Source organism: Amycolatopsis samaneae (genome assembly GCF_039541975.1).
GTDB lineage: Bacteria > Actinomycetota > Actinomycetes > Mycobacteriales > Pseudonocardiaceae > Amycolatopsis > Amycolatopsis samaneae.
This window is the reverse complement of the sequence record NZ_BAABHG010000014.1, coordinates 170,393-224,960: the sequence shown is the minus strand read 5'-3', so window position 1 is coordinate 224,960 and position 54,568 is coordinate 170,393. Positions and strand designations below refer to the sequence as shown.

Here is a 54,568-nt window from a genome sequence, read left to right as displayed (position 1 = left end):
CCGCGTAGTCGGACAGCGTCTTCACCCCGGTTTCCCGCAGGGCCTTCTGGTTGGCCGCGATCGCGTAGCTGTCGTTGGCGGGGGAGCGGGCCCACCAGGTGAGGTTGTTGGCCTCGTCGGCCTTCTTGACCGACTCGTACTGCGCCTGCGGATCGCTGATCGGCTTGGTCTGCTGGAGGAAACTGATCCACGCGGTCCCGGTGTACTCCCAGTACAGGTCGATGGCGCCGGTCGTCAGCGCCTGGCGGACGTTGCTCGACCCGGTGATGTTGGTCCTGTCCTGCGGGCTCGCCCCGGCCGCCTGCAACGCGACGAGCGCGATCTGCCCGAGCAGCAGCTGTTCGTCGAACTCCTTCGAGCCGACCTTGAGCTGCACGCCGTTCAGCGCGTCGATCTTCTTGATGGACCCTTCGCCGACCTGCGGGCCACCGGAGTCCTTGCCGATCGTGCATCCGCCGAGCAGGGACAGGGCCGCGACGAGCGCGAGCACGGTGGCGATCGGGCGTGGGGGCTTGCGCATGGGAGAAGCTCCTTCTCGGGTGTGGGTCAGGCGCCGCGTGGTTTGAGGAACTCCTCGACCACGAGGCCGAGCCAGTCGGCGAAGAGCGCGAGCGCGGCGACGACGAGGCCGAAGGTCAGGCTCAGCGTGGGGCGGTACAGCCCGATCCCGGCCACGAGGCCGCCGCCGAGGCCGCCGCCGTCGATGAACGTCGCGAGGGTCGCGCTGGCGACGGTGAGCACCAGCGCGGTGCGGATCCCGGCGAGGATCACCGGCACGGCCAGCGGCAGCTCGATGCGCCACAGCACCGCGGTGCGCGACATGCCCATGCCGCGCGCCGCGTCGGTGACGGCGGGGTCGACGCCGTCGAGGCCGACGATCGTGTTGCGCAGCACCGGAAGCGTCGCGTAGACGACCAGCGCGGTCACCGCGGTCACCGTGCCGGTACCCGTCCACAACGCGAGCAGCACCACGAGCCCGATGGACGGGATGGCCTGCCCGAGGTTGCCGAGCCCGAGCCCGAACGGCTTGAGCCAGCGCGCCGACCGCCGGGTGAGCAGGATGCCCAGCGGCACCGCGAGCAGCACGGTGAACAGCGTGGAGATCAGCGAAAGCCGCACGTGCGCGCCGAGTTCGGCGAGGATCTCCTGACCGTTGAGGTAGCGCGCTTCGATCGAGTCGATCGGCTGCGCGCGCATCACCAGGAACAACGCCAGCATCCCGGCGGCCAGCAGCACGGGCCGCACGAGCAGGCCCAGCCACCGGCGGCGGGGTGTTTCCCGTTCGGTGGAGGCGGAATCCGCGTCGGGCTCGTGCTGCTCGACGACGAGCGGGGGAGTGTCCTCCGCCGGGCGTAACGCCCTGAGCAGGGCGGGCAGATCGCACACGCCCAGCGGCCGGTCCCCGTCGGTCACCAGCACCTCGGTGCCGCCGTCGCGCACCATGGCGTCCAGCGCGTCTCGCAGCGTCGCGTCGGCGGGCAGCGACCGCGGGGCGTCCGAAACCCGTGGTACCGGGCCGAGTTCGATCTCACGCAGCCGGATCAGCCCGAGCCGCCTGAGGTTCCGCCCGCCGCCGATGAAACTCGCGACGTAGTCGTCGGCGGGCGCGGCGAGGATCTCCTCCGGCGTGCCGTACTGCGCGAGCACCGAACGGGGGCGCAGCACGGCGATCCGGTCGCCGACCTTCACCGCCTCGTCGAAGTCGTGCGTGACGAAGACGATCGTCTTGCGCACTTCCCGTTGCAGGCGAAGGAACTCGTCCTGCAACCGGGCACGGGTGATCGGGTCGGTGGAGCCGAACGGCTCGTCCATCAGCATGACCGGGGGATCGGCGGCCATCGCCCGCGCGACCCCCACCCGCTGCCGCTGGCCGCCGGAAAGCTCGTGCGGGTACCGGCCACCGTGTTCGGGTTCGAGGCCGACCACGGCGAGGAGTTCGCGGACCCGGGCGGCGACGCGCCCGCGTGTCCAGCCGAGCCGCCGGGGCACCACGCCGATGTTGCCCGCCACGCGCAGGTGCGGGAACAGGCCGACCTGCTGGATGACGTACCCGGTGTCGCGCCGGTGCTCGTCGACGTCGAGCGCCGACACGTCCGTGCCGCCGACCGTGATCCGCCCGGACGTCGGCTCGGCCAGCCGGTTGATCATCCGCATGGTCGTCGTCTTGCCACAGCCCGACGGTCCGGTCAGCACCACGATCTCCCCGGCGGGGATCCGCATCGTGAGGTTGTCGACGGCGGGCGCGGACTGCCCGGGGTACCGCTTGCCGACGCCGTCGAGCTCGATCGTTTCCCCCGGCCTGCCACCGGTTTCACTCCCGGCGGCGGCGGGAACGGCCGGCCGGCGGCGCCGGGTGGTCAGCTTTCCCAGCGCCGCGAACGCGAGGTCGAACAGCAGCGCCAGCACGACGATGCCGAGCGTCCCGGTCAGCACCTGGTTCAGCGAGTTGACCGAGCCGAACCGGCCGAGGCCGTCGAAGATCTGGTTGCCCAGTCCCGGCCCCTTCACGTACGCGCCGATCGCGGCGATGCCGATGGTGATCTGCGTCGAGACCCGGATCCCGGACAGGATCACCGGCCACGCCAGCGGCATCCGGACCCGCCACAGCAGCCGCGCGCGGCCCAGCCCCATGCCCTCGCCCGCGTCGACGATCGCCGCGTCCACCCCGCGCAGCCCGACGATCGTGTTGCGCGTGATCGGCAGCAGCGCGTACAGCACGAGCGCGAACAGCACGTTGGTGATCCCGAGCCCGAACGGGCCGATGAGGATGCCCAGCAGCGCGATCGACGGGATGGTCAGGAACGCCGCGGTGGTCGTGGTCGCCATCGCGGCGAACAGCGGCCGCCGGTAGGTGAGCACACCGATCGTCACCCCGATGAGCACGGCGAACGCCATCGCCGCGAGGGTCACGTCCACATGCAGGATCGCGTCGTTGACGACGTCGATCCAGTTCTCGCGGAGGTACTCCCAGAGGCTCAGCGTCCGCTCCTGTTCTGTTGTGACCGACTCCCCAGTGCCCGGTTCGGGTCACAGCGCAACACGAGGGCGGGCGTCCTGTCCACCGTTTCGGCCGGGCGAAGCCCGCCGCGGTGTCAGGTTCGTGCCCAGTCTCCCGAGATCAGCAGCTCGCGGACGGTCGCGGCGCGTTTTTCGTCCCAGACCACCTCGGGGTCGGGCTCGAGGAACGTCAGCACGACCCCGGCGATGCCGAGCGCGGGCTGCGACCATTCGGCCGCTTCCGGTGCGCCGAACGGGTTGGCCCGGAAGCGTGTTTCGGCGATCCCGGGGTTCGCGGGCGCCATCAGGATCAGGCCGCGGATGGTCGCGGTGGCCAGCGTCGCCACCGTTTCGTAGGACGCGTCGAGTTCGGGCCGCGGGCGGAGCCCGAGCAGCGTCGTCACCTGGCGGTAGGCCGTCGCGATCCCGGCGATGAGCGTCTTCTCGGACGTCGCGAGCGCGCTCTGCACCTCGTCGCGCAGGTCCCCGTCGGGCAGGCTCAGGAACGTCGCGTGCAACGCGAAGTAGGTGCGCCACTGGGTGGACCGGTGGAAGATCTCGAACTCGTCGAGCGCGCCGTGCCGCAGGGCTTCGGCCGCGACGGCGAGACGGCGTTCGGGCGTCTCGATCCAGTCGAGCCGGTCGAGGAGCACCCGGCCGATGGCGGCGAGCGCCTCCGGGTTGGCGCCGATCTCCGGGCTGGTCCCCTTGGCCAGTTCCTTGAGCAGATCGCTGAAGAACAGGTCTTTGTACGGCCAGCGGCGGTAGGCCGCGCTCCGGGAGACCCCGGCGTCGCGGATGACGTCCTCGAGGCTGATGTGGTCCAGGCTCACGGTTAGCCCGGTCTCGGTGACCATCGCGGTCGCCGCCTGGAGCATGCGCTGCCCGGTTTCCTCGTCCGACAGGCGGCGCCTGCGCCGGGCCAGGCCGGTGCCCGGCGGGGGTGTGCCCTGGTTCACGTTTGCCCGTCCTCTCAAACTTGAGATACTGTGTCTCAAGTTCAGTATTTCAAACTCTTGCTCGCAGGAGGATAGTCCTGCGGGGGAATCGGGGGACGCATCATGACCGGGACCGTGGATCGACGCGTGCTGACGGCCGTCTACGTGGGGCTGGCGCTCACCGTCGTCGCGACGCTCGCCGTCGTCGTCGGGAACGACACCCTGCTGCGGCATCTGCACGAGGTCGAGGACGGCTGGATCGCGCCGGAGAGGGTCGCCGGCAACCAGTCCGTCGTCGCCACCTACCTGTACGTACTCGGCGGCCTCGGCGTGCTGTCGTGGCTGCTCGTCGCGTGGATGGTCCGGACGGGGAAGCGGGGGACGCGCGCGGTGGCGGTGACGCTGCTCGTGCTGGGCGGCGGGCTCGCCGTGCTGAACCTGCTGATGGAGGAGTACGGGCGGAGGATCCTGCCGACACTGCTGGGCGTCACCGGCGTGCTGCCGAGCCTCGCCGGGCTCGCGGTCGTCGTCCTGTTGTGGCGGCCCCGCCGGGTCGTCGCCGCGGCCTGAAAACCGTTGGCCCCCACCGGGACCATGGAACCATGAAGATCGACTACGGCTGGCGGGCCCGGCTCGCCGACGACGAACTGACCGCGCTGACCCGCTCGCACGGCGGCACGGCCGAGCCGGGCTGGTGGGATCGGATCAGGACGCACAGCCTCGGCTGGGTGACCGGCCGGGAGCCCGGCGGGGAACTCGTCGGCTTCGCCAACGTCGCGTGGGACGGTGGCGACCACGCCTTCCTGCTCGACCCGAAGGTCCGGCCCGACCACCAGCACCGGGGGATCGGCACCGAACTCGTGCGGCGCGCCGTGGCCGGTGCGGCCGAAGCGGGGTGCGAGTGGGTGCACGTCGACTTCGAAGAACACCTCCGGGATTTCTATTTCGGCGCCTGCGGGTTCCGTCCCACCCGTGCGGGGCTCATCGCGTTGCGCTGAGCCCCGCACGGCGAAACGGACTCTTTCCGGTATCGAACACATCGCGAGCCCGCCGCATCCGAGTGAACCGCGCTCCTGTGGTTAACGGAGCGTATTCGTCGTCGACTCCAGAACGAATGGGGAAGATCGCGGGTGCTTACGGAGGGGCGATGATCGAACGAGTGGGATTGACCGGGAACGAAGCCAGGTTGTGGGACGCGGTCACCGCGGGCGGCCCGGTCGACTTCGACGGCGAGGCGCAGAAACTGTCGGCAACGGTCCTCTGTCATGTGCTCCTGTCGAAGGTTTCCGGACGGGACTGCCGGAAACTGGTCGTACGCAACACGGTCATCGTTGGTGAGGTGGACCTCGAATCCGGGAAGGTGTTGTTCCCGGTCGAGTTCGTGAAGTGCCGATTCGACAAGCCCGTGAATCTACGTCAGGCGCAAGCACCCGCCATGGGGTTCCTCCGGTGCCGGTTGTCCGGAATCCAGGCCGAGCAACTGCAGACGAGTTTCGGCTTCGAGGTCCGCAAATGTACGGACGACGGAGGTATCAGCCTCGCGGGGGCGCATGTCAAAGGGCAGGTGGACTTCGAAGGCACGCGGCTGCGCCATCGGCGCGGCCCGGTGCTGCTCGCGGACGGGCTGCGGGTGGATCAGGCTCTGCGGTGTTCGCGAGGCTTCCAGGCCGCGGGCCCGGTCAGTCTCGTCGGGACCAGGGTGGGTGGGCAGTTCGAGTGCAATGACGCCAGTTTCCTCAATCCCGGCGGTGTGGCGCTCGAGGCTGGCGATCTCGAAGTGGAAGAGAGTGTCTGCTGGGAAAGCGGCTTCCGCGCGGTGGGCGCCATCCGGCTCGCCGGTGCGCATATCAAGGGGCAGTTGACCTGTACCGGCGGACGGTTCCGTAACCCCGGCGGTGTCGCGCTCAGTCTCAGCGGAGCGCACGTCGATCAGGACGTGAAGCTGACCGAGGGGTCCTCAGTGGACGGTGGGGTGGATTTCACCGGGTGCGCGATCGGCGGGCGACTGGAACTCACCGGCGGCACTTTCCGGAAGGTCGGTGGTGTCGCGCTCGACCTGGCCCGCGCCTCGATCGATCAGAACATGATCTGCCAGAGCGGATTCGACCTCAAGGGGAAGATACTCCTCGCCGGTGCGAAGGTCGGCGGGAACCTGTGGTGCGAGGGTGGGAAGCTCGACAACGGGGCGGACGTGGTCATCGACGCGACCGGGCTCACCGTGCAACGGGACGTGAACCTGTGTTGCCTGGTGACCGGGGAAGGATTCCGTTCGGTCGGCGAGGTGGTGCTCAGCGACGCGGCCATCATGGGCTCGCTCCGGTGCTCGGGAGCGCATTTCATCAATCCCGGTGACGGGGCCCTGACCGCGAAAGGACTGGCGGTCACGCGTGACGCGCTGTTCGATGACGGCTTCGTGGCCGAAGGGGAAGTGGACATCACCGACTCGCGGATCGGGGGCCGGCTTCGCTGCACCGGTGGGACCTTCACCCATCGCGCGCGGGCACTGGCCGGTGAACGGATCACGGTCAAGCAGTCCGCGGAGTTCGGCGAGGGTTTCCACGCCGACGGCACCGTCTCCCTGCGCGGGGCGCAGATCGGTGGTGACCTCGATTTCACCCAGGCCGAACTGGCCGGTACCCACAAGGAAGCGCTGATTCTGAAAGGAGTGCAGGTCACCAGAACACTCACCCTGCGTTTCAAGCACCGCCCGTCCAACGAGGTCGATCTGTGCCGGGCCAGTGTGGCGCGCCTGGACGACCGCGAGGCCAACTGGCCGGAGAGCGTGCGGTTGTACGACTTCGTGTATGTGACTCTTCCGCTTCCCCAGGACGAGCCGGGTGCTCCGTCGGTGACCGACCGGCTGGACTGGCTGAAACGGAACAGCCGCTACATGCCCAAGGTCTATTCCCAGCTCGCGGACGCCTACCGCACCGCGGGTCTCGACGACGAAGCGATCACCGTGGCGGTGGCGGGGGAGACCGCACGGCGTGCTGCCCGGCGTGGCCTGGTCGGCTGGCTCTGGCGGCTGCTCGGCATGTTGTCGAGGTGGACCGTCCAATACGGATACCGGCCGCTGAAGGTGCTGTGGTGGCTTCTGGCCCTGCAGGTCGCGGGGGCGATCACCTTCAAGGCGTTCAGCGGGGCGGAGCAGCTGTATCCACGGGATCGTTCGACGCGACCGAGCGAAATCCTGTACACCCTCGATCTGCTGTTGCCGGTGGTGAACCTGAAGCAGCGGGATCTGTGGATCGCGACCGGTGCCGCCGCCTGGGTATCCTCGGGGTTCATCATCGCGGGCTGGGCGCTGGCGCTGAGCCTCGCGGTCGGTGTCGGCCGGATCTTCAAGTCCCGGTAGCGGGCGCGGCCGGTCGGTAGGTTGTTTAGAACTTGCTAAGGTTGGCAAGTGTTGAACACCGTGCCGGGCGGTGCACTCTCCGGGAGGAGTGTCGGTGAGCAGGCCGCTTTACCAGCTCAAGGCTGATTTCTTCAAGACGCTGGGGCACCCCGCGCGGATCCGGGTGCTGGAGCTGCTGTCCGAGCGGGAGCACGCGGTCGCGGAGATGCTGCCGGAGGTGGGCATCGAGCCGGCGAACCTGTCACAGCAGCTGGCGGTGCTGCGCCGTACGGGCCTGGTGACGACCCGCAAGGAAGGGTCGAGTGTCTACTACTCGCTGACGAGCCCTTATGTGGCGGAGCTGCTGGCAGTGGCGCGCCGCATCCTCACCGGGGTGCTGTCCGGCCAGGTCGAGCTGCTCGACGATCTGCGCACCCCGGCGGCCGGGCCGCGAACGCGGAAGTCCGACACCCGGGGCGGCTGACCCGCGCTCGGCGTGGCCGTTGTGGCTCTTCTCGCAGTACCCGGCACTTGCAAACTTCTTCAACTCTGCACATCATGAAACCGTGGTGACTTCCCCCGGCAAGGTCGGTGTCCATGCGCGGTGAGCGAACCCGGCGGATCGCCGTCGTGTGCGATCCCGGTGCCGCGGAATCCCCGGCGCGCGAGTACGCGGAACTGATCAGCGGGCTGGCCAGGACTCCCGCCAGGGTGCTCGCCGCCGCGGACCGGGGCGCCGCGCTGCCCGCGGAGTACGGCGCGGTCCTGCTGGCCCATCCCGGCACGGGAGCGGCCTCGGCGGCGGCACGCCTGCGGGAGGCCACCGGGCGCTTCGTGCTCTCGGACCAGGACGCCGCCGCGACCGCGCTGGCCGGCATGCTGCTGGCCACCCTCGCCCGGCGCGGACGCGCGCCGCGCGACGCGAGGGTCGTGCTCGCGGGCGCCGATCGACTGCCGGGTCTCGCCGCGCTGCTGATCGCCTCGAACGTCCGGGACATCACGCTGTGGAACGCCGCCGACGACGCGATCTTCCCGTTGCACCAGACGGTTTTCGGCGCGGACGCGGTCATCGACCTGCTCGGCGCCCTTCCCGGCGGCACCGACGGCTCGCTCGCCGTGCTCACCGAGGACGACGCGCACACCGCGCCGTGTGCCGCGGCCGGGCTGCTGCGCGCCGCGCTGCACGCGCCGACGCTGACCGGTGACGTCGACACCTGCCACACCGCGGCGGCGGTGCTGGCCGCCGCGGTCACCCCGGGACGGATGGTTTCCCACGGCGCGGCGCGGGAGCTGGCCGACCTGATCACCGAGGCGGTGCTGACCTCGCTCACGCCCGCCCGCGCCGGGTCCGCCTGACCCGCGCGGCGAATCTGTCCCTTGTGGACAGTCCGATCAGAACTCGGGTTCCGCGTCCGCCCATGGCTGCTCGGCCTCCAGCTGCGTGGCCAGCGCGAGCAGCACCGGCTCGCTGCCGAGCCCGCCGACGAACTGGACACCGAGCGGCAGCCCGGTCGCGGTGCGGTGCAGCGGCACCGACATCGCCGGGCGGCCGGTCAGGTTGGCGAGCTGGGTGAACGGGACGGGCGCCAGGTTCGCGATGACCGTGTTGTGCCACGCCTTCGTCTTCGCGAGCGGCCCGGCGAGGCCGAGCCGGAGCAGGAGCTCGCCCACGTACCGCAGCGGGCGCGGGGTGTCCAGCTCGCCGATGCGCACCGGTGGCCGCGCGAGCGCCGGGGTGAGCAGCAGGTCGTAGTTCTCGTGGAACGCCGCGAGCGCCCGTGTGTGGGTGTTCCACCGCTGGTGCGCGGCGACGTACTCGGGGGCGCGGGTCGCCATGGCCGCCGCGGCCAGCAGCCGGGTGTCCAGCTCGAAGTCCCTGTCCGGGGCGCCGGTGGTGCGCTGGATCTCGGCGATGGTGGCCGCGGACGACGCGCACCACATGGTCAGGAAGTCGCGGGCCAGCTGGGCGCCGTCGGTGCCGGGGTCGGCGGGCTCGACGTCGTGCCCGAGCTTGGTGAGCAGGGCGGCGGCGTCGTCGACCGCGGCGACGGCCTCCGGATGGACCTCGGTGCCGAGCGGGGAGTAGGTGGTGTAGCCGATGCGCAGCTTGCCGGGCTCGCGCCGGGCCAGTTCGGCGTAGGGGGTCTCGGGAACGGCCGCGAGGTACGGGCCGCCGGGATCCGGCCGCCGGGTCAGCACGTCGAGCATGGCCGCGGTGTCGCGCACGCTCCGGGACAGGACACCGTCGGTGGCGGCCCCGTGCAGGGACTCGGCGCTGTCGGGGCCGCAGGGCACCAGCCCGCGTCCCGGCTTGAGCCCGAAGATCCCGCAACAGGCGGCCGGGATGCGGATCGACCCGCCGCCGTCGCTGGCACCCGCCACCGGGACGACGCCCGCGGCCACCGCGGCGGCGGAACCCCCGGACGAGCCGCCGGGCGTGTGGCCGAGGTGCCACGGGTTGCGGGTCGCGCCGGTCGCGGCCGACTCGGTGATCGCCTTGGACCCGAACTCCGGTGTCGCGGTCTTGCCGAAGATCACCAGTCCCGCGTCGAGCCAGCGCCGGACGGTGGCGCTGTGCGTGCTCGCGGGCCGGTGCCGCAGGGACCGGGAGCCGCTGCCGGTCGGCACCCCGGCGTAGTCCTGCTTGAGGTCCTTGAGCAGGAACGGGACCCCGGCGAACGGCCCGGAAAGCTCGGCGGCGGCGCGTTTCCTGGCGAGCTCGTACATCGGGTACACGATCGCGTTGAGCGAGCCGTTGACCTGTTCGGCGCGGGCGATCGCCACGTCCAGCAGTTCGGCGGGGGAGACCTCGCCTCGTGCCACCAGCTCGGCGAGGCCGACCGCGTCGAACCGTCGGTATTCGCTGTACTCCACCGGACCACCGCCTCATTAAACTAGAACCTCTAGTTTAGGGACGGTAGGCTATCCGGGGCCGAGGAACAACCCCCTCAGGACGGACCATGGCACGACCGAAACAGACGCTGCTGTCCCGCGACGGCATCCTCCGCGCGGCACTGCGGCTGGTGGACGAGCACGGCCCGGACGCCTTGTCCACCAACAGGATCGCCGCGGAGCTGGGCGTCAGGGGGCCGTCGCTGTACAACCACGTCTCCGGACGCGACGAGATCATCGAGGGCCTGCGGGAACTGCTCACCGCCGACATGGATCTCGGCGCGGCGGAGTTGCGTCCCTGGACGTTGGCCTGCGATCGCGTCGCCCGTTCCTACCGCGCGTCGTTCGCGGCGCACCCCCACGTCGTCCCGCTGCTCACGGCGCAGCCGGTCCGCTCGCCCGCGGTGCTGGCCGCCTACGAGAAGGTGTTCGCCGCGCTGGGCGAGGCGGGCTGGCCGGAGGAGGACCTGGTGCCCGTCGTGCGGGCGATCGAGTACCTGGTCATCGGCTCGATCCACGACCAGGCCACCGGCCCGTCCGAAGACGCCGAGCGGGCCTTCGACGTCGGCCTGTCCGCGCTGATCCACGGCCTGGAACAGCGCCTGGCGGGTTACCCGGTCAGTTCCCGCTCATCAGGGCGGCCAGCTTCCCGGCCGCGTCCTCGCCGAAACACATGACGAGGCTGGCGGCGGATTCGGCGGCGGCCTCCTCGGCACGCGGGAACATCGCCTTTTCGTAGGCGGTCAAAGCCATTTCGTGATTCCCGGGGTGTGCCACGAGCGCGGCCGCGAGCTCGGCGCCGTCGAGCATGGCGAGGTTGGCGCCCTCCCCGGCGAACGGTGACATGAGGTGGGCGGCGTCGCCGAGCAGCGTCACGCCGGGCGTGCGCTCCCAGGCGTGCCCGACCGGCAGTGCGTGGATCGGCCGCGGGACGAGCGCGCCGTCCGCGTCGCGGACGAGGGTACGCAGCCGCTCGTCCCAGTCCGCGAACTCCGTCAGGAGCCTCGACTTCACCGTGTCGGTGTCGGCGAAGTCGAGGGTGCCGGAGGTGGCCCAGTCCGGCGGCGTCTTCAGTCCGAGGTAGACGTGCAGGCTGCCGTCCGGCTCGCGGTGGGAGAACATGCCGCGGCCGTCGTCGACCGCGAACAGCATGCCGCCACCGGCGAGCGCGGCGCTTTCCGGGTGCCGGACCGCCACGTCCGCGAGCGTGATATCCACAAAGGACAGTCCGGAGTAGACCGGGGTGGCCGGGGAGACGAGCGGGCGCACCCTGGACCACGCGCCGTCCGCACCGATCAGCAGGCCGGTGGTGAACGTGCTCCCGTCGGCGAGTGTCACCTCGTGGCGGCCGTCGCCCAGCGGGTGCGCGCCGGTGACCTTGGCGCCCCACCGGACGGTGCCCTCGGGCAGGGAACCGAGCAGCAGGTCGCGCAGCGCGCGCCGGTTCACCTCGGGGCGGCCGCCGCCCTCGCCGTCGTCCGCGTAGTGGACCACGGCGTTCTTGTCGAGGACGCGCGTGGCCTCGCCGCCGGGGTGGACGAGGGCGAGGAACGCGTCGAACAGCCCGGCGGCGCGCAGCGCGGCCTGCCCGGACTCCTCGTGGATGTCGAGCATGCCGCCCTGGTGCCGGGCGGTCGGCGACGCGTCGAGGTCGAAGACGGCGGCCTCGATCCCGTTGACGTGCAGCACGCGCGCGAGGGTGAGGCCGCCGAGGCCCGCGCCGATGACCGCGATGGGGTGATGAGTAGTCATGAGGTCCTCCTGGGTTTTGCCGATCCGAGCGGAAGTGGGCGGGCACGGGTCGTGGCCGACCCGCTCGCCGCGGGGTTTCCGGGGGTGCGTCGTGTCCTGAAGGGGTTGAGCGTCTTCAAGGGAGCCTTCGGGACGTCACGCCGGCCGGGGAGTGCGTGGGATTCCGTTGAGCAGCACGCGAAAGCCCCAGTCCAGCCGGGCCTCACCCGGTCCGGACAGCAGATCCTCGCCGAGTTCCGCGATACGGGGATGCGTGGCGGCGGGAACGGTCCGGAGCACCGTCGCGAGCGTCGTCATGTCCGCCTTCTCGGCGCCGGGGGCGCGGTCGTGGGGGGCGTGCTCGGCCGCGGTCGCCGTCGCGAACTGCAACAGCAGGTCCACGGCCCAGGCCGCCTGGTCCGCCGGGACTCCTCCCTCGTCGAGCAGGGCCAGCACCGCCTCCACCAACGCGAGGTAGTGCTCTCCCGACGGTCGTGCCACCAGCGCGGACGGGGCGAGGCCGCGATGCTCGAACAGGACGGCGGTGTAGGAGGTGAGGACGCGGACGAGCCGGTCCCGCCAGTCGCCGGTGGTGCCGGCCGGGCTCAGGTCCACCGTGCCGAGCAGTTCGTCGAGGATCGCCGCGTGCAGCTCGGCGGTGTTGCGGACGTACACGTAGAGCGAGGCCGGACCGGTGTCGAGTTCCTGTGCCAGCCGGCGCATGGTGACCTTCGCCAGTCCCTCGGTGCTCATCAGCCCGACCGCGGCCGCGACGATGCCCGCCCTGGTCAGCGCGGGTTTCGCCGGGCGCTCCCGGCGACTGGGCGTGGACTCGGGGTGTGGTGCCATGCCTCCATGATAACGAACATGTTCGTTCCGAACAAGTTCGTGACGAACATGTTCGCTCACCCGAGTGAGGTCAGCGCCGCCGTGATCCGCTCCCGCGAGTCGTCCGCGCCGAGGGCGCGTTTGGCCATGAGGTGCTCCATCGAGGTCCGATAGCGGGCGACCGGGGCCTGCTCGGTGAGGTAGGCGTCGGCGTAGTGATGGGCCAGCGTGACCAGCGGGAGGCGCTTCTCGAACTCGTAGACGGCGAAGGGCGCGATCATGGTGGGATGCCAGTCGCCGGCGGTGGGCACGACCCGCACGTCGATCCGGCGCTGCCCGGCCAGGTCCAGCAGATGGCGCAGTTGTTCGCGCAGTGCGAACGCGGTGCCGAAACGGTGCTGGAGCGCGGGGTCTCCGAGCAGCACGGTGTAGGTGGTGTTGGCGGTGCCAGGGGTGGCTGAGCGGGCCAGGCGCAGCATCACGCCTCCATCGACTTCGTCTCCGGTCAACATGCCCGCGTGCAGTAGTGCTCGCGCGTAGTCGGGGGTCTGCACCGGCTCCGGCACCGTGACGGGCGCCCATTCGGTGATAGTGGTGGCGGCCTGCTCGTACTCCAGCCGCAACGCCGGATACTCCACCGGTCCGGATTCGAGCCAGTTCGGATCGGTGACATGCCGGGCCAGCTCCACCAGCCGGTGGAATTCGGCACCTGTGACGCTCAGGAAGCCCAGTACGTGGATGACGTATTCGATCTTGGGACGTCGTGTGGCCAGTTCGACGGTGGAGACGACGGCGGGTTCGATGTCCAGTGCCGTGGCGAGGGCGCGCACGCCGATCTCGCGGTGGGTGCGAGCGGCGCGGAGCCCGAGTCCCAGTGCGACGGCCGCCGGGGTGAGGTGCTGGGTCAAGGTTGCTCGTCCATTGTGGATGTTCAGGGTCGATTGCGTGGGTGTGGTGCCGACCGGCTGGGTACAGCGGGGTGGCCGGGCCAGATGTCGATACCGTGCTCGTGGCGGTAGAGGTAATCGCAGTTCCAGCAGGTGCGCGGAACGCCGTGCGTGTCGCGCCGGTCCACCTGTTCGAATTCGGCGGCCGCCAAGATCCCGCACAGCATGGTGATCGGGTCGCCGGGCGACGGGACGCAGGTCAGCCGAGTGTGATGCCACACGCCATCCACCCCGGGGTGAATCTTCTCGGGGTCGAGATAGATCATCGCGCTCAGGGCCATCACTGCTCACTCTCCGGGCCGCGTGTGCCGGCCCGGTACACAGCGTCGTTGATCGGTTGCCCGGCTTGGAGGGAACTCGCGGGGGAAGATGGGGGAGGACGCCGCAGGGGTTACCCGGTCTCGGCGAGTTCGCGCCGACGTCGCGCCCATTCCGAATTCGCCCATCCGGCGGGCATGGTTTCGAGACACGCGCGTCCCGCTTCTCGCGCGGCGGCGTGGTCGCCGAGTGCGCGCAGCACGAAACCCTTCTGCCCGAGGAAGAAGGACGGGATGTACCAGTAGCCGGAATCCGGAAGGCGCTCGTCAGGGAGGTTGTCGACCATTCCGTCGGCCTTGGTGAGTTGCTTGACCGCCGCCTGCCTCTCGCCGTCCTTGGCCAGAACCTCGGCTCGCTGGTAGGCACAGTAAGTGCGCAGCGCCGGGTGGACACGGCTGTCGCGGTAGGCCGCCGCGCTGAGCGCTTCGGCGGTCGCCATGTCATCGGTCCGCAGCCCGCGATAGGCCTTGAACGAGAGAGCGGTGGACACCCGTAGCGGGTCGTCGACTTCCAACCCGAGAACCACCGCTTGGTCGAGGTAACGGGACGCGTCGTCCCATCGGCCCTGCGGGATCGACAGCCACCCCAGATACTGACTCAACTCGGACGCCAGTCCCACCGCGATCGGGCGGACGTTTCCGCGGGCGCCGCTCGCCAGCCGGATGACGAGGTCGTGGTGACTTCGCGCGGTCGGCATCACCGTTGCCGCGTTGGTTTGGTCTTCGAGCCGTCGAAGTCCCGCCAGGAGTCCCGCCACGGTACGGAGAGCGGCTTGGTCGACGCGGCGGGGTTGCGCGGCGGCGAGCGTGAGGCGTTCGGCTTCGTCGGGGCATTTGCCGAGTGCGAAGCCCAGTTCGGCGTCCGACGCGCCGAGCACCGCGCGCAGCCCGGCACGAATGTGGGCGCTGGGTCGTTTGACCACACCGCGTTCCAGCTTGCCGACGTGGTTTCCGTCGAAAACGTAAGCCCGGTTCGGATCCTGGTCCGCGAGCCAGGCCAGCACGGCCGCGGCCAGTTCGTCGCGGGTCATGTGACTGGCCGGAGTGACGCGCGATGCGGTCGCCTCACGTGCGACGCGGAGCAGGTGATTGGCGGCGGGCACGATTCCAGGGTAGCCCTTCCGCGCGTTCCCTCTGTTCGTTACATCTCGGAGAGGTCCTGTGTGCCGAGTACGGAGAGCAGTTCGAGCTGCTCGAAGGAGTCGGTGCCGACGGCGGGGTGAACCAGACCGGCCGCTGGCGGCCGTTCTCGCTGAACAGGTTGAGGCAGTTGACCTCGACGACGCCCAGGCTCGCGTGCACGATGCGCTTGCGGTCGTCGCGGCGGACGGCGACGTCGTGCCGCTCCCACAGGACCGCGAACTCCGGGCTGTCGCGGCGCGCGAGGCTCGATACCAGGAAGATTGCCCAGTTCAGCATGCCCACACGTCCACGAACCCGGGAAGGTCTGGATGGGCCTGCTCACGCCGAACAGGATCGCCAGGTTCGACATGGCCGCGGCGAACTGAGCCCGGCGAACCCGTTCGGCGGATACGGCTCACGGGGAGCGCGGCACGATGCGGGGCAGGTGATCCGCGACGGTCCGGGCGGCCTCCTCGTCCAGCGCGAGCTCCAGATGCGGCGGCAGTTCGAGGACGGCCGCCGCCTCGGTGTCGAAGTCGAGTGCGAGAACGCCGTCCCCCAGGGTGAACCGGGTCAGTCCGCCGTAGTGCACGGCGCCGCCGCCACGCACGATCGCGAAGGTGTCCTGGCCGAGGCGGACGTCCTGGGCGTCGTGCGTCAGGGAACGCTGGAACTCGAGCGTGTCCCCGGAGGACTCGTCGAGCAGTACGAGCGTCTCGTGGTTTCCTCGGTGCTGCTGATGAAACCGGCCTTGATCACGACCAGGACTCTCCCGCGATTCGACGTCAGGGCAGCTGCGGCATGATCTCGGCGGCGAGGCGTTCCATCTGCTCGGCCTGGTCGAACAGCGGGGTGAACAGGATCAGCTCGGCACCCGCGTCGACCACCTCGCGCAGACCGTCCACACAGTCCTTCGCGGTGCCCGCCACGGCGACGTCCTCGAAGCCACGGCTGCCGTAGAGCTCCGCGAGGCCGTCCGCGATCCGGGTCCGCGCGCGGGCCGCGTCGTCGTCGACCGCGATGTAGACGCGCTTGGCGATCGGGAAGTCCCGCCGTCCCGCCTCGGCGAGACCGGCGCGGAGCAGCTTCACCTGGTCGGCGAACTTCGCGGTGGTGGACGAACCCGCGCCGAAGAAGCCGTCGCCGAGCCGGATCGCCCGCGCGAGCGCGTTCGGGTGACTGCCGCCGAACCACACCGGCGGCCCCGGCTTCTGGAACGGTTTCGGCTCCATGGAAGCGTTTTCCAGCTGCCAGAACCGGCCGTCGAAGGTCACTTCGGGCCGGGTCCACAGCTCACGCATCAGCCGCAGGCCCTCGGTGAACCGCGACACCAGCCCCTCGGCCCCGATACCGAAGGCACCGAAGGCCCGTGCCTTGCCGCCGGTGCCGACCCCGACGTCCAGCCTGCCCCGGCTGAGCTGGTCCAGCGTGCTGAGCTGCTTGGCCAGGTGGACGGGGTTGTGCAGGGGAGTGACGAACACCGCGCAGCCGAGGCGGATCCGTTCGGTGCAGGCGGCGGCGTAGGTCATGATCTCGATCGGGCTCAGGTGCGGCATGGTGCCGAGCACCTGCTCCTGCGTCCAGCCACTGTCGAACCCGAGTTCCTCGGCGCGGCGCAGGAACGCGCGGAAACCGGCGGGGTCGAACTCGCCGTCGGCGAAGAACTGAGGGATGGAGATACCAAAGCGCATACCCGCGACCCTAGCCCCGGAACGCGGGCCCCGGGAGCCGTCGGTCAGGACGAGCGCCGCGCGCAGCGTGCCGCGGTGGCCTCGGCGAGATTGTGTTCGAGCCGCGCGAGCAGCTCGACGGCGGCGTCCCGGCCGTCGGCGCCCAGCCCGTCGGCGGTCAGGTCCTCCAGTCGGTGCCAGATCTGTTCGACCTCGCGGCGCAGGGCCACGCTCGCGGGGGTGGCGGTCACGATGGTGACGCGCCGGTCCTCGGCGCACGAAGTCCGGCGGACGAAGCCCGCGCGTTCCAGCCGGGCGACCGTCCTGGTCACGGTGGCCGAATCGGAGCCGAGCACGGTGACGAGCTCGGCCTGGCGCTGCGGGCCCGCCTCCCACAGGTGCATCATCAGCAGCTCCTGCCCCGGGTGCAGACCGGCCTGGCGCAGCAGCTGGCCGGCGAGCATGCGGTGCAGGCGCGCCACCCGGAAGATCGCGTGGCTGATCGGGCCGCCACGCGCGGCGGGCGGGGCGGACCCGGGTTCCGGCTGCTCCATCGCGCGTCCTTCCGTCGGGTTCGGAGATTACCTGCTCGCACAGTGAGCTGGGGATGACGTGGGCGTGGGCGTCGGCTAGCCTCGACGATACTCGTGACCTGAGTCACAATCACCCTGTCGTCGGAAGAGGCTGCCAGGATTCCCTGTTCGGACAGGTAAATACGGATCAGCAGTCGGAAGGAAGTCCCATGAAGGCGATCAGGTTCGACCGGTTCGGTGGCCCCGAGGTGCTCCAGTTGTCCGAAGTGGACATTCCGGAGCCGGGTCCGGGACAGGTGCGGCTCAAGGTCCGCACGGCCGGGGTCAACCCCATCGACGGCAAGATCCGGTCCGGGGCGATGAAGGCGGTGTTCCCGACGACGTTCCCGGCGACTCCCGGCGCGGAAGTCGCCGGTGTGGTGGACGCGGTGGGCGAGGGTGTCACCGGGCTCTCGGTGGGCCAGGAGGTCCTCGGCTGGGCGGATTCCGGCGCCTACGCCGAGTACGCGCTCGCCACCGTGGTCGCCGCGAAACCGGCCGGGCTCGGCTGGGAGGACGCCGCCACGCTCCCGGTCGCCGGGGAGACCGCGCGGCGGGTACTGCGCCTGCTGGAGGTCGGCGCGGGGGAGACGCTGCTGATCCACGGCGCAGCGGGCGTGGTCGGCAGCGTGGCCGCGCAGCTGGCGGTGGCGCTCGGCGCCACCGTGATCGGCACCGCGAGCGCCGCCAACCACGAGTATCTCGTCTCACTGGGGGTGACCCCGGTCGAGTACGGCGACGGGCTGGTCGACCGGGTCCGCGCGCTGGCGCCGTCCGGGATCGACGCCGTGTTCGACGCGAGCGGGTACGGCGCGCTGCCGGACTCGATCACCCTGCGCGGCGGCACCGGCCGGATCGTCACCATCGCCGATCCTGCCGCGGAGGAGTTGGGCATTCCGTTTTCCGGCGGGGCCACGGAGCGGGACAGGGCCACGGATCTGGCCGACGTCGTCGCCAGGGCCGCCCGCGGTGAGCTGCGGGTCCGGATCGGCGCGGTCCACCCGCTCGCCGACGCCGCCGAAGCACAGCGGGTCAGCGACGGCGGGCACGCGCGCGGCAAGCTCGTCCTGACCGTCGGCTGACCCTCACCGGAGGCCGTCCGGCGCCGCGGGCGCCACGGACGCGGGGAGCTCCGGATGGTGCCGGAGCGCGTCGAGGACGAGGGTGACCGCCGCGCGGGGCGGTGCGCCGCGCCGCAGCGCGGCGGTGATCTGCCGGGTGACCGGGGTGGCCAGTTCGCGGGTGGCGACGCGGTAGCGGTGGTCGACGGCGAGGCTGGGCAGCAGCGCGATCGACAGCCCGGCCTCGACGTGCCGCAGGGTCATCAGGTAGTTGCTGAAGCGGCTGACCACCCTCGGTTCGAAGCCCGACTGGCGGCACAGCCGGATCGTCAGGCTCGCCATGTACGAGCCCGGGATGTCGAACGCCCACGGCTCCTCCGCGCAGGTGGCGAGGTCGACCGGCCCCCGGCCCGCCGCGGGGTGGTCCGCGGGCAGCACGAGCACGATCGGGTCGGTGGCCAGCGGGACGACGTCGAGGTCCGGGCCCAGCGGCAGCTCGGCGAAGTCCGGGGTGGTGATGATGAGGTCGGCGTCGCCGACCCGCAGCGCGGGCACGCTCGCGTGTGGCTCCAGCTCCAGCAGTTCGACCTCGAGGTGCGGGTGTGAGCGGGCGAGCCGGGTCACCGCGGGGACCGCGAGGGTGTGGATCGCGCTCTGGAACGAGCCCAGCCGCACCAGCCCGACCGGCTCCTCGCCGAGGCTGCGCAGCTCCGCCTCGACGGTCTCCATGTGATCGAGGATCGCCCGCGCGCGGCGCGCGAGGATCAGCCCGGCCGGGGTCAGCCGGACCCGGCGGCCGGTGCGTTCGAGCAGCCGCGTGCGGGTTTCGGTCTCCAGGACCGCGAGCTGCTGGGACACGCTCGACGCGCTCATGGTGGCCGCCTGCGCGACCGCGCGGACGGTGCCCAGCGTGTCGAGCTGGCTCAGCAGATGGAGGCGCCACGGGTTCAGCATCACCCCATTGTTGTGCGGTTTTGCCGAACAGCACAGCCGGAATCGTGAGCTGGACGCGTCGCTCGGTGCGCCCCTAGCGTCGGGGCCATGGCTGCTCCGATCACCGACCCGTCCACCACCGCCACCTTCTGGGCCGACGCCGACCGCCACCTGGTGCGTTATCTCGGCGGCGGCGCGTTCACCGGCGAGATCGTCGAACGCGCCGCCGGGAGCTTCGTCCACACCGAAGGCGGCCGGAAGATCCTCGACTTCACCTCCGGCCAGATGAGCGCGATCCTCGGGCACGCCCACCCGGAGATCGTCGCCACCGTCCGGCGCCAGGTGTCCACTTTGGACCACCTGTTCAGCGGGATGCTGAGCCGCCCGGTCGTCGACCTCGCCCGGCGGCTCGCGGACTCGCTGCCCGCGCCGCTGGAGAAGGCGCTGCTCCTGACGACCGGCGCCGAGTCGAACGAGGCGGCGATCCGGATGGCGAAGCTCGTCACCGGCGGGCACGAGATCGTCTCGTTCGCCCGTTCCTGGCACGGGATGACCCAGGGCGCCGCCGGCGCGACCTACAGCGCGGGCCGCAAGGGCTACGGTCCCGCCGCGCCGGGCAACTTCGCGCTCCCGGTGCCCCACGCCTACCGGCCCGACTTCGTCACCGGAACCGGCGAGCTCGACTGGCGGCGTCAGCTCGACTTCGGGTTCGACCTGATCGACGCGCAGTCGACGGGCGCGCTCGCCGCGTGCGTGGTGGAACCGATCCTCAGCTCGGGCGGGGTGATCGAACCGCCGCCGGGGTATTTCGCCGCGCTGCGGGAGAAGTGCCGGGAACGTGGGATGCTGCTGATCCTCGACGAGGCGCAGACCGGGCTGTGCCGTACCGGGACCTGGTACGCCTTCGAACGCGACGGCGTGGTCCCGGACATCCTGACGCTGTCCAAGACCCTCGGCGCGGGGCTCCCGCTCGCCGCCGTGCTCACCAGCGCGGAGATCGAGCAGGAGGCCCACGACCGCGGGTTCCTGTTCCTGACCACCCACGTGGCCGATCCGCTGGTGGCCGCCGTCGGGAACACCGTGCTCGACGTGCTCACCACCGACCGGCTCGACGAGCGCGCGGCCCGGCTGGGCGGGGTGCTCCGCGAGGGTCTCGACGCGCTCGCCGCGCGGCACCCGGTGGTCGGCGACGTTCGCGGCCGGGGCCTGCTGGCCGGGCTCGAACTGGTCGCCGACCGGGAGACCAAACGCGGCTCCGACGAACTCGGCGCACTGGTCACCCGGCGCTGCCTCGAACTCGGGCTGCACCTGAACATCGTGCAGCTGCCCGGGATGGGCGGGGTGTTCCGGATCGCGCCGCCGCTGACCGTCACCGAGGAGGAGCTCGCGCTCGGTCTGTCCATTCTGGACGAAGCGATCGGTGCGGTCGCCGCGTCCGGGAAGTGGTGAACGCCGGGGGCCGCCGAAGACGTCCTTCGGCGGCCCCCGGCGTCACAGGGTGAGCACCATGCGGGTGGCGACCCCGGTGTCACACAGGGGTTTCAGCGCCAGCCGCAGCAGGGCCAGCGCGTTGTCGTCCCCGGCGATCCGGTTGGCCGACAGCTCGCCACAGGCCACGCACTGGTGGATGAGCAGCCATTCGCCGTCCGGGCGTACCGAGGTCGACAGCGGCGGCATCCTGCCGCGGCAGGATGCCGCCCGGTCACCGGGCACCCGGCGATCGACGTGCAGGCTGGCCAGGCAGTGCGGGCAGTGGTTGCGGTGCGCGGTGCCGGGGGCGGTGGCCGGCACGTCGAGCCGGCACCCGGCACAGCGGAACCCGCCGGGATGCCGGTCGTGGCCGTGCCCGACGTCCTTGTGCCGTTGCCCGCGCCGCCGGTCCCGGTGGTTGTTCCGGCGTGGCATGGCGTTCTCCTTTCTGCTCGCCACGATCACAGCGCGCCGAACACTTCGAGCGGGAACGGCGGCTGCGCCAGCGGGCGGACCGCCATGCGCATCAGGATGAGCTGGTTGTCGTCCACGCAGACCGGATTCGAGGTGAGTTCGTCACATCGCACGCACCGGTGGATGACCATCCACTCGCCGCCACGCGTGACGGCGATCGCGATGGGGGTCATCCGCGCCTGGCAGGCGCCGGGGCCGTTCTCGGCCTGGTCGAGGACGTGCCGCGAGTGCAGGCACGACGGGCAGTGGTTGCGCCGCGTGCCGTCGGCGGCGAAGGCCGACACGGTCAGGCCACAGCGCACGCAGGCGAAGGTGCCGGTCTGGAAGGTGTTGTCGGTGCTGGACACCGGATGCTCCTTGCTGAAAGAGACGGGAAGAACAGCAAGAGCAGGCCGAGCGGACCTCGGGAGAACCCGCGCGAAAACCCCGCGCCCCGGGGAAACGGGCACGGCGGGCGGGTGTGCGGAGCACCGCGAACGGCGTCCGGGTGTGCTGCCTGGGACCAGGCGGCAGCGGACGCGAGACGTTACGCGGTGACGGGAGGCGCGCTCGGCGCGAGCCGGGACATCAACTCACTCTTTCTAAGGGCACAGAGCTTTTCGACACGGGCCCCGGTAGGTGAATCCACTCTGGACGCGGCGAGCGTAGCCGAGGCACCGCCGCGCCCGCGAACGAATTACGCCGAGGCGCTGTCCGCGCAGGCTTCGAGCGCGCGGGTCAGCTCGGCGACGTCGAGCCCGGCGAAGTGGTCGGCGAAATGGCGCCGGACGCTCGCCAGGTGGGCCGGGTAGGCCTCTTCGAGCCGGGCGAAACCGCGATCGGTGAGCACCGCGTTGGCACCCCGGCCGTCCGACTCCAGGCGGCACCGCACGACGAAGCCCAGCTCCTCCAGCTGGGTGACCAGCCGGGTCATCCCGCTCAGCGACATTTCGGCGGCCGCGGCCAGCTCACCCATGCGCAGCCGGCGTTCCGGCGCCTCGGACAGGCGCGTCAGCACGGTGTAGGCGGCCAGGGACATCCGCTGCTCCCGCGCCAGATCCTCGTCGAACGCGCGGCGGATCAGCCGCGTGGCCCGCATCCAGGTGCGGAACAGCGTCTCCTCGGCGGGGGACAGCGGCTGGACCGCCGCCTCGGCACGGGAATAAGAAGGCATGCCACTATTGTAGTTGCTTGACGAAGCATCTAATAGCGCGATCGGCACAGGACAGGGGACGACGGCATGGCCAAGAACGTGGAATTCGGGGTGGACACCTTCGGCGACGTCACGGTCGACGCCGCCGGGGAGCGTCTTCCGTACGCGCAGGTGATTCGGAACGTGATCGAAGAGGGCGTACTCGCCGACCGGGTCGGCCTCGACCACTTCGGTCTCGGCGAACACCATCGCGACGACTTCGCGGTCTCCGCGCCCGAGGTGGTGCTCGCCGGGATCGCGAGCCGCACCGAGCGGATCCGTCTCGGCACCGCGGTCACCGTGCTCAGCTCGGACGACCCGGTGCGGGTGTTCGAGCGGTTCGCCACGCTCGACGCGATTTCCGCCGGGCGCGCGGAGATCATCCTCGGCCGCGGGTCCTTCACCGAGTCGTTCCCGTTGTTCGGCTACGACCTCGGCGACTACGAGCAGCTGTTCGAGGAAAAGCTCGACCTGATGGCGAAACTGCTCACCGAGGAAGCCGTGACCTGGGAAGGCGGCCTTCGCGCCGCGCTGGACGGCCGGCACGTCTACCCGAAGACCGAGAGTGGGCACATCCGGACCTGGGTGGGTGTCGGCGGCAGCCTGGAGTCGGTGGTGCGCGCCGCCCGCTACGGTTTCCCGCTGGTCCTCGCGATCATCAGCGGCGATCCGGGCCGGTTCGTGCCCTACGCCGACCTCTACCGCCGCGCGCTGGCCGAGTTCGGCCAGGAGCCGCAGCCGCTGGCCGTGCACGCGCCGGGGTTGGTCACCGAAACCGACGAGGAGGCGATCGAGGTGCTGTGGCCGCACACGCGGGTCATCCTCAACCGCATCGGCGCCGAGCGTGGCTGGCCGCCGCTGACGCGGGAGAAGTTCGAGGCCGACGTCCACGAGGGCGCCCTGCATGTCGGCTCGCCGGAGACGGTGGCCAGGAAGATCGCGCGAACCGTGCGGACGCTCGGCGCCGACGGCTTCGCCCTCAAGTACTCGCAGGGAACCCTGCCGCACGAGCGGATGATGACCGGGATCGAGCTGTACGGCACCGAGGTCGTCCCGCGGGTACGGGAACTGCTGGCCCAGGAGACCCCCGCGGCGGTGTGATCCGCGGCGGTCGTGCGAGATCGGGGTCTAGGGGCGCGGGGCGAGCAGCGCGATCGTGGCGTGCACGGCGACCTCGGTCAGCTCGCCGATCCGGCCGCCGTCCTCGACGGTGCTCGCGGTCAGCTCGCGCAGCCCGCCGAGCAGCATGATCACGAGCTGCCGCGACACCGGGCCGATGCCGGCGGCCCGCCATTCGTCGGTGTCGCACAGCGTCTGGATCATCGCGACGAACGCTTCCATCGTGTCGCGTTGCAGCTGACGGGCCGCGGTGCCGAGTGACGGGACGTCGCGGATCCAGCTCAGCGTGAGGGCGGGTTCGGACTCCGCGCAGGCGATCCACGCCTCGATCGCCTGCCGCGCCTGGTCTTCCCAGCGCGCGCTCCGGTCGACGGCGGCCGCGATCTGCCGCACCATCTCGGCGTTCGCGTCGGCGAGCAGGGCGACGAAGCAGGCTTCCTTGCTGGAGAAGTGCTCGTAGAACGTCCGGCGCGAGGTGCGCGCGCGGCGGACGACGTCGGCGATGGTGGTGTCCCGGTAGCCGTCCTCCGCGATCGACGCGGCGAGCGCGTCGAGCAGCCGCTGGCGGAACTTCCCGGCCTCGTCGGACACCGGTGTCGTCTCGCCATCGCGCTGTCGGGCGGTCGTCACCGTGGTCACGCTATACCTCCGTCCAGGGAAGCTCTTGTGCGGCAATGGTACTCCGGCGTACCGTACCGACGGTACGTTGACGTACCACGCCGAGAAGGGTGCCGGGCCGATGACCACCGTCAAGCTTCCCCCTGGCCCGTCGGCGCCTCCTCTCCTCCAGGGCGTGTACGCGCTGACCATGCCGCTGCGCGGGATGCGGCGGTTGCGGGACCGCTACGGCGACGCCTTCACCGTGCACATCCCGATCTTCGGGCGCGCCGTGGTGCTCAGCGATCCCGCCGAGATCAAGCAGCTGTTCATGACCGGGCCCGAGGCCGCCGACAACCTCGAGGTGAACCTCGGGCGGGTACTCGGCCCCCGTTCGTTCTTCGCGTTGTCCGGTGAGGAACACCGCCGGCAGCGCAAACTGCTCGTCCCGCCGTTCCACGGCCGCCGTCTCGGCGCGTACGAGAAGATCGTCGAAGCGGAAACGCTGCGGGAAATGGCTTCGTGGCCGGAAGGGAAGCCGTTCGCGACGCTGCCCTCGATGATGCGGATCACGCTCGACGTCATCCTGCGCGCGGTGTTCGGGGCCGAGGGCGCCGAATTCTCCCGGCTGCGCGATCTGCTGCCGCCCTTCGTGACGCTCGGCTCACGGCTGGCCGTCGCGCCGGTCCCGAAGTTCGGCGAGGCACGGTGGAGCCCGTGGGGCCGGTTCCGGGCGATGCGGCGCGAGTACGACGCGATCGTGGCGCGGCTGATCGTCAAGGCGTCCCATGGCGAAAACCTCGACGACCGCGACGACGTCCTCGCGCTGATGCTGCAGAGCCGGTACGAGGACGGTTCGGCGATGAGCCACGGCGAGATCGCCGACCAGCTGCTCACGCTGCTCACCGCCGGGCACGAGACGACCGCGACGACGCTGGCCTGGGCGGTCGAGCGGCTGCGCCGCCATCCCGCGGTGCTGCGCGACCTCGTCGAAGAGACCGACGCGGGCGGCAAGGAGCTCCGCGAGGCGACGATCCTGGAAGTGCAGCGCACCCGGCCGGTCATCGACCTGACGTCCAGGCAGGTCAAGGCCGACAGCCTCCGGCTCGGCCGCTGGACGCTGCCGAAGGGGTACGCGGTGCTGGTCAGCATCGCCCTGATCCACGACGACGAGACGATCTTCCCGAACGCGCGGGCGTTCGACCCGTCCCGGTTCGTCGGTACCCGGCCGGATCTCTACCAGTGGATCCCGTTCGGCGGCGGCACGCGGCGCTGCATCGGCGCGGCGTTCGCGAACATGGAACTGAACGTCGTGCTGCGGACGCTGCTGCGCGAGTACACGCTGCTGCCGACGAACGAGCGCGACGAGCGATGGCACTCGCGCGGCATCGCCTACGCTCCGGGGAAGGGCGGCGTCGCCGTCGTCCGCCGCCGGGGCGCCGGGCACGCGTCCGCCATCGCCACCCGGACCCAGGAGGCCCTGCGATGACCATGACGGACCACGTCGACGTGCTGATCGTCGGGGCAGGGCTGTCCGGCGTCGGCGCGGCGCACCACCTCCAGTCGGCTTTTCCGGAGCGGACGTACACGATCCTCGAGGCGCGCGACGCCATCGGCGGAACGTGGGACCTGTTCCGTTACCCGGGCGTGCGGTCCGACTCGGACATGCACACGCTCGGCTACCGGTTCCGGCCGTGGACGCAGGCGAAGGCCATCGCGGACGGGCCGTCGATCCTGCGCTACGTCCGCGACACCGCGGCCGAGGCCGGCATCGACGCGCACATCCGCTTCGGGCACCGCGTCGTGCGCGCCGAATGGTCCACAGTGGACGCCCAGTGGACCGTGGAAGCCACGCACGACGGCGAAACCGTGCGGCTGACCGCGAAGTTCCTGTACCTGTGCAGCGGCTACTACCGCTACGACGCCGGACACACCCCCGAGTTCCCCGGCATCGACCGGTTCGGCGGGACCCTCGTGCACCCGCAGCACTGGCCCGCCGAGCTGGACCACACCGGCAAGAAGGTCGTCGTGATCGGCAGCGGCGCCACCGCGGTGACGCTCGTCCCGGCGATGGCGGAAACGGCCGCCCACGTGACGATGCTGCAACGCTCGCCCACCTACATCATGGCGCTGCCCGCCGAGGACGCCCTCGCGAACCGCCTGCGGAGCCTGCTCGGCGCGCGGTTCGCGTATCCGGTCGCGCGGTGGAAGAACGTGCTGAGCCAGACACTGCTGTACCAGCTCAGCAGGCGGCGGCCACGGCTGGTGCGGGCGCTGATCCGCCGGGCGAACACCCGCCTGCTGCCGCCCGGCTACGACGTCGACACCCACTTCAAGCCGCGCTACCAACCGTGGGACCAGCGGCTGTGCCTCGTGCCCGACGGCGACCTGTTCCGCGCGATCCGGCGGGGGAACGCCTCGGTGGTCACCGACCGGATCGCCACGTTCACCGAGTCCGGGCTGCGCCTGGAGTCCGGCGAAGAACTCGACGCGGACATCGTCGTCAGCGCCACCGGGCTGAAGCTGCTGGCCTTCGGCGGTATCCGCCTCGTCGTGGACGGGCACGAGGTCGACCCGCCGGAAACCATGGCGTACAAGGGGATGATGCTCTCCGGCGTGCCGAACTTCGCGTTCACGATCGGGTACACGAACGCCTCGTGGACGCTCAAGGCCGATCTCGTCGGCGAGTACGTCGTGCGGTTGCTGCGGCATCTGGACGCCCGCGGGTACGACCAGTGCGTCCCGGTGAACGACGACCCGTCCGTCACCGCCCGGCCGCTGCTGGACTTCGACGCGGGCTACGTGCTGCGGTCGGTCGACGAGTTCCCCCGCGCCGGGTCGCGCGCGCCATGGCAGCTCGGCATGAGCTACGCGCACGACGTGCTGAACCTGCGGTACGGCAAGATCGACGACGGCGCGTTGCGGTTCTCGCGCCGCCCGGTCCGGGAAGTGCTCGCGCGGTAGGGCGGATCGCGACAGCGGCCGTCCGCGGGCGGAAATCAGTATGGTGATGGCCATGGATGATCGACCGATCACGGTGGCACAGCGCAACTACCGGCAGCACGCCGAGACCCTCGAGCGGATGGGAAACCAGGAGCGGTTCACCCATATCTACCAGGCCAACCTGTGGGGTTCGGACGTCTCGGTGTCCGGGCAGGGGTCGGACCTCGAACAGACGCGTGAGCTGCGTGCCGGGCTGCCCGAGCTGTTCGCGCGCTTCGGCGTCCGGACGCTGCTCGACCTGCCCTGCGGCGACTTCGGCTGGCTCAGCGGCGTGGAACTCGGGGTGGAGCGGTACATCGGCGGCGACATCGTCGCCGAGCTGGTGGACCGGAACACCGAACGCTACGGGAACGCCGGCTCACGCGAGTTCCGGGTGCTGGACCTGACCGCGGACCCGCTCCCGAGGGCGGACCTCGTGCTGTGCCGGGACTGCCTGGTGCACCTCAGTTTCGCCGACATCCGGCGGGCCGTGGACAACCTCCGGCGCAGCGGCTCCCGGTACCTGCTGACCACCACGTTCGGTGACCTGGGCGCCAACGTCGACATCCCGACCGGTGACTGGCGCGCGCTGAACCTGTGCCGGGAGCCGTTCGGTTTCCCGGAGCCCCTCGCCGTGCTGCTCGAAGGCTGCACCGAGGAGGGCGGTGCCTTCGCGGACAAGGCACTGGGGCTCTGGGAGATCGCCGACCTGCCGGGCTGAGCGAGGCGTCAGCCGCGGGTGCGCAGGCGCGCGTTGGGCAGCTCCGGCGCGGCGAGCGTGGCTGCCCACTGGTCCGGGAAGGCCCCGAACCGGGTACCGCCACGGTCGGCCCGTTCCCGCTGCCACTGCTCGCGGTAGGCGGCGATGTCCTCGTGCGAACGGCCGATGAAGTTCCACCACATGACGATCCGCTCGCCCAGCGGTTCGCCGCCGAGCAGCAGTACCCGGGCACCGCGGTCCGCGGCCGCCACGAGATCCAGCCGGGCGCCGCCGGGCGGCTGGTAGGCGAGGTGGCCGGGGCCCGCGGTGACCCCGGCGCAGCGCACCTCGCCGGTGTCGACGAGCACGCCGTGCTCGAAGGCGGGGTCGACGTCGAGCCGGAGCTCCTGGCCAGCGCGCAGGGTGATCTCCGCGCCCAGCAGCGGGCTGTGGGTGCGCACCGGCGACGTGCTGCCGAGCAGGGAACCGAGGAAGACCAGGACCCGCGCGCCCTCGTGGTCGAGCACCGGTGGCGCGTAGTGCTCGAACGCGGGCGCGATGTCCCGGTGCCGCTCGGGCAGCGCCACCCACAACTGCGCGCCGTGCAGGACGGTGGTGGCCGGGGTGGAGTACTCGGAGTGGGCGATCCCGGCCCCCGCGGTCATCAGATTGACCTCCCCCGGGCGGACGAGCGCGTGCGTGCCGACCGTGTCGCGATGCTCGACCTCGCCCTCGAACAGCCAGGACACGGTCTGCAGCCCGGTGTGCGGGTGCCCGGCGACCCGCATCCCGCCGGTCCCGGTCACGTCGTCGGGCCCGTAGTGGTCGGCGAAGCACCAGGCCCCGATCAGCGACCGCGTTCGCTGGGGGAGCGTGCGGCGCACGGTCATGCCGCGCGGCCCGCCGAGCGGCACCTCGCGCGGGGTGAGCAGCAGGCCCGGCGCGGTTTCGCGCTCGCTCGCGCAGGTCAGTTCCGCGGGGGTGGTTTCGAGGTTGCTCATCCGCTCTCCTGTGCGCCCGGCCACCGGCGTCACGCCGGTCTCATGGCCGAGCGTAGCCGGGGGGCCCGGCCTAGGGTGAGGCCATGGCAGAGCAGCAGGACGCCGCGGTCACCCGATCGGCGGAGCAGGACAGGTACGAGATCGCGACCGGCGGCGAGACCGCCGGGTTCACCGAGTTCCTCGACCACGGGGAACGGCGGGTCTTCTTCCACACCGAGATCGACGAACGGTTCGCGGGGCGGGGCCTCGCCAGCACACTCATCGCGCGGGCGCTGGAACTGACCCGCGCCGACGGCCTGCGGATCGTGGCGGTCTGCCCGTTCGTGGTGAAGTACGTGGCCCGGCACCACGATTTCGACGACATTCTCGACCCGGCCACCGACGACGTGCTCGCGGCGGTACGGGCGTCCCAATAACGACGTGGGCGGGACGCGAATCGCGTCCCGCCCACTCGGGTAGCGTGCCCACGCCTACTCGCGAATAGTGTCCACAGTGGATTTACCGGCCAGAATTCCGTTGCCAACACTGGGGTATCCATTTGTAAAGATCAGTACCGACGTTCGTAGGTACCGGTTTCGTGTGTCAGCCACCTACCGTCCACTGTGTTCGGGAAAAAAATAACCGACCACAGTGAAAGGAAGGGGATCGCATGCGGAAACGGTCCATGGTCGCGGGATTGCTGGCGGCGTCCGCCGCGCTTCTCGGTTTCGTCACCCCGGCCGCCGCCGCGCCGGCACCGGCCGGTGGCGCGCAGCCGTTCATCATCGGTGGCGGGGACGCGACGGAGACCTACCCGTTCATGGCGTCCATGCAGACCAAGGACGGGCAGCACAACTGTGGCGCTTCGCTGGTCGCCGAGCAGTGGCTGGTGACCGCGGGGCACTGTGTGACCAATCAGGACGACAGCGTCGAGGACCCGGCGCAGTGGCAGTACCGCATCGGCACGACCGACCGGACCAAGGGTGGCGAGGTCGTGGCGGTGGACAAGTTCGTCGCGCATCCGAAGTGGAGCTGGCAGGGGCCGGGCAACTACGACATCGCCGTGGCGCACCTGGCCAAGCCGGTGAAGGCGGCGCCCATCGCGATCGCCTCGGCCAAGCCCAAGGAGGGCGCGGCCGTGCGCGAGATCGGCTGGGGCCTGACCTGTCCGACGCGTGGCTGCGGCGACGCACCGGTCAAGCTGCAGCAGGTCGACACGAAGATCGCCGCGGCGAGCGCCTGCGGTGACTTCGACGCCAAGACCGAGCTGTGCATGGACAACCAGGGCGGCAAGGTCAGTGCGTGCTACGGCGATTCGGGCGGACCGGCCGTGGTGAAGGACGGCGACAAGTGGGCCCTGGTCGGTGCGACCAGCCGAGGGCAGACGGCGAACTGCCCGGAGAAGCCGGGGATCTACACCGACGTCACCGCGCACGCGGACTGGGTCAAGCAACAGGTCGGCGGCGGTAAGGGCTGACGCGGACGTGGCAAGGTGAAGGGCGGGCACCCGTGCGGTGCCCGCCCTTCATGTTGTCCTTTGTGGATTTCGGTGCCGCTGAAGGACGCCTTCAGTGCATTGAGCGCACTGAGGGCGTCCTTCAGCACGGCCGGGAGCCGGATTTCGCGCCGTCCCGGCTGTTCGATGTCCTTTGTGGACGACGGGCTCAGGCGCGGATGCCGTTGATCAGGTTCCCGATGACCTCGGCGTACTCGGCCCGCACCTTCGGTTTGTCCTCTTCGGACGCTTCGGCGAGTGCCATGCCGGCGGTGCCGAGGATGTGGAACGTGACGCGCGCCGCCGGTTCGAGCGGCAGCGGCCGGAGTGCCCCGTTGTCGATCAGCTCGGCCAGGGTCTGCTCGACGAAGCCGTAGGCGTATTTCTCTTCGCATTCCTGCCATTGCCCCCAGCCGAGCGCGATCGGCGCCTCCTGCCAGACCAGCCGCCCGTACACCGGGTCGCAGCAGCGGTCGAGGAACTTCTCCATCGCGGCGAACGCCGACTGCCACGGATCGGCGACGGTCGCCCGCGATTCGGTGACCTGGCGCATCATCTCGGTTTCCAGCTCGTCGAACACCGCCTGGAACAACGACGTCTTGTTCGCGAAGTGGTGGTAGACCGCGCCGCGGGTGGCCTGGATGTCGGCCGCGACGTCTTCGAGCGAGGTTCCCGCGAAGCCGTGTTCGGCGAACCGCCGGGTCGCCGCCTCGATGAGTGCGGCCTTGGTCGCCTGCGAGTACTGCTCGCGCCGGCTCTTGACAGAAGGCATGCGCGGAGTATACGACATACGCAGTGTATGTTTCAGACACGAAGTAGGTGTGGGGTATGTCGTGGAACGAGCTGCACCGTCGTCATCGCCTGGTCCAGGCGGTGCTGGGGGAGATCGCGGAGTCCGGCAGGCCGGTGCTCACATCGGGGGCGCGGGCCGAGGTGGAGGCCGAGTTCGGCGGCTACGACGGGTTCCTGCGGGAGGTCCAGACACGGTGGTACCGGGCGTTCGACGCGCGCCTGGACGCCGTACTGGAGGAAGGACCCGCGGACCCGCGTGGCGCGCTGGCGAGGCTGTGGCACGAACTCGCCGCGGACCTGCCGGGCGCCCGGCTGCTCCTGGACGCCCACACCGGCCATCCGGCGCTCGCCGAACTGGCCGAACACCACCACCGGCGGCTGTACCGGGCGACCGGCGTGCGCTTCGACCCCGGGCGGATCCCGGCCGCCACCCCGGTGCCGCGCCGCCGCCGGACACCGCGGTGGTGCCCCCTTTCCGCCGTCCGTGGCACGGCCACGGCGTGAGGCCGACATTCTTCTGGAGGCAGCGATGACCGACACGGAACTGCTGTTCAACCCGTTCGAACCGGGTTTCACCGACGACCCGTACCCGGTGTATCACCGGATGCGCGCGGCGGACCCGGTGCACCAGCACCCGTTCGGGTTCTGGCTGCTCACCGGCTACGAGGACGTGGCGGCGGTGCTGCGCGCGGGTCTCTCGGTCGACGAGCGGCTGGTGACCGATCCCGAGTTCCGCGCGCAGCAGGACCAGCTGAGCGAGGACGGCCTGACCATTCTCGGCCGCTCGATGCTCGACCGCGACCCGCCGGATCACACGCGGCTGCGGTCGCTGGTGACGAAGGTGTTCACGCCGCGTTCGGTGGCGGCGCTCGAACCCGAGATCACCGGGATCGTGGACTCCCTGCTCGACGGGATCGACACCGCGAAACACGTCGACCTCGCCGAGGCGCTGGCGTTCCCGCTGCCGTTCACGGTCATCTCGCGGATGCTCGGCATGCCGCCGACCGACCACGAGCGCATCCGCGAGCTGAGCGGCACCCTGGTCCGTTCGCTCGAACCGGTCGCCGATCCCGAGGTCGTCCAGGCGATCTCCGCGGCGAGCGACGAGATGGCGGAGCTGACCAGGGAGGTGATCGCCTGGAAGCGTGAGCATCCGGCGGACGACCTGCTGAGCGCGCTGATCGCGGCCGAACAGGACGGGGACCGGCTCACCGACGACGAGCTGATCGCGCAGGTCACCCTGCTCTACATCGCCGGGCACGAGACCACGGTCAACCTGATCGCCAACGGGACGGTGGCGCTGCTGCGGAACCCGGACCAGCTCGCGTTGCTGCGGGCCCGGCCGGACCTGGCGGGCAACGCCGTCGAGGAGTTCCTCCGCTACGACAGCCCGGTGCAGCAGACCCGGCGGGTCACCGTCGCGCCGCACACCGTGCGGGGCAGGGAGATTCCCGCGAACACCTTCGTCATCGCCTGCCTCGCCTCGGCCAACCGCGACGAGCGGTTCTGGGGTGAGGACGCCGACCGGCTCCGGATCGACCGCGAGAACGCCCGGCACCACGTGTCCTTCGGCGCCGGACCGCACCACTGCCTCGGCGCGGCGCTGGCCAGGCTGGAGGGGCGCGTCGCGATCGAACGCCTGGTGGGTCGTTTCCCGGCGCTCCGGTTCGACGGCGACGTGGTGTGGAACGGCCGGATGAACCTGCGGGGCCCGGCGAAGCTCCCGGTGGCGGTTTAGCCGGTCACCAGCCGAGCGCCGCGGTCATCGCCTGGTCGAGTGCGGGGGACAGGGTGGTCATGAACGTCGCGGTGACGTGGTTGTCGTCCATGTACACCAGCACGTTGCCGACGACCGGGCCACAGACGGTGCCGCAGAAGTAGTCGCTGAAGTCGAGGAAGGAGACGTTGGCGGGGACGTCGGCGGCCTTGTGGTAGGGCGGGGCCGGCGCGAACAGCCGGTCCCGCCGGACGCCGCACTCGGGTGCCTTGCGGCCACGGGATTCGACGCAGGCGGCGGGGGAGAAGTCGAACCGCGGGCTGTCCCGGACCGCGACCACCGGGATCCCGGCCCGGTCGAGGGCCCGCCACTGCTCGACGAACCCGGGCGGGGTCTGCTCGGTCAGGCCCGCCCGGACGTCGCGGCTGGCGAGGGTGAACACCGCGTCCGGGCGCAGGGCCACGATCTCCTGCGCGGCGGCGGCGTTCCAGTCGGTGCAGCCCTTGTCGCCCGGCATCGCGTCGGAGGTGGTGGAGAACGGGCAGGCGCCCTTGAGCATGAACGTGATCTGGTAGTTGTGCTGTTCGGCAAGGGGCTTGAGCGCGGCGAGGTACTGCTGGACGTGCGAATCGCCGACCGCGACGATGCGTTTCGCCGGGGTACCGGTGGTCTTGCTGGTGCACATCTCCAGGCTCTGGTTTCGCGCGGACTTGACGCAGGTGGCGTTCGCGATGCCGCCCCAGTCGTTCGGGATGGCGATCATCGGCGGCACCACCGTGCTGGGGGTGACGCGTTTGGGTGCCTCGGGCGCCCTGGCCTGCGCGCCGGGATGCGCGGGATCGTCGAGGTCGATGGCGAAGTCGGCCTTCTTCGTGCTGACCACCTGCCAGGTACCGGCGACGACCACCACCGGAAGCAGCGCGAGAACGCCGAAACGGTAGGCGCCCCACCGGGTGCGGGCGCCGATCGCGGACAGGCGGACGGGATTCTCGACGAGGTGATACGTCAACGCGGCGAGCAGCACCGACACCCCGATGACGAAGGCGCCGCCGGCGAGCCCGATCTTCTCGCGGTCGCGGGCGACGAGGTAGAAGATCAGCACCGGCCAGTGCCACAGGTAGAGCGCGTAGCTGAGGTCGCCGAGGTATTCGAACGGGCGCGAGGCGAGGATCCGGTCCACGCCCCACCGGCTTTCGGTGGCGCCGGCGAGGATCACCAGGCCCGCGGCGAGGGTGGGCCACAGGGCCGCGTAGCCGGGGAAGACGCTGCCGACCTCGAGGACGATCCCGCAGATCACCAGCCCGGCGACGCCGAGCCAGCCGCACACCAGCCGGACGGGGCGCGGCAGTGTCACCGCGTCGATCCCGAGCGCCAGCAGCCCGCCGAGCGCGAACTCCCACACCCGGGTGAACGAGTCGAAGTAGGCCAGTGGCTGGTCGGTCGCGGTGAGGTGGACCGAATACGCCAGTGAAGCGGCGAAGACGAGCACGAGGGTGACGAAGAGCGTGCCGCGCAGCGAACGGCGGGCCCGCGCCGCGACGAAGGCGACCAGCGCCACCAGCAGCGGCCACACGAGGTAGAACTGGCCCTGGATGGACAGCGACCAGTAGTGCTGGACGACGCTGGCGGTGTTGTGCTGGGCGAAGTAGTCGGTCGAGTCCGCCGCCAGGCGCCAGTTCTCGACGTAGAACGCCGAGGCGAAGATCTCCTTGATGGTCTGGAACCAGCGGTCCTGGGGCAGCAGCACGATGCTCGCGCCCGCGACGACGACGAGGACGGTCAGCGCGGCGGGGAACAGCCGCTTGATCATCCGGCCCCACATCGGCCGGAACCCGATGCGCCCGCGCCCGGCCGCGCGGAAGAGCTGCCCGGTGATCAGGAAGCCGGAAATGAGGAAAAAGACGTCCACACCACCGGAAACCCGGCCCAGCCACACGTGGTAGACGACCACCAGAGCCGCGGCGAGCGCGCGCAGGCCCTGCAACTCGGGACGGTACTTCCGCGGCGCCGGCGCCGGTGACCCCGGCGCCCCGGGCGACGTACCGGGACCGGTGGTCGCGGTGGCGTCGGCGGGAGGCGGCGCGGGCATCGTGGGTCCCCAATCGGCGGCGGTGGCGGTGCCCGCATCCGATCACACGTTTCTGTGAGAACCTGATTGTTCGCTGTGCGTAAGCTGTGAAAACGGGAGTTTCCGGGTGAATCGGACCACATGGCGGCTGGTACTACTCCGGCACGCGAAGTCGGCTTGGCCCGAACGCGTCGCCGACGACGAACGCCCGCTCGCCGCGCGGGGCCTTCGCGACGCCCCGCGCGCGGGGAGATGGCTGGCGCGCAACGGTTTCGTCCCGGACCGCGTGGTCTGCTCCCCGGCGCGGCGGACCCGCGAGACCTGGCGCCTCGCGGGCGGCGCGCTGGGCGGTTCGCCGCCGGTCGGCCACGACGAACGGCTCTACGGCGCCGGGCTCGGCGAGCTGCTGACGATCGTCGGGGAAACCGCCGAGGAGGTCCGGACGCTGCTGCTCGTCGGGCACGAGCCCGGGATGAGCGAGCTGACCCTGCGCCTCGCCGGATCGGGCGAGGGCGACGCACTCGTACGGGTCCGTACGAAGTTCCCGACCTGCGCGCTGGCCGTGCTCGAACTCCCCGTGCCCTGGCGGGAGATCGCCGCGGACACGGCGGTGCTCCGGGCGTTCGTCATCCCGCGTGACCCCGCGATGGACGCCTGACCGCGAGCGCGTTCTCGTTACCCGGCAGGCGGATCCGGGTGCCGGTCCGCGGAGTTCGCGCGTCGCACGGATCTGGTGAACGGGTGCAGTGGCGTCGGCGCGGGCACGAGCAGGGCGACGAGCACACCGGCGACGGCGACGAGGATCGGCGCCTGGATGACGACGGGCGCGGTGCAGGCCAAGAAGAGCCGGAGCGAGCCGGTGACCAGCAGGCGCCACAGCCTGGGGTCCATGATCGGGAATACCCGGTGATCATCTCCGCAAACCCGGCCCGGCCGATCGCCACCGAGTCGTGATCTCGCAAGCGGTGCGGATCTTCGTGCGTGCCTGATCCGGCCCAGACCATGGCCCTGGTCACCCCGCAGGCTCTAGGGTTCGGGAGGAGATCCGGGCGGCGAGGGTGGGGGCGACGGCGTGACGACGATGACGCGGCGGACGGGCGGGCCCGCCGGGCTGCTCACCGGTGCCGGGGTGGTGCTGGTCGTGGTGTGCTCGGTCGTCGGGTTCGTCCGCGCGTTCCTGCCCGGCATGGACATGGGCATGGGGATGGACATGGGGCCCCGGCTGCACGGTATGCCCCTGGTGGACATGCCGGAGATGTTCCTCGCCGGGGCCGGGATCCTGGTGGTGCTGACCGGGGTGCTGCTGCGCGGGCCCCGGCGGGCGCCGGTCGCCGTCGAGCGGGCCGGGTTCCGCGGGCGCGGGGTCGTCGCGTTCGTCGCCACCGCCGCGCTGACCATCGACATCAGCAAGACCTCGACGCTGGGCTTCGTCATCCCCGGCATGCGCGTGGAGTACGGGATCGGCGCGTCCACCGCGGCGCTGCTGGCCGTCGGCGGGCTTTCCGGCACCGCGACCGGCGCACTGGTGTTCAGCAGGCTCGCCGACCAGATCGGCAGGCGTGGTTCGTACCTGCTGGCCACCCTCGGATTCACCGCGACGAGCATGTGCGGGTGCATGCCCTCCTTCGGCGGCAACGTGACGATGTGCTTCCTGATGGGCATCGCCGTCGGCGGGCTGGCGCCGATGCTCATCACGATCCTGACCGACCTGTTCCCCGGCGGCAGGCGCGGCCCGGTCGTCGCCGGGCTGTCCATGGTGGCCACGGCGCTGGGATACCTGATCGCGTCCGGGTCGGCGCTCTGGCTGGAGCCGACCTTCGGCTGGCGGATCCTCTGGCTCATCGGCGCCCCGATCGGCCTGCTGCTCACCCTCGTCACCGTGCTGGTGCCCGAACGCGCGCCCCGCGCGGCGACGGTCCCGGCGGAGACCGGCGGCGCGCCGGAACCCGCGGGCAGCGCGTTCACCACCCGTCTGCAGTGGCTCTACGCCGGGATCGTCGGGCTGCTGACCTTCGGCCTGACCACCTGGGTGCCCACCCTCGCCAGGGCGGGCGGGCTCACCCTGACCACCGCGAACACCCTGCTCACCGTGGTGGCCCTGGCGATGGTGCCGTGCGCGCTGCTGCTGATACTGGCCTATCGCCGGTTCGGGCCCATCCCGCTCGCGGTCCGGTTGGCCGTCTGCACCGCACTGGTGCTGCTCGCGCTCACCGTGTCCGGCCTGACCTCCGCGGTGACCTGGTTGTCCGCCGCCGTGCTCGCGACGGCCCTGTTCGCGGTCAACACGATGGCCGCGATCTTCCTGCCGATCGCGGCCGACCTCGCCGCCGCGGGCCGCCGCGGCCGGACCACCGGCACGGTCTCCTTCTTCAACCGGATCGGCGGGCTGCTCGGCCCGCTGGTGCTCGCGCTCGTGGTGTCCTCGGTGAGCGACGTCCTGGTCGCGGTCGCGGTGCTCGCGCTGCTGTGCGGGGCGATCGCCTGGTACACCGGCTACCGGCACCGCGCCGCGCTCCGCGCCACCCCACCGGGTGAACACCACGATCCGGCCGTCCGCAGTCCTTCGTGACCGGCCCCGGGGCGGGCACAGTGCAGGGGTGAGCGAACCCTCGATCCCGCCGCGCCGCCCGCGCCGTGTCTGGCTGCGCATGTTCGTGGCCGGTCTGGCCCTGTGGGTGCTGACCGTGCTCGTGACCTTCGTGACCGGCAACCCGAACCTGGTGCCGACCGTGGTGCTGCTGGGCAGTTTCCTGGTCCCGACCACCTTCGTCGCGTGGGCGTTTTCCCGCGGGCGCGGCGGGGAGCTCACCGCGGAGCTGCTGTTCAGCACCTTCGTCGCGGGCGGGGTGCTCGGCGTGCTCGCCGCGTCGCTGCTCGAGTCCTACCTGCTGCACCCCTCGGTGTGGCTGTTCGTCGGCGTCGGGCTGATCGAGGAGGCGGTCAAGCTGGCCGTGCTGGCCGTGATCGCCCGTCATCTGCGGCACAAGTCGGCCAAGGACGGGCTCATCCTCGGCGCCACCGTCGGCTTTGGCTTCGCGGCGTTCGAGTCGGCGGGCTACGCCTTCACCGCGCTGTTCACCGAGCACGGGCTTTCACTCATGGACCTCGTGCAGACCGAGCTGCTGCGCGGGCTGCTCGCCCCGGTGGGGCACGGGCTGTGGACGGCGATCCTCGGCGGCGTCCTGTTCTCCGCCAGCGCGCACCGGCATTTCGGCCTCACCGGCAAACTGCTGCTGTCCTACCTCGGGGTTTCGCTGCTGCACGCGCTCTGGGACTCCATGCACGGCATCGCCCTCGCGCTGACGCTGCTGCTGACCGGGACACCGTGGCAGTACGAACTGCTCGAACGCGGGTACGAGCCACAGCCCACCTCGGCACAGGCCGATCTGTTCACCGTGCTGTCGTGGGGCGGGCTCGTGGTGATCTCGGTGATCGGGATCGGCTGGCTCCTCGCGGTGCGCGCCCGTGCCGAACGCGAGGACCGCGCCAGGGTGCTGTGGCGTGTCCCCACCGTCCGCGCCAGGTGACCTACCGTCCATTGAGGACGGACCGGGTTGCCCGCCCGGCCACCGGCGCGGCATGCTGACGGGCGTGTACCAGGAACGGCCGTCCCGCGTCCCCGGCGCCGTGGTGTGGTCGTGGACGGCGGCCCCGGCCGCCGGGCCGAAACAGGTGCTCCCGGACGGGTGTGTCGACATCCTGTGGCGCGCGGGCGAACTCCTCGTGGCCGGGCCGGACACCGAGGCGCGCACCGTGCCGGCGAGCGAGGGCGGTGGCTACGCCGGTCTGCGCTTCGCGCCCGGCACCGGTCCCGCCGTGCTCGGTGTCCCGGCGCGCGAGCTGCGGAACCGGCGGGTCCCGCTGGCGGCGATCTGGCCGGAGCGCGAGGTCCGGCGGCTCGCCGGACAGCTCGCGGAAATCGCCGACGTGCGCGGCGGGCTGGAGGCGGCGGTGCTCCGGCGGCCGGGCGGCCTGCCCGCGCCCGACCCCGTCTGCGCGGGCGCGGTCGCCGCGCTGGCCAGGGGCGGCACGATCGCGGACGTGGCGCGCGCGGCGGGCCTGAGCGAGCGGCAACTGCACCGCCGCTTCCTGGACGCCGTGGGCTACGGGCCCAAGACCCTCTCCCGGGTGCTGCGCCTGCACCGCGCACTGGAGCTGGCCCGCGCCGGCACGCCGCTGGCCACCGTGGCCGCGCTGGCCGGGTACGCGGACCAGCCCCATCTGTCCCGTGAGGTGAAGGCGCTCGCCGGGCGGCCGGTCACGGAGCTGCTGGTCTGAGGGCTCAGAGCGGGGCGTACAGGTCGACGCCGGTGCCGTCGGGGTCGAGCACCGTCGCGTAGCGCTGGCCCCAGAACGCGTCCCACGGCGCCCGCTCGCTCCGGAATCCCGCGTCGACGAGTTCGGCGTGGACCCTGTCCACCTCGGCGGCGTCCGCGCAGCCGAACGCCAGTCCCAGCTGGTTGGTGGCGCCCCGCCCCTCCCAGCCGGGCTCGAACGACCGGATGTTCTCGACGGTGTCCCAGAGGACCCGGAACCCGCCGGGCAGCGTCGCCTCCACATGCGACTCGTGCTCCGCCCCGGCCGGGATGTCCAGTCCCAGCCTGCGGTAGAAGTCGAGCGAGGCGGCCATATCGGCCACGACGAGGCCGAGCACGTCCAAACGAGGTGTCATGCCAGGAAGGCTAGGCGGTCGGTCCGGCGCGGTCTTGAAGAAAACGGACGCGGCACCGGCCTTCGGCACAGAACTGGCACACAGCCGGGGCGGAGCTGTCGAACGATCCACATCGGACGGCGAACTTCTCCGCGCAGAGTGGCTGCCGTGCGCTTCCCGGCGCACGGTACCCGGAGGAGTTCCATGCGTCTTTTCCTGCGACGGCCGCGTTTCTCGTCGCGGTGGAGCGTGTCCCTGATCGTCACCGCGGTGGTCGTGGCGGTCGCGGCCGGTGTCTGGTGGACCGTCGTGCCGCCGCGCCCGGTGGACGGCTACGCGCTCGCCGCCCCGCGCCTGACGGTGCCGCACCTGCCGTGGCCGGGGGAGGGGCAGGCGAGCGTGGAGGTCGAGGGGCTCGGCCCGCTGGGCACGTCGGGCACGCAGGAGCCGGTGCCGATCGCCAGCGTCACCAAGGTGATGACCGCCTACGTCGTGCTCAAGGACCATCCGCTGGCCGAGGAGGAACCCGGTCCGGAGATCACCGTTGACCAGCGGGCCGAGACCGAGTCCTATTCCCGGGAGGAGGCCTCGGCGCCGGTGCGGGCCGGGCAGCGGCTGAGCCTGCGGCGGCTGCTCGAACTGATGCTGGTCCCCTCCGGTGGCAACGTCGCCCGGCTGCTGGCGCGGTGGGACGCCGGGAGCGAGGAGGCCTTCGTGGTGAAGATGAACCGCGCGGCGGCCGCGCTCGGGATGACGAGGACCACCTACACCGGCGCCAGCGGGGTCGAGGACTCGACGACGAGCACCTCGGCCGACCAGCTGGCACTGGCGAGGGCGGCCATGCGGGAGAGCGCCATCCGGTCCGTCGTGGCCATGCGGAGCGTCCGGGGCGAAGGGGGTTCCGGCACGCTCACCACCACGAACACGCTGCTGGGCCGGAACGGGGTGATCGGCCTCAAGACCGGCGCGACCACCGCCGCGGGCGGCGCGCTGATGTGGGCGGCCGAAGCCGACGGCGGCGCGGGGAAACGACTGGTGCTCGGGGTCGTGCTGCACCAGAACCCCGGCGGGACACCGGAAGCGGGCCTCGCCACCGCGCTCGCCGTCAGCGAACGGCTGATCACCGCGATCGGGGAGCGCCTGCCGGGAATCGCGCCCGCCCGCTGACCCACCACCGGCGAGCGCGTCGGGGGCTCGCCGGTGGTAGGTCCGGGTGTTACTCGTCTTCGAGCAGGTCCTCGATCATGATGGGGATGTGCCGGACACGGACGCCGGTGGCGTTGTGGATGGCGTTGGCGATCGCCGCGGCCATGCCGACCATGCCGATCTCGCCCAGCCCCTTCGCGCCGACGGCGTTGTGCAGTGTGTCCGGGTACTGGACGAAGTGGACGTCGGCGTCGGGGATGTCCGCGTTCACCGGGACCAGGTAGCTCGCGAGGTCACCGTTGGCGAACCGGCCGTTCTCCTCGATCTCCAGTCCCTCGTGCAGCGCGGCCGACACGCCCCAGATCATCCCACCGATCGCCTGGCTGCGGGCCGCCTTCGCGTTGATGATCCGGCCGGAGTCGAACACCCCGAGCAGCCGCGACACCCTGGCCTCGCGCGTCCAGCGGTGCACGCGCACCTCGCAGAACTGGGCGCCGAACGAGCTGAACGAGTGCTTGGTCAGCTCCTCGCCGGGGGCGGACGACCCGTTCGCGGCCAGTTCCGCGCGGCCCGCCGCGCGCAGGACCTCGCCGAACGTCATCGCCCGGCCGCCGCCAAGCACCTGACCGTCCGCATAGGACACTTCAACGCCCTCGAACGGGCCACCGGGAGCGGACGCGAGTGCCAGCAGCTCGTCGAGCACCGTGGCCGCGGCGGCCATGATGGCCGTCCCGGTGCTCGCGGTCGCGGTCGACCCGCCGGACATGCCGCCGGGCGGGAACGCCGAGTCGCCGAGCCGGGGCGTGATCCGCTCGGCCGGGATGTCCAGCGATTCGGCGCCCACCAGGGAAACCACGGTCAGCAGGCCGGTGCCCGGGTCGGCGCCGCTGGTGGAGACCACCGCCGTCTCGTCGTCCCGCAGGACGATCTCGACGGTGGCCGGGAACCGCAGGGCGGGGAACATCGCGGTGGCGGTGCCGAGCCCCACGAGCCAGTCGCCCTCCACCCGGCCGTTCGGCGTGCGCCGCTCCCAGCCGAACCGCGCGGCGCCGATGCGGAAGCACTCGTCGAGGTGCTTGCTCGACCACTGGAGGTCCTTGCCGGGCGGCGCCGTCGAGTTGTTCCGCATGCGCAGCTCGATCGGGTCCATCTCGAGCGCGATCGCCAGTTCGTCGATAGCGCTTTCCAGCGCGAAGGAACCCGGTGCCTCGCCCGGTGCCCTCATGAACGTGGTCGGCGGGATGTGCAGCGGGACCATCTTCTGGCTGATCGCCAGGTTCTGGGTGGCGTACCACTCCCGCGAGGTGCCGTGCGAGGTCGGCTCGACGAACGACCGGTCCATCGCCGTGCTGCACCACGAGTCGTGCCGCAGCGCGATCAGCGTCCCGTCCCGTTCCGCGCCGAGCGCGATCTTCTGCACCGTGGCCGCGCGGCCCGCGGTCGCGCTGAAGACCTGCTCACGGGAAAGCACGGCCTTGACCGGCCTGCCGAGCGCCCTGGCCGCGCCCGCGGCGAGGAACGCGGGCGCGGAGGTCCGTGCCTTCCCGCCGAAGGCGCCGCCCACGAACGGGTTCACCGCGTGGACCGAGCCGAGGTCGAGGCCGAGCGCCCCGGCCAGCTCCATCGCCTGGAGGTTGGCACCCTGGTTTCCACTGTAGACGGTCATGACCCCGGACTCCCACACGGCGACCGCGGAGTGCGGCTCCATCTGGGTGTGGTGCTGGGTCGCGGTGGAGTACGTCGCCTCCATCACCACCGGGCTCGCCGCCAGCGCGTCCTCGATGGACTCGACACCGTCGGCGAGCACCGACAGTTCCGAAGGCGAACCGTCCCTGGCCTCGGGGGCGTCCTCCGCGGTGGCGAGGCCGTCCGCCAGCGAGGTCAGCGCCGGCCGCGCGTGGTAGGAGACCTTGACCAGCATCGCCGCGTCCCTGGCCTGCTCGTAGGTCTCCGCCACGACGAAGCCGATCGGCTGGCCGTAGTAGGCGACCTCCTTGCTCCGCAACGGAACCCAGGTCTCCCCGAAGATCGGGGTGCTCGCCGCGTTCAGCCCCAGCGGGTCGAACGGCGAGTACACGCCGAGCACACCGGGAGCACTCTTCGCCGCCGTGACGTCCATGGCGGTGATCTCGCCGTGGGCGATCGTGCTGAGCACGACGTATCCGTGGACGAGGCCGGCGAAGTTGTTGTCCGCCCCGTACTTGGCCCGGCCGGTGACTTTCAGTGGGCCGTCCACCCGGTTGGTCATCAGTGGCTCTCCTCGGCCAGTTCGTGCAGGGCGCGGACGATGGTCCGCTTCAGCAGGGCGACCTTGAAACCGTTCGCGGACAACGGTTCGGCGCCCTCGGCCGCCAGCGCGGTGGCGGCCTCGAAGGACGCGAGCCCCGCGGGCTCGCCGCGCAGGGCGTCCTCGACCGCCCGCAGCCGCCACGGCACGGTCGCCACGCCGCCCACCGCCACCCTGGCGTCGACGACGCGCGAGTCCCGGATGTCCAGCGCGACCGCGGCGGAGCACAGCGCGAACTCGTAGGATTGCCGGTCCCGCACCTTGACGTAGGTGGACCGCGTCGCCCAGTCCAGCCGGGGCACCACGACCTCGGTGATCAGCTCACCGGGGCGCAGGTCGTTCTCCACCTCCGGCGTTTCGCCGGGCAGCCGGTAGAAGTCGGCCAGCTTGACCACGCGCTCCCCGTCGGAACCGGCCAGCCGGACCTCCGCGTCGAGCGCGACGAGGGCGACCGCGACGTCGCTGGCGTGGGTGGCCACGCACTTCTCGCTCGTGCCGAGCACGGCGTGCATCCGGTTGGCCCCGGAGATCGCCGGGCAGCCGCTGCCGGGCTCCCGCTTGTTGCACGGTGTCGCGACGTCGCGGAAGTAGCTGCATCGCGTGCGCTGCAACAGGTTTCCGCCGATGCTGGCCATGTTCCGCAGCTGCTGGGACGCGCTGAGCAGCAGGGCGCGGGAGATCACCGGGTACACCCCGGGATGCGCGGCGATGTCGCCCATCCGCTCCAGCGCGCCGATCCGCAGCCCGTCGGCGGCGTCGATGCCGCGCAACGGCAGCGCGTTGATGTCCAGCACCCGCGGCGGGGTCAGGACGTTGAGCTTCATCAGGTCGACGAGGGTGGTCCCGCCGGCCAGGAACGTGCCGGGCGTGGCGAGCGCGGCTTCGACGGTCGTGGGCGCGGTGAGCTCAAAGGGACGCATCGGCGCTCCTCGCCTGCTCGATCGCCGCGACGATGTTCGGGTAGGCCGAACATCGGCAGATGTTCCCGGACATGAACTCCCGGACGTCCTGGACGTCGTCGCGGACGGCGGCGACCGCCGACATGATCTGCCCGGAGGTGCAGAACCCGCACTGCAGGGCGTCCTGGTCGACGAACGCCTGCTGGACCGGGTGCAGCCGGTCCTGTTCCGCGAGCGCTTCCACGGTGGTCACCGGTTCGCGCACGGTGGCGGCCAGGGTGAGGCACGCGAGCACCGGCCTGCCACCGACGTGCACGGTGCAGGCGCCGCACTGGCCCCGGTCGCAGCCCTTCTTGGGTCCGGTGACGCCGAGCCGCTCGCGCAGCGCGTCCAGCAGCGTCACACCGGGATCGACGCTCAGTTCTTCGGTACTGCCATTGACTTCGAGTGAGATGTCCACTGGATCTCTTCCCCGCGGTCCGTGCGAACGACGGGCCTGGCGGCATAGGGTGTGGTGGTGGGAGACAGCTGAGATGCGTCGGCGGGCGGAGCCGGATTCCCCTTTCCGTCCCGTCTTGACCGCCGAGGCTAGCGGATAGAAATCCGCTTCGCAACGAAATCCCGTTGCCCGGAGTTACTCCAGGTCCCGTGGGCCCGTGCATTACATTGCAGGGGCAGGCGGCGAACCAGGAGGAGCGATGGAGACGGGGGCAGCGGGATCGGTCAGTCCCCGGCGGGCGGACACCCGGCGCAACCACGAGCGCATCCTCGGCGCGGCGGCGGAAGCGCTGGCCTGCTCGGGCGAGCTGTCGTTCAACGCCATCGCGAAGAAGGCCGAGGTCGGCGTCGGCACGGTTTACCGGCACTTCCCGACCCCGGAGGCGCTCATCCTGGCGGTCTACCAGCGCGAGGTGCGCCACCTCGTCGAGGTCGTGCCGAAGCTGCTCAAGAAGTACCCGCCGGAGAAGGCTTTCCGGGTCTGGACGGTCGATCACCTGGCGCACTACATGATGACCAAGCGGGGTCTGGCCGACGCCCTGCGCGTCGCGACGGCCTCCCGCGGTCAGCTCCCCGCGAACGCCTACGAGTCCATGGTCGCCGCGGTCGAGACCCTGCTACGGGCGAACGCCGAGGCCGGGACGGTCCGCGCGGGCCTGGAAGCGGAGACGGTCCTGCGCGGGCTGGGCGGGCTGCTGTATCTCGACCCGCACGGCGACTGGAAGGGCCAGACCGCGCGCCTCACCGACCTGCTGTGGCGAGGGATGGGCGAACCCGGCCGCCGAGACGACGACTGACCGTCCTTTTCGGACAAAGTGCGCTCGCGGGCGGGGCCGGGCACCTCGCGTGAGCACCGCCGGAAACCTCGTGGGCGCCGTGGGCGGGGCGCACGGCGAATTCGGCTGGTCAGCGGTGACGGCACGGCGAACCGCGGGGTAGCGTCGGCTCCCATCGCTCGCTCCCCGAGTGCAAGGCCTCGCCGTCCCCTCCACAATCCGCACGGGAGTGTCATGAAACGGTTGGCTGCGTTCCTTGTCGCGATCATGGTTTTCGGCGGTCTCACCGGCAGCCCGGCCGGGGCGGCACCGGCACGGCTGCCCGGGCAGACCCAGACGATCTGCATCAACACGCCACCGGCGACCGGCTGGATGATCACCGCGTACTTCGACTCGTACACCTGCGGTACTCCGGGCAGCGGCGTGTACAACGCGAAACAGGTCACCGATGTGCGGGACACGCCGTCCGGGCGCGCGGTGACCGCGTGCCAGATGCCGCCACCGAGCGGCTTCTACGCCACCTCGTGGTCGTATTCGGTGGCCTGCGAGGCCAGCAAGACACCGAACAGGCTGCTCAACAACCTGCAGGCGGTGACGAACCTGAACGGGGTGGCCACGGGTTTCACGATCGTCATCTGCGGCATCCAGAACGCGCCGTCCGGTTGGGAACTGCTCGCCGTCGTCGCGGCGTACCAGTGCATCTATCCCCATGGCGGCGGGCTCGGCCAGAACGCGGTCTCCATCCGCAAACGCTGACGCCCGGCCTCCGCTGCCACGTGTTTCCGCGGCGGAGGTCCGGTCAGACGACGTCGGCGGCGATCAGCTGCTGCCAGATCTCGCCCTGGTCGACGACCTCGACGCCGAGCTTCTCGGCCTTGGCGAGCTTGCTGTCCCCGACACCGGCGCCGGTGACGAGCAGGTCGGTGTTCGCCGAGACCGACGAAGCGATGCTCGCGCCCGCTTTTTCGCACAGGCGCTGGAAAGCCGGGCGGGCGACCTTCTCGCCGGAGCGCGGGTCGTTGATCGCGCCGGTGATCACCACGGTCTTGCCCGCCAGCGGCGCGCCGGCCGCGACGACCGGCGGCAGGTCCTCCTCGCGGACGTCCAGGGAGACCCCGGCCGCCCGTAGCCGTTCGAGTTCGGGCCGCAGCCGGGTGAGGTGCTCGATCAGGGAGGCGGCGACCTTCGGCCCGATGTCCTCGACCGCCACGAGGCCGTCTTCACCCGCGTCCGCGACCTCTTCCAACGAGCCGAACCCGGCGCGGCAGAGCCGGGCGGCGGTGCCGTCGGAGGCCATCGGGATGGCGAGCCCGATCAGCGCCCGGCGCAGGCCGACCCCGCGGCTCGCGTCGATCGACTCGATCATCCGGGTGGCGGAGACCTCGCCGATGCGCTCGAACTCCAGCAGCTGTTCCTTGGTGAGCCGGTAGAAGTCCGAGGGGTGCTCCAGGAGCCCGGCCTCGGCGAGCCGTTCGATCCACACCCCGCCGATGGCGTCGATGTCCGCCGCGGCCCGCGACGCCCAGTGGATCAGCCGCCGCACGGTCTGCGCGGGGCAGGAAACGTTGGTGCAGAACAGTTCCCGGCTGTTGCCCTGCTCGGTCAGCGGCTGCGCGCAGGACGGGCACACCGAGGGCGGCACGATCTCCCGCTCCGCGCCGGTGCGCTTCGACGCGTCGAGCACGCCGGCGACGAACGGGATCACGTCGCCCGCGCGGCGCACCAGCACGGTGTCGCCGATCCTGATGCCGCGGGCGCGGATGACCTCCTGGTTGGCCAGCGTGGCCCTGGTGACCGTGGTGCCGCCCACGAACACCGGCTCCAGCCAGGCCACCGGGGCGATCTTGCCGGTCTTGCCGACGTCCCAGACCACGTCGGCCAGCACCGTGGTCTTCTCCTCGGCGGCGAACTTGTACGCCAGCGCGCCGCGCGGTGAGCTCGACCGGGTGCCCGCCGCGGCGTAGGCGTCCCGGTCGGCCAGCCGCAGCACGGCGCCGTCCAGGTCGTAGTCGAGTTCGTTGCGCTCGCGCTCGATCGCCGTGATCACCTCCTGCGCCGCGCTCGCGTCGGCGCAGTGGCGCATCCGGGCGCTGGCGAACCCCAGGGTCCGCAGCGCGCGGTCGAGGTCGGCGTCGGTGCTGTCCGGGTCGGTGGTCAGGTCGAAGGCCAGGAACCGCAGACGCCGCTCGGCGACGGTGGCCGGGTCCTTGGCCCGCAGCGTGCCCGCCGCCGCGTTGCGCGGGTTGATCAGCGGTTTGTCCGGATGCGCGGTGTTGTAGGCGGCGAAGGTGGACCGCAGCATGACCGCCTCGCCCCGCACCTCGACCCGGCCCGGCGCGTCGAGCCGCTCGGGTACCCCGTCGGTCAGCGCCCGCACCAGCGTGGTCACGTCGTCACCGGTGGTCCCGTCACCCCGGGTGACCGCGCGCGCCAGCCGCCCGCCCTCGTAGACCAGGGCCAGCGACAGACCGTCCAGCTTCGGCATCACCACCACGGGCTGACCGGGGAAGCGGTCGAAGAACGCCTCGACCTGTTCGGGTTTGGTCGCCTTCTCCAGCGACAGCATCGGGCGCGAGTGCCGGATCGGCGCGTGCAGCACCGTGGGCGCGCCCACCTGCTCCAGGGGGTTCGGCTCGGGCGCCAGCTCCGGGTTCGCCGCGATCAGCCCGCGCAGCTCGTCCTCGATCGCGTCGTACTCGGCGTCGGCCACCAGCGGCGAGCCGCGGTAGTAGGCGTCGCGCAGCGCCACGATCCGATCGGCGAGTTCCTGGATGCGTTCCCGTTCGTCCACGGCTAGCACCGTACCGGTGCCCACCGACAAAAGCCGTCTTCGACCGTGCGTGAGGACCACTGTGGACGGATCGGTCACCGGATCGCATGACCCCGGCGAGCGCCGCCATGGCCTGGCCGAGGCCGTGCGGAGGGTGATGGTGCCGTAGCCGAGCGCGAGGGACCGGGCCGGCGCGTCCGCGTCCAGCGGCTGACGGAGTCGAGGCCGCTCCCGGCGGTGGCCGCGCGCCGGACGAGCGTGCCGTGGTCGGTGCGGAACCGGCCCGCGACGAGCCGGTAGGGCCGGACCGCGGTGGGCACGGGCGGGCGGCGTGGCTAGACTCGGCCGGGTCGGACTGGGGGCCTTGGGTGAGTGTGCGCAGTGGTGAGTTCCAGCGGCTGGTGGACGCGCTGGCCGAGGTCGAACGCGGCAAGGGCCGCGATTACACCACGTTCAGCGTGCGCGGCAAGCGGTTCGGGTACTACTGGCCGCGGACCGAGACCGTCGGCCTGAAACAGACGCTGTCCGAGCAGCGGGCACTGGTGGCCGAGCGGCCGGAGGTGTTCGAGGAACAGTTCACCATGGGCGGGTTCGGCTGGGTGGTCGTCCACCTCGCCGGGATCGAGCGTGACGAGCTGTCCGAGCTGGTCTACGAGGCATGGCGGCTGTCCGCGCCGGAGGAACTGGTCGCCGAGACGCCGTTTTCCCGGTAGCGGGGTGGCGCGCCACTGTCCACAAGGGATGGAACGTCGGACGGGAAACCCACGGTGGGCCCGCCGGAACCGGCGAGCCCACCGCAAGTCCGCTGTGGACAGGGAGCGGGATCAGCAGCCCAGGTTGCCGCCGGGGCTGACGCCGAGGATCCCGGTGATGCGGTTGTAGTTGTCGATCCGGCTCTGCACCTGGGCCGGGTTCCTGCCGTCGCACTCCAGCGAACCGTTGATGCTGCGGATGGTTTCGCCGAAGCCGCGCCCGTTGACCATCGCGTCGTGCGGGGTCATCGTGCCGGGGCCCTGCTGGGTGTTCCAGTACCACAGGCCGGTCTGCCACGACACCGCCGCGTCCTGCTCCACCAGTTGCGGCTGGTGCAACAGGTCGATACCCAGCGCGTCGCCCGCCGTCTTGTAGTTGAAGTTCCAGCTGAGCTGGATCGGCCCGCGGCCGTAGTAGGCCGCCTGTCCGGCCGGGCACCCGTAGGGCCTGGTCGCGTCGCAGTAGTGCGGGTAGTTGTCCTTGTTCTGCTCGACGACGTACACGAGCCCGCCGGTTTCGTGGCCCACGTTGGCCAGGAACGCCGCGGCCTCCTGCTTTTTCACCGTGTCGCTTCCGGTGTTCGCGAACCCGGGGTACGCGCTCAGGGCCGCGGTGAGGCCCTGGTAGGTGTAGAAGGCGTTCCGGCTCGGGAACATCTGGTCGAATTGTGTTTCGCTGACCGGGAACGCGGCCGCTGAGGCCGGGGTCACGGACAGCGTCACGGCCAGTCCGGCGGCGGCCGCCACGGTGGCCAGGAAGGAAAGAACGCGCCGTTTCGGCATGGTTTCACTCCTCGTTGAGCGAAAGGTGGGCCGGGATCAGCGGAAGCGCTCAGCCGACCTCGAGGTCGACGCAGGCGTAGAAAGCGTTTCCGGTGTCGGCGATGTTCCAGATGGCCAGCACGGTCTGGCGTCCGGTGTGGCCGCCGAGGTTGACCGAGTGCGTGACGGTGGCGGGCGGCTGCTGGCCGTTGCCGTTGACGTCCGCGACCTTGGTGCCGCCGACGTAGTACTCGTAATTGCTGGTGCGGTGGCGGGCGGTGAAGGTCCAGGTGAAGTTCACCGTGCTGCCCACCTTGGTGGCGCGCCAGCCCTTGTTGTTGTCGTTGAGCTCGGCGAACTGCGGCAGGCCGCCGTTGCAGCTGCGCAGGCCCTTCGGGCCTTCGACGCTCTGCGGTTCCCACTGAATGGCACCACAGGACACCACGTGCTGCGCGCACTGGGCCTGACGGCTGGCGGGGGCGTTCACGTAGCCGTGTGCGCTCGCGACGCCCGTCGGGCCGACGACGACGAGCACGGGGGCGACGGCGGCACCGGCGAGCGCGGCGACGAGCTTCCGGTTCAGTTTCATGCCAGCTCCTTTGAAGGGAGGGCTCACTCCCGCCGGGGAGCACGCCGAAGCGGCGGCCTTGGCCGCTGGTTCGGAGGGGGAGCGAGGCGAAGCGGGGACTGTGGTCTAGACCATAATCCCGGCGCCGGACCGTAGTCAAGAGATCGCAAAGTCGATTTCAGATTGGTGACAGGTTTACGGCGACGGGCAGCGCTTACTCGCCGGGGGCGGACGCGCTCGACCTGGCGGGCGTGCTGTCGGGCTCGGCTTCGACGAGCCGGGCCGGCTCCCGTCCATGGCGAAGGGCGGCGCGCTCGTCGGAGCGCGCCGCCCGATGCCCTGCCGATCAGCAGCCCAGGTTTCCGCCGGGGTCGACGCCAAGGAGCCCGGCGCTCCTGCGGTAGAGGTCGATCCGGCTCTGGACCTGGCCGGGGTTGCCGCCGTTGCACTCGATGCCGTTGATGGTGCGGATGGTCTCCCCGAAGCCGCGGCCGTTGACCATGGCGTCGTGCGGGACGATGGTGCCCGGCGCGGTCGTCTGGGTGTTCCAGAACCACAGCGCGGCCTTCCAGGCGACGGCGGGGTCGCGCTCGACGAGGTACGGGTTGCGCAGCAGATCGATGCCGAGCGCGTCGCCCGCGTTCTTGTAGTTGTAGTTCCAGCTGAGCTGGAGCGGACCGCGACCGTAGTAGGCGGCCTGTCCGGCCGGGCAGCCGTAGGGCCGGGCGCCGTCGCAGTAGTGCGGGTAGTTCCCGGTGTTCTGCTCGACGATGTACACCAGGCCGCCGGTCTCGTGGCTCACGTTGGCCAGGAACGCCGCGGCTTCCTGCCGCCGGACGGTGTCGCTGCCGGTCTTGGTGAAGCCGGGGTAGGCGCTCAGTGCCGCGGTGAGGCCCTGGTAGGTGTAGAAACCGTTGCGGTTCGGGAAGTACTGCTTGAACAGCGCCTCGCTGACGACGAAGTCGCCGCCGGGCGGGTTGCCGCCACCGCAGGTGTAGGGGTCCCAGTACCAGGTGCTGATGACCGGGTCGTAGCCCGGATTGTCGTGCGAGGCCTTGTAGTACCGGCCGTTGGTGTATCTGACGATGTCGCCGGCGACGTAGTTCCTTCCTGCCGCCCAGACCGGGAAGTCGCACGCCTGGACCGCCGTGGTCGCGGCGGTCGCGGCGGTGCTCGCCGGTACCAGCAGACCGAATCCGATGAGGGCGGCGACCAGCACGCCCAAGAATCTTTTCAAGGACACTTCTCCACTCCTTCGCCTTCCGGTCGCGATCGACCGGGTCCGTACCAACACTGCGAGCCGGTCACCGGAATGTCTCTACGGTCGGGCCGCAGGCGTCGTTTCGGTGGTGCCGTCAGATTCCGCGGTGGAAGGTGACGGTGAAGCCGCTGCATTGGCGGCATTGGCGCACGGTCTGGTTTCCCTGCTCGGCGTCCTGCTTCGACCAGGCGTACGCCTTCGGACAGTGGCTGGAGATGGCGTTGCTGTACGCGGTTTTCGCGTCCCGGTCGGGATTGGTGCAGAGCACCGGCTTGCCCGCGCGGTCCCTGGTCAGGTTCGCCGGCGGGCAGTACCGCAACAGCCGGTCGGAGCAGCCGACCGGCTCGCACTCGGTGGAGCCGGGAGGTGCCTTGCCGTCCCGGGTCTCGATGGTGATCGGCAGGGAGACCGCGTTGACGTAGCTGACGTCGTACCACGGCGCGAGCTTGATGGGTTCGTGCTGATCGAAGTTGAACTCCGCGAGGCTCGCGGGCTGCTCGCCGGTGGTGCACCGGTCGGCCAGGTTGCCGCAGTCGCCGATCTCGCAGTGGAACGTGCTGCCGGGGTTTCCGGTACAGCGTTGCCGGGCGAAGAACTTGCCGCGCCAGTGTCCCGGCGCGCCCGATTCCGGGATGGACACGGTCGCCTGCTGGCTGTCGCGCAGCACGGGGAGCCCGGAGAGGTTCCTCGAACCGTCGGCGTTCACGCCGGTGCCGATCCAGATCGTTTCCCCGGTGCGGTTGACGAGCGTGACCGTGTGCTCGGCGGTGACCGCCGCCGTCGCGGCGGGAGCCGACGCCGTACCGGCGGCGGTCGCCACGACCGCCAGCACGGCCAGCACCGCGTAAAAGAGTTTTCGCATCGCTTCTCCGTCCTGTGCGTGCCGCGGGGGCAGGCCGTCCTGCCCGGCCCGGATCGGCTCGGCGGCGAGATGCCCTGCGGCTCCATGAAGCCGGACAGGCCGATCCTCGCCGTTTCGGCGTTCGGGGTCTTTACGGTTCTCCCGCAGTTCTTCGGCGGGCGGTGACTACGGGACAAAAATCGGTTCCCGTTCGTCCGTTGACGGGTATGACGCCGAACACCCAAGCTCGAAACCCGGGTTTGTGTGTCGCTCTGCCCGGCCAACGGGCGCTCGCGGAAGCATCGCCGGGGCAACTCCGGCGGCGGACACGGCGGGCACCCCCGACGACGGAGTCGCCAGCGGTCATGACACGACATCCGCGCACCGGTGCCCCTGGCACGCCAGGAACGAACGCGCTGTGCCCGGCGGGCCGGGCGATCTCCCTGGCGGACGCCGGGCGCGAGCTGCCGGTGGCGGTCCGGCTGGCCGAGCGGGCGCTGGGCGGGAGCCAGTGCCGGTGGGAGCCTTCCTGCGTTTTCGACGCGCTGACGACACTGGTGGTCGCCGGGGAACCGGCCGCGGCCGAGGAGGTGGCGGCGCGGTTCGAGTGGCACACCGCGCGGGCCGCGCCCTTCGCCGGCCGGATTTCCTTGCTGCGCGGCAGGATCGCCCGGTGGTACGGCGATCTCGAAGGAGCGTGGGAGTGCTACGAGCGGCTGTACCGGACGTGCCGGGAGGCGGCGCTCGGGCCGGCGATCGTGGCCGAAACGGCGGAACTGCTGCTGGCCAGGGGAGACCAGGCGGGCGCGCGGGCGGTCCTCGCCGGCGGCGCGCGGACGGTGGGCCCGGCCGCGCCGGAACTGCTGTGCGCCCGCGGCACGCTTTCCCTGGCGGCAGGGGACTTCCGGACCGCGCTGACCGAGTTCCTCCGGTGCGGGCGGCAGATGCTCGCGCGCGGGATGACCGGTCCGGCGCGATCCGCGTGGCGGCGGGGCGCGGCCCGCTGTGCCCACGCGCTGGCGGACCGGGAACTGGCGGCCGGACTCGCCCAGCGTGAGCACGGCGCGGCGTTGACATGGGGCGAGCCCAGGGCCGTCGGGCAGGCATTGGCGGTTCTCGCCGTTGTCGCCGCCGAAGGCCGCGAGAGCGAATTGCTGAGCGAGGCCGCGGAACTCCTCGAAGTCGCGGGCGCCGGATTCGAGGCGGGGGAAACCCGCTACGAGCTCGGCCGCCGGTTCCTGGAAAAGGGTGAACCGGCGTTCGCCCGCGAACAGTTCGTCCGGGCCGCGGAACAGTTCCGGGGCATCGGGAACCGGGACGGGGCGAGGCGGGCCGGGGAGGCACTGGCCGGGCTGGGGGAACCTCCTGGCCCGGCGCTGACCGAGCCCGAGGCGAGGGCCGCGTGCCTGGCGCTGGGCGGCTACAGCAACCGGGACATCGCGGCCAGGGAGTTCGTCTCGGTCCGGACCGTGGAGTTGCACCTTTCCCAGACCTATCGCAAGCTCGGCATCAGGGGACGCCGGGAACTGCGCACCCGGTTGCCGGAACTCGAAACCGGGTGCCGCCGGGTGGGGATCTCCGCCGCCTCGCCGGAACGGCCGAGCGGACCGGGCCGCGTGTGCTGACGCCGTCGTGCTGGTATCGACAGCATTCTGACAGGACAAAGGGCTTGACTTCGGCGCGGTCGTGAACAAGTGCCCGGCCTGTTGTGCCCGGGGTCCGGAAGAACGCGCAAAGCACGTGACCGAAAGTGCAGGAATTGTGCCCTCGCAGTCCGGTGAATCTGTGGCTGAATAGTCGCTGAACTGTGGTGACCGGTGCGGTGGGTGATCGAATGTCGAGGTCGGGTAAAAGGTTGGTGCGTTCGGGCGACATCGATGACGGTGCGTCGCGGATAAACTGTCGGAAATCCGAAACCCGACCTTGGGACACCTTTCCCGTGAGCGATATCCGCATGGCCGTGGAACCGGTTCCCGGTGGTCTCGACGAGCGTTTTCCCGGGAGCGTGGCCGTCGCCGAGGCGGCGGGGCCGCCACCGCCGGAGCGCCGCTACGCGCTGCACGTCATGCGGATGGTGAACCAGGGCGTGGCACGCGCGCGGGTCGTCGGTGACGCCGTCCGCGTCCTCAGCTCGCCCGGCAGGCGGGATCCGGTTTCCTGCTGGTGTGCCGTGCTGGGGCTGATGTACGCGGGCGAGACCGAGCTCGCGGAAGGGTACTGTGCCCGATCCTGGACTCCCGGCGTGCCGGAGGGCGGCGAAGCCCTGCGTGCCACGCTCTTGGGGCGGCTTGCCTGGCAGCGCGGCGATCCGGCGAAGGCGGCCGATCTCCTGCGCGGGGTCGTCCGGTCCCTCGGCCGCCATCCCCGGCTGCGCGAGGTGGCGATGGCCTGGCTGATCACCGCGACCGTGGACACCGGGGACCTCGACGCGGCGTACGGGCTCGTGCTCG

Annotated in this window: 57 protein-coding genes (2 of these 57 cut by a window edge); 26 read left to right on the top strand and 31 right to left on the bottom strand. The window is 71.0% G+C overall.

Features of this window, described 5'->3' with window-relative positions; all coding sequences use genetic code 11:
- From ABD987_RS32960 to ABD987_RS32950, 3 genes are all read right to left on the bottom strand, one after another.
- Positions 1-520: the 5' portion of a glycine betaine ABC transporter substrate-binding protein gene (locus tag ABD987_RS32960; protein WP_345403074.1), read on the bottom strand. Its footprint begins 455 nt before the window's first position; the window shows 520 of its 975 coding nt (coding positions 1-520); its start codon is at positions 518-520; the stop codon falls past the left edge of the window.
- 26 nt (positions 521-546) lie between these two features.
- Positions 547-2,895 (bottom strand): ABC transporter permease subunit, encoded by a 2,349-nt coding sequence (locus tag ABD987_RS32955; protein ID WP_378214229.1) that lies wholly within the window; start codon positions 2,893-2,895, stop codon positions 547-549.
- A gap of 197 nt (positions 2,896-3,092) precedes the next feature.
- On the bottom strand, positions 3,093-3,956 hold the full coding sequence (locus ABD987_RS32950; RefSeq protein WP_345403068.1) for a TetR/AcrR family transcriptional regulator: 864 nt from the start codon (positions 3,954-3,956) through the stop codon (positions 3,093-3,095).
- Between the two features lie 102 nt (positions 3,957-4,058).
- On the opposite strand from ABD987_RS32950, the gene ABD987_RS32945 reads away from it, so the two are divergent.
- The 5 genes from ABD987_RS32945 to ABD987_RS32925 all read left to right on the top strand — a co-directional run bounded on the left by ABD987_RS32945 (position 4,059) and on the right by ABD987_RS32925 (position 8,625).
- Positions 4,059-4,505, top strand: a complete 447-nt coding sequence (locus tag ABD987_RS32945; protein ID WP_345403065.1) for a hypothetical protein — start codon at positions 4,059-4,061, stop codon at positions 4,503-4,505.
- A 32-nt stretch (positions 4,506-4,537) separates the two neighbouring features.
- A complete protein-coding gene (locus ABD987_RS32940) occupies positions 4,538-4,933 on the top strand; it encodes a GNAT family N-acetyltransferase (RefSeq protein WP_345403062.1) in 396 nt (131 codons plus the stop codon).
- A gap of 149 nt (positions 4,934-5,082) precedes the next feature.
- Positions 5,083-7,290 carry a hypothetical protein gene (locus ABD987_RS32935; RefSeq protein ID WP_345403059.1) on the top strand — a complete coding sequence of 736 codons (2,208 nt, stop codon included), beginning with the start codon at positions 5,083-5,085 and terminating at the stop codon, positions 7,288-7,290.
- A 94-nt stretch (positions 7,291-7,384) separates the two neighbouring features.
- Positions 7,385-7,753: an ArsR/SmtB family transcription factor gene (locus tag ABD987_RS32930; protein ID WP_345403056.1), complete on the top strand. Its 369-nt coding sequence runs from the start codon at positions 7,385-7,387 to the stop codon at positions 7,751-7,753.
- A gap of 113 nt (positions 7,754-7,866) precedes the next feature.
- On the top strand, positions 7,867-8,625 hold the full coding sequence (locus ABD987_RS32925) for a hypothetical protein (protein WP_345403053.1): 759 nt from the start codon (positions 7,867-7,869) through the stop codon (positions 8,623-8,625).
- A 36-nt stretch (positions 8,626-8,661) separates the two neighbouring features.
- Here the strand turns inward: ABD987_RS32925 and ABD987_RS32920 are convergent, their stop codons facing one another.
- A complete protein-coding gene (locus tag ABD987_RS32920) occupies positions 8,662-10,143 on the bottom strand; it encodes an amidase (protein WP_345403050.1) in 1,482 nt (493 codons plus the stop codon).
- A gap of 86 nt (positions 10,144-10,229) precedes the next feature.
- Between ABD987_RS32920 and ABD987_RS32915 the strand changes: the two genes are divergently transcribed.
- Positions 10,230-10,838: a TetR/AcrR family transcriptional regulator gene (locus tag ABD987_RS32915; protein WP_345403047.1), complete on the top strand. Its 609-nt coding sequence runs from the start codon at positions 10,230-10,232 to the stop codon at positions 10,836-10,838.
- Here ABD987_RS32915 and ABD987_RS32910 read toward each other — a convergent pair.
- The 9 genes from ABD987_RS32910 to ABD987_RS32870 all read right to left on the bottom strand — a co-directional run bounded on the left by ABD987_RS32910 (position 10,780) and on the right by ABD987_RS32870 (position 17,330).
- Positions 10,780-11,913 (bottom strand): FAD-dependent oxidoreductase, encoded by a 1,134-nt coding sequence (locus ABD987_RS32910; RefSeq protein WP_345403044.1) that lies wholly within the window; start codon positions 11,911-11,913, stop codon positions 10,780-10,782. The two genes, ABD987_RS32915 and ABD987_RS32910, sit on opposite strands and share 59 nt — an antisense overlap.
- Positions 11,914-12,048: 135 nt before the next feature.
- Positions 12,049-12,741: a TetR/AcrR family transcriptional regulator gene (locus ABD987_RS32905; RefSeq protein ID WP_345403041.1), complete on the bottom strand. Its 693-nt coding sequence runs from the start codon at positions 12,739-12,741 to the stop codon at positions 12,049-12,051.
- Positions 12,742-12,797: 56 nt separating this feature from the next.
- Positions 12,798-13,628: a DUF5753 domain-containing protein gene (locus ABD987_RS32900; RefSeq protein WP_345403038.1), complete on the bottom strand. Its 831-nt coding sequence runs from the start codon at positions 13,626-13,628 to the stop codon at positions 12,798-12,800.
- 23 nt (positions 13,629-13,651) lie between these two features.
- Entirely contained in the window at positions 13,652-13,948 is a 297-nt protein-coding gene (locus ABD987_RS32895; protein WP_345403035.1) for a hypothetical protein, read from the bottom strand.
- Positions 13,949-14,058: 110 nt separating this feature from the next.
- Positions 14,059-15,087 (bottom strand): NsdA family TPR-like regulatory protein, encoded by a 1,029-nt coding sequence (locus tag ABD987_RS32890; RefSeq protein WP_345403032.1) that lies wholly within the window; start codon positions 15,085-15,087, stop codon positions 14,059-14,061.
- A complete protein-coding gene (locus ABD987_RS32885) occupies positions 15,050-15,403 on the bottom strand; it encodes an MmyB family transcriptional regulator (RefSeq protein WP_345403030.1) in 354 nt (117 codons plus the stop codon). Before ABD987_RS32885 ends, ABD987_RS32890 begins: the two co-directional genes overlap by 38 nt.
- Positions 15,404-15,521: 118 nt before the next feature.
- Positions 15,522-15,812, bottom strand: a complete 291-nt coding sequence (locus ABD987_RS32880) for an Imm10 family immunity protein (RefSeq protein ID WP_345403286.1) — start codon at positions 15,810-15,812, stop codon at positions 15,522-15,524.
- Between the two features lie 79 nt (positions 15,813-15,891).
- Positions 15,892-16,797, bottom strand: coding sequence for an LLM class flavin-dependent oxidoreductase (locus ABD987_RS32875; RefSeq protein WP_345403028.1), 906 nt, complete (start codon positions 16,795-16,797; stop codon positions 15,892-15,894).
- 44 nt (positions 16,798-16,841) lie between these two features.
- The gene (locus ABD987_RS32870; RefSeq protein WP_345403025.1) at positions 16,842-17,330 is read right to left on the bottom strand and encodes a MarR family winged helix-turn-helix transcriptional regulator; all 489 of its coding nucleotides are present in this window, start codon (positions 17,328-17,330) and stop codon (positions 16,842-16,844) included.
- Between the two features lie 188 nt (positions 17,331-17,518).
- Here ABD987_RS32870 and ABD987_RS32865 point away from each other — a divergent pair, with 188 nt between their 5' ends.
- On the top strand, positions 17,519-18,430 hold the full coding sequence (locus ABD987_RS32865; protein WP_345403023.1) for an NADP-dependent oxidoreductase: 912 nt from the start codon (positions 17,519-17,521) through the stop codon (positions 18,428-18,430).
- Between the two features lie 3 nt (positions 18,431-18,433).
- Here the strand turns inward: ABD987_RS32865 and ABD987_RS32860 are convergent, their stop codons facing one another.
- Entirely contained in the window at positions 18,434-19,363 is a 930-nt protein-coding gene (locus tag ABD987_RS32860; RefSeq protein WP_345403020.1) for a LysR family transcriptional regulator, read from the bottom strand.
- Between the two features lie 87 nt (positions 19,364-19,450).
- Here ABD987_RS32860 and ABD987_RS32855 point away from each other — a divergent pair, with 87 nt between their 5' ends.
- Positions 19,451-20,791 carry an aspartate aminotransferase family protein gene (locus ABD987_RS32855; protein ID WP_345403017.1) on the top strand — a complete coding sequence of 447 codons (1,341 nt, stop codon included), beginning with the start codon at positions 19,451-19,453 and terminating at the stop codon, positions 20,789-20,791.
- A gap of 42 nt (positions 20,792-20,833) precedes the next feature.
- Here ABD987_RS32855 and ABD987_RS32850 read toward each other — a convergent pair whose 3' ends face one another.
- The 3 genes from ABD987_RS32850 to ABD987_RS32840 form a co-directional block, all read right to left on the bottom strand.
- Positions 20,834-21,247, bottom strand: coding sequence for an RNHCP domain-containing protein (locus ABD987_RS32850; RefSeq protein WP_345403014.1), 414 nt, complete (start codon positions 21,245-21,247; stop codon positions 20,834-20,836).
- Positions 21,248-21,273: 26 nt separating this feature from the next.
- Positions 21,274-21,633, bottom strand: a complete 360-nt coding sequence (locus tag ABD987_RS32845) for an RNHCP domain-containing protein (protein ID WP_345403011.1) — start codon at positions 21,631-21,633, stop codon at positions 21,274-21,276.
- A gap of 329 nt (positions 21,634-21,962) precedes the next feature.
- Entirely contained in the window at positions 21,963-22,439 is a 477-nt protein-coding gene (locus ABD987_RS32840) for a MarR family winged helix-turn-helix transcriptional regulator (protein WP_345403009.1), read from the bottom strand.
- A 66-nt stretch (positions 22,440-22,505) separates the two neighbouring features.
- Here ABD987_RS32840 and ABD987_RS32835 point away from each other — a divergent pair, with 66 nt between their 5' ends.
- A complete protein-coding gene (locus ABD987_RS32835) occupies positions 22,506-23,558 on the top strand; it encodes an LLM class flavin-dependent oxidoreductase (protein WP_345403006.1) in 1,053 nt (350 codons plus the stop codon).
- 27 nt (positions 23,559-23,585) lie between these two features.
- On the opposite strand, the gene ABD987_RS32830 is transcribed toward ABD987_RS32835, so the two are convergent.
- Positions 23,586-24,206 (bottom strand): TetR/AcrR family transcriptional regulator, encoded by a 621-nt coding sequence (locus ABD987_RS32830; protein WP_345403003.1) that lies wholly within the window; start codon positions 24,204-24,206, stop codon positions 23,586-23,588.
- 109 nt (positions 24,207-24,315) lie between these two features.
- On the opposite strand from ABD987_RS32830, the gene ABD987_RS32825 reads away from it, so the two are divergent.
- Genes ABD987_RS32825 through ABD987_RS32815 form a run of 3 tightly spaced genes read left to right on the top strand, consistent with a single transcriptional unit; the run spans position 24,316 to position 27,876 of the window.
- Positions 24,316-25,662 (top strand): cytochrome P450, encoded by a 1,347-nt coding sequence (locus ABD987_RS32825; protein ID WP_345403000.1) that lies wholly within the window; start codon positions 24,316-24,318, stop codon positions 25,660-25,662.
- A gap of 2 nt (positions 25,663-25,664) precedes the next feature.
- Positions 25,665-27,137, top strand: coding sequence for a flavin-containing monooxygenase (locus ABD987_RS32820; RefSeq protein WP_345403283.1), 1,473 nt, complete (start codon positions 25,665-25,667; stop codon positions 27,135-27,137).
- Positions 27,138-27,189: 52 nt separating this feature from the next.
- The gene (locus ABD987_RS32815; RefSeq protein ID WP_345402998.1) at positions 27,190-27,876 is read left to right on the top strand and encodes a class I SAM-dependent methyltransferase; all 687 of its coding nucleotides are present in this window, start codon (positions 27,190-27,192) and stop codon (positions 27,874-27,876) included.
- Between the two features lie 8 nt (positions 27,877-27,884).
- Here the strand turns inward: ABD987_RS32815 and ABD987_RS32810 are convergent, their stop codons facing one another.
- Complete coding sequence (locus ABD987_RS32810) at positions 27,885-28,856, bottom strand: pirin family protein (RefSeq protein ID WP_345402995.1); 972 nt, start codon at positions 28,854-28,856, stop codon at positions 27,885-27,887.
- An 83-nt stretch (positions 28,857-28,939) separates the two neighbouring features.
- Here ABD987_RS32810 and ABD987_RS32805 point away from each other — a divergent pair, with 83 nt between their 5' ends.
- Positions 28,940-29,272: a GNAT family N-acetyltransferase gene (locus tag ABD987_RS32805; RefSeq protein ID WP_345402992.1), complete on the top strand. Its 333-nt coding sequence runs from the start codon at positions 28,940-28,942 to the stop codon at positions 29,270-29,272.
- A gap of 233 nt (positions 29,273-29,505) precedes the next feature.
- Complete coding sequence (locus ABD987_RS32800) at positions 29,506-30,312, top strand: S1 family peptidase (protein WP_345402989.1); 807 nt, start codon at positions 29,506-29,508, stop codon at positions 30,310-30,312.
- A gap of 187 nt (positions 30,313-30,499) precedes the next feature.
- Here the strand turns inward: ABD987_RS32800 and ABD987_RS32795 are convergent, their stop codons facing one another.
- Positions 30,500-31,102: a TetR family transcriptional regulator gene (locus ABD987_RS32795; protein ID WP_345402987.1), complete on the bottom strand. Its 603-nt coding sequence runs from the start codon at positions 31,100-31,102 to the stop codon at positions 30,500-30,502.
- Between the two features lie 56 nt (positions 31,103-31,158).
- Here ABD987_RS32795 and ABD987_RS32790 point away from each other — a divergent pair, with 56 nt between their 5' ends.
- On the top strand, positions 31,159-31,626 hold the full coding sequence (locus ABD987_RS32790; protein WP_345402985.1) for a hypothetical protein: 468 nt from the start codon (positions 31,159-31,161) through the stop codon (positions 31,624-31,626).
- A 25-nt stretch (positions 31,627-31,651) separates the two neighbouring features.
- The gene (locus ABD987_RS32785) at positions 31,652-32,860 is read left to right on the top strand and encodes a cytochrome P450 (protein ID WP_345402982.1); all 1,209 of its coding nucleotides are present in this window, start codon (positions 31,652-31,654) and stop codon (positions 32,858-32,860) included.
- A gap of 4 nt (positions 32,861-32,864) precedes the next feature.
- On the opposite strand, the gene ABD987_RS32780 is transcribed toward ABD987_RS32785, so the two are convergent.
- On the bottom strand, positions 32,865-34,928 hold the full coding sequence (locus ABD987_RS32780) for an acyltransferase family protein (protein ID WP_345402980.1): 2,064 nt from the start codon (positions 34,926-34,928) through the stop codon (positions 32,865-32,867).
- 106 nt (positions 34,929-35,034) lie between these two features.
- On the opposite strand from ABD987_RS32780, the gene ABD987_RS32775 reads away from it, so the two are divergent.
- On the top strand, positions 35,035-35,565 hold the full coding sequence (locus ABD987_RS32775; RefSeq protein ID WP_345402979.1) for a SixA phosphatase family protein: 531 nt from the start codon (positions 35,035-35,037) through the stop codon (positions 35,563-35,565).
- Positions 35,566-35,582: 17 nt separating this feature from the next.
- Here ABD987_RS32775 and ABD987_RS32770 read toward each other — a convergent pair whose 3' ends face one another.
- Complete coding sequence (locus ABD987_RS32770) at positions 35,583-35,798, bottom strand: hypothetical protein (RefSeq protein WP_345402976.1); 216 nt, start codon at positions 35,796-35,798, stop codon at positions 35,583-35,585.
- A gap of 190 nt (positions 35,799-35,988) precedes the next feature.
- Between ABD987_RS32770 and ABD987_RS32765 the strand changes: the two genes are divergently transcribed.
- The 3 genes from ABD987_RS32765 to ABD987_RS32755 are packed head-to-tail and all read left to right on the top strand — an operon-like array spanning position 35,989 to position 39,185.
- On the top strand, positions 35,989-37,476 hold the full coding sequence (locus tag ABD987_RS32765) for an MFS transporter (protein ID WP_345403280.1): 1,488 nt from the start codon (positions 35,989-35,991) through the stop codon (positions 37,474-37,476).
- Positions 37,477-37,504: 28 nt separating this feature from the next.
- Positions 37,505-38,434 (top strand): PrsW family intramembrane metalloprotease, encoded by a 930-nt coding sequence (locus ABD987_RS32760; RefSeq protein WP_345402973.1) that lies wholly within the window; start codon positions 37,505-37,507, stop codon positions 38,432-38,434.
- Positions 38,435-38,486: 52 nt separating this feature from the next.
- A complete protein-coding gene (locus ABD987_RS32755) occupies positions 38,487-39,185 on the top strand; it encodes a helix-turn-helix domain-containing protein (RefSeq protein WP_345402970.1) in 699 nt (232 codons plus the stop codon).
- Positions 39,186-39,189: 4 nt separating this feature from the next.
- Here ABD987_RS32755 and ABD987_RS32750 read toward each other — a convergent pair whose 3' ends face one another.
- Entirely contained in the window at positions 39,190-39,579 is a 390-nt protein-coding gene (locus tag ABD987_RS32750) for a VOC family protein (RefSeq protein ID WP_345402967.1), read from the bottom strand.
- 183 nt (positions 39,580-39,762) lie between these two features.
- Here ABD987_RS32750 and ABD987_RS32745 point away from each other — a divergent pair, with 183 nt between their 5' ends.
- Positions 39,763-40,725: a D-alanyl-D-alanine carboxypeptidase family protein gene (locus ABD987_RS32745; protein WP_345402964.1), complete on the top strand. Its 963-nt coding sequence runs from the start codon at positions 39,763-39,765 to the stop codon at positions 40,723-40,725.
- 49 nt (positions 40,726-40,774) lie between these two features.
- Here the strand turns inward: ABD987_RS32745 and ABD987_RS32740 are convergent, their stop codons facing one another.
- From ABD987_RS32740 to ABD987_RS32730, 3 genes are read right to left on the bottom strand one after another with little or no spacing between them, the layout of a single operon-like run.
- On the bottom strand, positions 40,775-42,952 hold the full coding sequence (locus tag ABD987_RS32740) for a xanthine dehydrogenase family protein molybdopterin-binding subunit (RefSeq protein WP_345402961.1): 2,178 nt from the start codon (positions 42,950-42,952) through the stop codon (positions 40,775-40,777).
- A complete protein-coding gene (locus tag ABD987_RS32735; protein ID WP_345402959.1) occupies positions 42,952-43,911 on the bottom strand; it encodes an FAD binding domain-containing protein in 960 nt (319 codons plus the stop codon). The genes ABD987_RS32740 and ABD987_RS32735 overlap by 1 nt, the downstream gene beginning before the upstream one ends.
- Entirely contained in the window at positions 43,898-44,350 is a 453-nt protein-coding gene (locus tag ABD987_RS32730; protein WP_345402956.1) for a (2Fe-2S)-binding protein, read from the bottom strand. The genes ABD987_RS32735 and ABD987_RS32730 overlap by 14 nt, the downstream gene beginning before the upstream one ends.
- A gap of 238 nt (positions 44,351-44,588) precedes the next feature.
- On the opposite strand from ABD987_RS32730, the gene ABD987_RS32725 reads away from it, so the two are divergent.
- Both ABD987_RS32725 and ABD987_RS32720 read left to right on the top strand, forming a co-directional pair.
- A complete protein-coding gene (locus ABD987_RS32725) occupies positions 44,589-45,185 on the top strand; it encodes a TetR/AcrR family transcriptional regulator (RefSeq protein WP_345402954.1) in 597 nt (198 codons plus the stop codon).
- 213 nt (positions 45,186-45,398) lie between these two features.
- The gene (locus tag ABD987_RS32720) at positions 45,399-45,920 is read left to right on the top strand and encodes a hypothetical protein (protein WP_345402951.1); all 522 of its coding nucleotides are present in this window, start codon (positions 45,399-45,401) and stop codon (positions 45,918-45,920) included.
- A 43-nt stretch (positions 45,921-45,963) separates the two neighbouring features.
- On the opposite strand, the gene ligA is transcribed toward ABD987_RS32720, so the two are convergent.
- Positions 45,964-47,955: an NAD-dependent DNA ligase LigA gene (gene ligA / locus ABD987_RS32715; protein ID WP_345402948.1), complete on the bottom strand. Its 1,992-nt coding sequence runs from the start codon at positions 47,953-47,955 to the stop codon at positions 45,964-45,966.
- A 347-nt stretch (positions 47,956-48,302) separates the two neighbouring features.
- On the opposite strand from ligA, the gene ABD987_RS32710 reads away from it, so the two are divergent.
- On the top strand, positions 48,303-48,647 hold the full coding sequence (locus ABD987_RS32710) for an MmcQ/YjbR family DNA-binding protein (RefSeq protein ID WP_345402945.1): 345 nt from the start codon (positions 48,303-48,305) through the stop codon (positions 48,645-48,647).
- A 111-nt stretch (positions 48,648-48,758) separates the two neighbouring features.
- Here ABD987_RS32710 and ABD987_RS32705 read toward each other — a convergent pair whose 3' ends face one another.
- From ABD987_RS32705 to ABD987_RS32690, 4 genes are all read right to left on the bottom strand, one after another.
- The gene (locus tag ABD987_RS32705) at positions 48,759-49,469 is read right to left on the bottom strand and encodes a chitinase (RefSeq protein ID WP_345402942.1); all 711 of its coding nucleotides are present in this window, start codon (positions 49,467-49,469) and stop codon (positions 48,759-48,761) included.
- 49 nt (positions 49,470-49,518) lie between these two features.
- On the bottom strand, positions 49,519-50,037 hold the full coding sequence (locus tag ABD987_RS32700) for a lytic polysaccharide monooxygenase auxiliary activity family 9 protein (RefSeq protein WP_345402940.1): 519 nt from the start codon (positions 50,035-50,037) through the stop codon (positions 49,519-49,521).
- Positions 50,038-50,362: 325 nt separating this feature from the next.
- A complete protein-coding gene (locus tag ABD987_RS32695; RefSeq protein WP_345403277.1) occupies positions 50,363-51,205 on the bottom strand; it encodes a glycoside hydrolase family 19 protein in 843 nt (280 codons plus the stop codon).
- Positions 51,206-51,371: 166 nt separating this feature from the next.
- The gene (locus ABD987_RS32690) at positions 51,372-52,139 is read right to left on the bottom strand and encodes a thaumatin family protein (RefSeq protein WP_345402937.1); all 768 of its coding nucleotides are present in this window, start codon (positions 52,137-52,139) and stop codon (positions 51,372-51,374) included.
- Between the two features lie 344 nt (positions 52,140-52,483).
- Here ABD987_RS32690 and ABD987_RS32685 point away from each other — a divergent pair, with 344 nt between their 5' ends.
- Entirely contained in the window at positions 52,484-53,743 is a 1,260-nt protein-coding gene (locus ABD987_RS32685) for a LuxR C-terminal-related transcriptional regulator (RefSeq protein ID WP_345402934.1), read from the top strand.
- 329 nt (positions 53,744-54,072) lie between these two features.
- Positions 54,073-54,568 carry the beginning of a helix-turn-helix transcriptional regulator gene (locus tag ABD987_RS32680; RefSeq protein ID WP_345402931.1) on the top strand. It continues 737 nt past the right edge of the window, so only the first 496 of its 1,233 coding nucleotides appear in the window; the start codon lies at positions 54,073-54,075; its stop codon lies off the right edge, out of view.

Bases quoted from the DNA above. Each gene is read 5' to 3' on its own strand.
- ABD987_RS32955 (WP_378214229.1), bottom strand. From the start codon at position 2,895: ATGGCGTTCGCCGTGCTCATCGGGGTGACGATCGGTGTGCTCACCTAC.
- ABD987_RS32945 (WP_345403065.1), top strand. From the start codon at position 4,059: ATGACCGGGACCGTGGATCGACGCGTGCTGACGGCCGTCTACGTGGGG.
- ABD987_RS32940 (WP_345403062.1), top strand. From the start codon at position 4,538: ATGAAGATCGACTACGGCTGGCGGGCCCGGCTCGCCGACGACGAACTG.
- ABD987_RS32935 (WP_345403059.1), top strand. From the start codon at position 5,083: ATGATCGAACGAGTGGGATTGACCGGGAACGAAGCCAGGTTGTGGGAC.
- ABD987_RS32925 (WP_345403053.1), top strand. From the start codon at position 7,867: ATGCGCGGTGAGCGAACCCGGCGGATCGCCGTCGTGTGCGATCCCGGT.
- ABD987_RS32915 (WP_345403047.1), top strand. From the start codon at position 10,230: ATGGCACGACCGAAACAGACGCTGCTGTCCCGCGACGGCATCCTCCGC.
- ABD987_RS32910 (WP_345403044.1), bottom strand. From the start codon at position 11,913: ATGACTACTCATCACCCCATCGCGGTCATCGGCGCGGGCCTCGGCGGC.
- ABD987_RS32905 (WP_345403041.1), bottom strand. From the start codon at position 12,741: ATGGCACCACACCCCGAGTCCACGCCCAGTCGCCGGGAGCGCCCGGCG.
- ABD987_RS32895 (WP_345403035.1), bottom strand. From the start codon at position 13,948: ATGGCCCTGAGCGCGATGATCTATCTCGACCCCGAGAAGATTCACCCC.
- ABD987_RS32885 (WP_345403030.1), bottom strand. From the start codon at position 15,403: ATGCTGAACTGGGCAATCTTCCTGGTATCGAGCCTCGCGCGCCGCGAC.
- ABD987_RS32875 (WP_345403028.1), bottom strand. From the start codon at position 16,797: ATGCGCTTTGGTATCTCCATCCCTCAGTTCTTCGCCGACGGCGAGTTC.
- ABD987_RS32870 (WP_345403025.1), bottom strand. From the start codon at position 17,330: ATGGAGCAGCCGGAACCCGGGTCCGCCCCGCCCGCCGCGCGTGGCGGC.
- ABD987_RS32865 (WP_345403023.1), top strand. From the start codon at position 17,519: ATGAAGGCGATCAGGTTCGACCGGTTCGGTGGCCCCGAGGTGCTCCAG.
- ABD987_RS32860 (WP_345403020.1), bottom strand. From the start codon at position 19,363: ATGCTGAACCCGTGGCGCCTCCATCTGCTGAGCCAGCTCGACACGCTG.
- ABD987_RS32855 (WP_345403017.1), top strand. From the start codon at position 19,451: ATGGCTGCTCCGATCACCGACCCGTCCACCACCGCCACCTTCTGGGCC.
- ABD987_RS32850 (WP_345403014.1), bottom strand. From the start codon at position 21,247: ATGCCACGCCGGAACAACCACCGGGACCGGCGGCGCGGGCAACGGCAC.
- ABD987_RS32840 (WP_345403009.1), bottom strand. From the start codon at position 22,439: ATGCCTTCTTATTCCCGTGCCGAGGCGGCGGTCCAGCCGCTGTCCCCC.
- ABD987_RS32835 (WP_345403006.1), top strand. From the start codon at position 22,506: ATGGCCAAGAACGTGGAATTCGGGGTGGACACCTTCGGCGACGTCACG.
- ABD987_RS32825 (WP_345403000.1), top strand. From the start codon at position 24,316: ATGACCACCGTCAAGCTTCCCCCTGGCCCGTCGGCGCCTCCTCTCCTC.
- ABD987_RS32820 (WP_345403283.1), top strand. From the start codon at position 25,665: ATGACGGACCACGTCGACGTGCTGATCGTCGGGGCAGGGCTGTCCGGC.
- ABD987_RS32815 (WP_345402998.1), top strand. From the start codon at position 27,190: ATGGATGATCGACCGATCACGGTGGCACAGCGCAACTACCGGCAGCAC.
- ABD987_RS32810 (WP_345402995.1), bottom strand. From the start codon at position 28,856: ATGAGCAACCTCGAAACCACCCCCGCGGAACTGACCTGCGCGAGCGAG.
- ABD987_RS32805 (WP_345402992.1), top strand. From the start codon at position 28,940: ATGGCAGAGCAGCAGGACGCCGCGGTCACCCGATCGGCGGAGCAGGAC.
- ABD987_RS32800 (WP_345402989.1), top strand. From the start codon at position 29,506: ATGCGGAAACGGTCCATGGTCGCGGGATTGCTGGCGGCGTCCGCCGCG.
- ABD987_RS32795 (WP_345402987.1), bottom strand. From the start codon at position 31,102: ATGCCTTCTGTCAAGAGCCGGCGCGAGCAGTACTCGCAGGCGACCAAG.
- ABD987_RS32790 (WP_345402985.1), top strand. From the start codon at position 31,159: ATGTCGTGGAACGAGCTGCACCGTCGTCATCGCCTGGTCCAGGCGGTG.
- ABD987_RS32785 (WP_345402982.1), top strand. From the start codon at position 31,652: ATGACCGACACGGAACTGCTGTTCAACCCGTTCGAACCGGGTTTCACC.
- ABD987_RS32780 (WP_345402980.1), bottom strand. From the start codon at position 34,928: ATGCCCGCGCCGCCTCCCGCCGACGCCACCGCGACCACCGGTCCCGGT.
- ABD987_RS32770 (WP_345402976.1), bottom strand. From the start codon at position 35,798: ATGGACCCCAGGCTGTGGCGCCTGCTGGTCACCGGCTCGCTCCGGCTC.
- ABD987_RS32765 (WP_345403280.1), top strand. From the start codon at position 35,989: ATGACGCGGCGGACGGGCGGGCCCGCCGGGCTGCTCACCGGTGCCGGG.
- ABD987_RS32755 (WP_345402970.1), top strand. From the start codon at position 38,487: ATGCTGACGGGCGTGTACCAGGAACGGCCGTCCCGCGTCCCCGGCGCC.
- ABD987_RS32750 (WP_345402967.1), bottom strand. From the start codon at position 39,579: ATGACACCTCGTTTGGACGTGCTCGGCCTCGTCGTGGCCGATATGGCC.
- ABD987_RS32745 (WP_345402964.1), top strand. From the start codon at position 39,763: ATGCGTCTTTTCCTGCGACGGCCGCGTTTCTCGTCGCGGTGGAGCGTG.
- ABD987_RS32740 (WP_345402961.1), bottom strand. From the start codon at position 42,952: ATGACCAACCGGGTGGACGGCCCACTGAAAGTCACCGGCCGGGCCAAG.
- ABD987_RS32735 (WP_345402959.1), bottom strand. From the start codon at position 43,911: ATGCGTCCCTTTGAGCTCACCGCGCCCACGACCGTCGAAGCCGCGCTC.
- ABD987_RS32725 (WP_345402954.1), top strand. From the start codon at position 44,589: ATGGAGACGGGGGCAGCGGGATCGGTCAGTCCCCGGCGGGCGGACACC.
- ABD987_RS32720 (WP_345402951.1), top strand. From the start codon at position 45,399: ATGAAACGGTTGGCTGCGTTCCTTGTCGCGATCATGGTTTTCGGCGGT.
- ABD987_RS32705 (WP_345402942.1), bottom strand. From the start codon at position 49,469: ATGCCGAAACGGCGCGTTCTTTCCTTCCTGGCCACCGTGGCGGCCGCC.
- ABD987_RS32700 (WP_345402940.1), bottom strand. From the start codon at position 50,037: ATGAAACTGAACCGGAAGCTCGTCGCCGCGCTCGCCGGTGCCGCCGTC.
- ABD987_RS32690 (WP_345402937.1), bottom strand. From the start codon at position 52,139: ATGCGAAAACTCTTTTACGCGGTGCTGGCCGTGCTGGCGGTCGTGGCG.
- ABD987_RS32685 (WP_345402934.1), top strand. From the start codon at position 52,484: ATGACACGACATCCGCGCACCGGTGCCCCTGGCACGCCAGGAACGAAC.